This window comes from Mesorhizobium sp. M0029 (genome assembly GCF_040323735.1).
Lineage (GTDB): Bacteria > Pseudomonadota > Alphaproteobacteria > Rhizobiales > Rhizobiaceae > Mesorhizobium.
The window spans coordinates 340,379-393,071 of sequence record NZ_JAMYVF010000001.1; the positions used below are offsets into that span (position 1 = coordinate 340,379).

General features: G+C 62.1%; 64 protein-coding genes and 1 pseudogene (2 of these 65 cut by a window edge). 26 read left to right on the forward strand and 39 right to left on the reverse strand.

Annotated elements, in window-relative coordinates; genetic code table 11:
- The 3 genes in view from NKJ76_RS01620 to NKJ76_RS01630 are tightly spaced (at most 30 nt apart) and all read left to right on the forward strand, a layout consistent with a single transcriptional unit that may run on beyond the window.
- Positions 1-195 carry the 3' end of an ABC transporter ATP-binding protein gene (locus tag NKJ76_RS01620; RefSeq protein WP_352536628.1) on the forward strand. The gene continues 1,689 nt to the left of window position 1, outside the view, so the window shows 195 of its 1,884 coding nt (coding positions 1,690-1,884); its start codon lies beyond the left edge, outside the window; its stop codon occupies positions 193-195.
- A 3-nt stretch (positions 196-198) separates the two neighbouring features.
- On the forward strand, positions 199-645 hold the full coding sequence (locus NKJ76_RS01625; RefSeq protein WP_352536629.1) for a GNAT family N-acetyltransferase: 447 nt from the start codon (positions 199-201) through the stop codon (positions 643-645).
- 30 nt (positions 646-675) lie between these two features.
- On the forward strand, positions 676-984 hold the full coding sequence (locus tag NKJ76_RS01630) for a DUF6665 family protein (protein WP_352536630.1): 309 nt from the start codon (positions 676-678) through the stop codon (positions 982-984).
- Between the two features lie 21 nt (positions 985-1,005).
- Here the strand turns inward: NKJ76_RS01630 and NKJ76_RS01635 are convergent, their stop codons facing one another.
- On the reverse strand, positions 1,006-1,350 hold the full coding sequence (locus tag NKJ76_RS01635; protein ID WP_023724965.1) for a cupin domain-containing protein: 345 nt from the start codon (positions 1,348-1,350) through the stop codon (positions 1,006-1,008).
- Positions 1,351-1,664: 314 nt separating this feature from the next.
- Between NKJ76_RS01635 and petA the strand changes: the two genes are divergently transcribed.
- The 5 genes from petA (at position 1,665) to NKJ76_RS01660 (ending at position 6,370) form a co-directional block, all read left to right on the forward strand.
- The gene (gene petA / locus NKJ76_RS01640) at positions 1,665-2,225 is read left to right on the forward strand and encodes a ubiquinol-cytochrome c reductase iron-sulfur subunit (RefSeq protein WP_023670027.1); all 561 of its coding nucleotides are present in this window, start codon (positions 1,665-1,667) and stop codon (positions 2,223-2,225) included.
- 16 nt (positions 2,226-2,241) lie between these two features.
- Positions 2,242-3,585: a cytochrome b gene (locus NKJ76_RS01645; RefSeq protein ID WP_023670028.1), complete on the forward strand. Its 1,344-nt coding sequence runs from the start codon at positions 2,242-2,244 to the stop codon at positions 3,583-3,585.
- Positions 3,586-3,608: 23 nt separating this feature from the next.
- Positions 3,609-4,481, forward strand: coding sequence for a cytochrome c1 (locus NKJ76_RS01650; RefSeq protein ID WP_023670029.1), 873 nt, complete (start codon positions 3,609-3,611; stop codon positions 4,479-4,481).
- 188 nt (positions 4,482-4,669) lie between these two features.
- Positions 4,670-5,815 (forward strand): alpha-hydroxy acid oxidase, encoded by a 1,146-nt coding sequence (locus NKJ76_RS01655; protein WP_352536631.1) that lies wholly within the window; start codon positions 4,670-4,672, stop codon positions 5,813-5,815.
- 9 nt (positions 5,816-5,824) lie between these two features.
- The gene (locus NKJ76_RS01660) at positions 5,825-6,370 is read left to right on the forward strand and encodes an adenine phosphoribosyltransferase (protein WP_013529989.1); all 546 of its coding nucleotides are present in this window, start codon (positions 5,825-5,827) and stop codon (positions 6,368-6,370) included.
- A 129-nt stretch (positions 6,371-6,499) separates the two neighbouring features.
- Here NKJ76_RS01660 and NKJ76_RS01665 read toward each other — a convergent pair whose 3' ends face one another.
- From NKJ76_RS01665 to corA, 3 genes are all read right to left on the reverse strand, one after another.
- Positions 6,500-6,964, reverse strand: a complete 465-nt coding sequence (locus tag NKJ76_RS01665; RefSeq protein ID WP_023733357.1) for a MaoC family dehydratase — start codon at positions 6,962-6,964, stop codon at positions 6,500-6,502.
- On the reverse strand, positions 6,961-7,422 hold the full coding sequence (locus tag NKJ76_RS01670) for a MaoC family dehydratase (RefSeq protein ID WP_023670033.1): 462 nt from the start codon (positions 7,420-7,422) through the stop codon (positions 6,961-6,963). Before NKJ76_RS01670 ends, NKJ76_RS01665 begins: the two co-directional genes overlap by 4 nt.
- A 78-nt stretch (positions 7,423-7,500) precedes the next feature.
- Entirely contained in the window at positions 7,501-8,475 is a 975-nt protein-coding gene (gene corA / locus NKJ76_RS01675; RefSeq protein ID WP_352536632.1) for a magnesium/cobalt transporter CorA, read from the reverse strand.
- Between the two features lie 340 nt (positions 8,476-8,815).
- On the opposite strand from corA, the gene NKJ76_RS01680 reads away from it, so the two are divergent.
- Entirely contained in the window at positions 8,816-9,568 is a 753-nt protein-coding gene (locus NKJ76_RS01680) for a DUF5131 family protein (RefSeq protein WP_023683701.1), read from the forward strand.
- Here NKJ76_RS01680 and NKJ76_RS01685 read toward each other — a convergent pair.
- The 5 genes from NKJ76_RS01685 to NKJ76_RS01705 all read right to left on the reverse strand — a co-directional run bounded on the left by NKJ76_RS01685 (position 9,523) and on the right by NKJ76_RS01705 (position 14,789).
- Complete coding sequence (locus NKJ76_RS01685; RefSeq protein WP_084627161.1) at positions 9,523-10,449, reverse strand: three-Cys-motif partner protein TcmP; 927 nt, start codon at positions 10,447-10,449, stop codon at positions 9,523-9,525. The genes NKJ76_RS01680 and NKJ76_RS01685 overlap by 46 nt on opposite strands.
- 239 nt (positions 10,450-10,688) lie before the next feature.
- The gene (gene ychF / locus NKJ76_RS01690) at positions 10,689-11,792 is read right to left on the reverse strand and encodes a redox-regulated ATPase YchF (RefSeq protein ID WP_352536633.1); all 1,104 of its coding nucleotides are present in this window, start codon (positions 11,790-11,792) and stop codon (positions 10,689-10,691) included.
- Positions 11,793-11,889: 97 nt separating this feature from the next.
- Positions 11,890-12,630 (reverse strand): aminoacyl-tRNA hydrolase, encoded by a 741-nt coding sequence (pth, locus tag NKJ76_RS01695; RefSeq protein WP_023670036.1) that lies wholly within the window; start codon positions 12,628-12,630, stop codon positions 11,890-11,892.
- Between the two features lie 21 nt (positions 12,631-12,651).
- The gene (locus tag NKJ76_RS01700) at positions 12,652-13,296 is read right to left on the reverse strand and encodes a 50S ribosomal protein L25/general stress protein Ctc (protein WP_023670037.1); all 645 of its coding nucleotides are present in this window, start codon (positions 13,294-13,296) and stop codon (positions 12,652-12,654) included.
- 260 nt (positions 13,297-13,556) lie between these two features.
- Positions 13,557-14,789, reverse strand: coding sequence for an ROK family transcriptional regulator (locus NKJ76_RS01705; protein WP_352536634.1), 1,233 nt, complete (start codon positions 14,787-14,789; stop codon positions 13,557-13,559).
- A 239-nt stretch (positions 14,790-15,028) separates the two neighbouring features.
- Between NKJ76_RS01705 and NKJ76_RS01710 the strand changes: the two genes are divergently transcribed.
- The 4 genes from NKJ76_RS01710 (at position 15,029) to NKJ76_RS01725 (ending at position 20,465) form a co-directional block, all read left to right on the forward strand.
- A complete protein-coding gene (locus NKJ76_RS01710; RefSeq protein WP_352536635.1) occupies positions 15,029-17,590 on the forward strand; it encodes an ATP-binding cassette domain-containing protein in 2,562 nt (853 codons plus the stop codon).
- Positions 17,587-18,576, forward strand: coding sequence for an ABC transporter permease (locus tag NKJ76_RS01715; RefSeq protein ID WP_352536636.1), 990 nt, complete (start codon positions 17,587-17,589; stop codon positions 18,574-18,576). Before NKJ76_RS01710 ends, NKJ76_RS01715 begins: the two co-directional genes overlap by 4 nt.
- A gap of 46 nt (positions 18,577-18,622) precedes the next feature.
- Complete coding sequence (locus NKJ76_RS01720; RefSeq protein ID WP_023701576.1) at positions 18,623-19,624, forward strand: rhamnose ABC transporter substrate-binding protein; 1,002 nt, start codon at positions 18,623-18,625, stop codon at positions 19,622-19,624.
- Positions 19,625-19,703: 79 nt separating this feature from the next.
- Complete coding sequence (locus NKJ76_RS01725; RefSeq protein ID WP_023695801.1) at positions 19,704-20,465, forward strand: glutamine amidotransferase; 762 nt, start codon at positions 19,704-19,706, stop codon at positions 20,463-20,465.
- A 22-nt stretch (positions 20,466-20,487) separates the two neighbouring features.
- On the opposite strand, the gene NKJ76_RS01730 is transcribed toward NKJ76_RS01725, so the two are convergent.
- Positions 20,488-20,919, reverse strand: coding sequence for a MarR family winged helix-turn-helix transcriptional regulator (locus tag NKJ76_RS01730; protein WP_023670043.1), 432 nt, complete (start codon positions 20,917-20,919; stop codon positions 20,488-20,490).
- A gap of 149 nt (positions 20,920-21,068) precedes the next feature.
- Here NKJ76_RS01730 and NKJ76_RS01735 point away from each other — a divergent pair, with 149 nt between their 5' ends.
- Positions 21,069-21,911, forward strand: coding sequence for an alpha/beta fold hydrolase (locus tag NKJ76_RS01735; RefSeq protein WP_352536637.1), 843 nt, complete (start codon positions 21,069-21,071; stop codon positions 21,909-21,911).
- Positions 21,912-22,009: 98 nt separating this feature from the next.
- Here the strand turns inward: NKJ76_RS01735 and NKJ76_RS01740 are convergent, their stop codons facing one another.
- Both NKJ76_RS01740 and NKJ76_RS01745 read right to left on the reverse strand, forming a co-directional pair.
- Positions 22,010-22,924: an alpha/beta fold hydrolase gene (locus tag NKJ76_RS01740; RefSeq protein ID WP_352536638.1), complete on the reverse strand. Its 915-nt coding sequence runs from the start codon at positions 22,922-22,924 to the stop codon at positions 22,010-22,012.
- Positions 22,925-23,065: 141 nt separating this feature from the next.
- Complete coding sequence (locus NKJ76_RS01745) at positions 23,066-24,310, reverse strand: MFS transporter (RefSeq protein WP_023683712.1); 1,245 nt, start codon at positions 24,308-24,310, stop codon at positions 23,066-23,068.
- Positions 24,311-24,513: 203 nt separating this feature from the next.
- Here NKJ76_RS01745 and NKJ76_RS01750 point away from each other — a divergent pair, with 203 nt between their 5' ends.
- A complete protein-coding gene (locus tag NKJ76_RS01750; protein WP_023686122.1) occupies positions 24,514-25,386 on the forward strand; it encodes an AraC family transcriptional regulator in 873 nt (290 codons plus the stop codon).
- A gap of 35 nt (positions 25,387-25,421) precedes the next feature.
- Here NKJ76_RS01750 and NKJ76_RS01755 read toward each other — a convergent pair whose 3' ends face one another.
- The 10 genes from NKJ76_RS01755 to NKJ76_RS01800 form a co-directional block, all read right to left on the reverse strand.
- Entirely contained in the window at positions 25,422-26,393 is a 972-nt protein-coding gene (locus tag NKJ76_RS01755; protein ID WP_023741071.1) for a Bug family tripartite tricarboxylate transporter substrate binding protein, read from the reverse strand.
- A 242-nt stretch (positions 26,394-26,635) separates the two neighbouring features.
- Complete coding sequence (locus NKJ76_RS01760) at positions 26,636-27,055, reverse strand: hypothetical protein (RefSeq protein WP_352536639.1); 420 nt, start codon at positions 27,053-27,055, stop codon at positions 26,636-26,638.
- A gap of 92 nt (positions 27,056-27,147) precedes the next feature.
- A complete protein-coding gene (locus NKJ76_RS01765) occupies positions 27,148-28,083 on the reverse strand; it encodes a ribose-phosphate pyrophosphokinase (protein WP_023686119.1) in 936 nt (311 codons plus the stop codon).
- 141 nt (positions 28,084-28,224) lie between these two features.
- Positions 28,225-28,821: a hypothetical protein gene (locus NKJ76_RS01770; protein ID WP_352536640.1), complete on the reverse strand. Its 597-nt coding sequence runs from the start codon at positions 28,819-28,821 to the stop codon at positions 28,225-28,227.
- Positions 28,822-28,876: 55 nt separating this feature from the next.
- Positions 28,877-30,028 (reverse strand): M24 family metallopeptidase, encoded by a 1,152-nt coding sequence (locus NKJ76_RS01775; protein WP_352536641.1) that lies wholly within the window; start codon positions 30,026-30,028, stop codon positions 28,877-28,879.
- Positions 30,028-30,822 (reverse strand): peptidoglycan editing factor PgeF, encoded by a 795-nt coding sequence (gene pgeF, locus NKJ76_RS01780; RefSeq protein ID WP_352536642.1) that lies wholly within the window; start codon positions 30,820-30,822, stop codon positions 30,028-30,030. Before pgeF ends, NKJ76_RS01775 begins: the two co-directional genes overlap by 1 nt.
- 151 nt (positions 30,823-30,973) lie before the next feature.
- A complete protein-coding gene (locus NKJ76_RS01785) occupies positions 30,974-32,038 on the reverse strand; it encodes a class I SAM-dependent methyltransferase (protein WP_352536643.1) in 1,065 nt (354 codons plus the stop codon).
- Positions 32,035-32,919: a prolipoprotein diacylglyceryl transferase gene (lgt, locus tag NKJ76_RS01790; protein WP_023672032.1), complete on the reverse strand. Its 885-nt coding sequence runs from the start codon at positions 32,917-32,919 to the stop codon at positions 32,035-32,037. The genes NKJ76_RS01785 and lgt overlap by 4 nt, the downstream gene beginning before the upstream one ends.
- 103 nt (positions 32,920-33,022) lie before the next feature.
- Positions 33,023-33,262, reverse strand: a complete 240-nt coding sequence (locus NKJ76_RS01795; protein ID WP_023683720.1) for a BrnA antitoxin family protein — start codon at positions 33,260-33,262, stop codon at positions 33,023-33,025.
- Positions 33,263-33,344: 82 nt separating this feature from the next.
- Positions 33,345-33,503, reverse strand: a complete 159-nt coding sequence (locus NKJ76_RS01800; protein WP_245259839.1) for a hypothetical protein — start codon at positions 33,501-33,503, stop codon at positions 33,345-33,347.
- Positions 33,504-33,658: 155 nt separating this feature from the next.
- Here NKJ76_RS01800 and NKJ76_RS01805 point away from each other — a divergent pair, with 155 nt between their 5' ends.
- The 3 genes from NKJ76_RS01805 (at position 33,659) to NKJ76_RS01815 (ending at position 35,144) form a co-directional block, all read left to right on the forward strand.
- The gene (locus tag NKJ76_RS01805; RefSeq protein WP_352536644.1) at positions 33,659-33,961 is read left to right on the forward strand and encodes an accessory factor UbiK family protein; all 303 of its coding nucleotides are present in this window, start codon (positions 33,659-33,661) and stop codon (positions 33,959-33,961) included.
- Positions 33,962-34,277: 316 nt separating this feature from the next.
- Positions 34,278-34,778: a type III secretion system chaperone family protein gene (locus tag NKJ76_RS01810; RefSeq protein ID WP_006202532.1), complete on the forward strand. Its 501-nt coding sequence runs from the start codon at positions 34,278-34,280 to the stop codon at positions 34,776-34,778.
- A gap of 6 nt (positions 34,779-34,784) precedes the next feature.
- Positions 34,785-35,144: a tRNA-binding protein gene (locus tag NKJ76_RS01815; RefSeq protein WP_023672028.1), complete on the forward strand. Its 360-nt coding sequence runs from the start codon at positions 34,785-34,787 to the stop codon at positions 35,142-35,144.
- 10 nt (positions 35,145-35,154) lie between these two features.
- On the opposite strand, the gene NKJ76_RS01820 is transcribed toward NKJ76_RS01815, so the two are convergent.
- The 6 genes from NKJ76_RS01820 to NKJ76_RS01845 form a co-directional block, all read right to left on the reverse strand.
- On the reverse strand, positions 35,155-36,177 hold the full coding sequence (locus tag NKJ76_RS01820; RefSeq protein WP_352536645.1) for a glycosyltransferase family 4 protein: 1,023 nt from the start codon (positions 36,175-36,177) through the stop codon (positions 35,155-35,157).
- Positions 36,178-36,371: 194 nt separating this feature from the next.
- Entirely contained in the window at positions 36,372-36,998 is a 627-nt protein-coding gene (locus NKJ76_RS01825; RefSeq protein ID WP_352536646.1) for a hypothetical protein, read from the reverse strand.
- A gap of 5 nt (positions 36,999-37,003) precedes the next feature.
- Entirely contained in the window at positions 37,004-37,864 is an 861-nt protein-coding gene (locus NKJ76_RS01830; RefSeq protein WP_352536647.1) for a DUF1883 domain-containing protein, read from the reverse strand.
- Between the two features lie 275 nt (positions 37,865-38,139).
- Complete coding sequence (locus NKJ76_RS01835) at positions 38,140-39,555, reverse strand: ATP-binding protein (RefSeq protein WP_023672026.1); 1,416 nt, start codon at positions 39,553-39,555, stop codon at positions 38,140-38,142.
- 74 nt (positions 39,556-39,629) lie between these two features.
- The gene (locus NKJ76_RS01840) at positions 39,630-40,349 is read right to left on the reverse strand and encodes a response regulator (RefSeq protein ID WP_023672025.1); all 720 of its coding nucleotides are present in this window, start codon (positions 40,347-40,349) and stop codon (positions 39,630-39,632) included.
- Positions 40,336-40,869, reverse strand: coding sequence for a MarR family winged helix-turn-helix transcriptional regulator (locus NKJ76_RS01845; RefSeq protein ID WP_023683723.1), 534 nt, complete (start codon positions 40,867-40,869; stop codon positions 40,336-40,338). The genes NKJ76_RS01840 and NKJ76_RS01845 overlap by 14 nt, the downstream gene beginning before the upstream one ends.
- A gap of 243 nt (positions 40,870-41,112) precedes the next feature.
- Here NKJ76_RS01845 and NKJ76_RS01850 point away from each other — a divergent pair, with 243 nt between their 5' ends.
- The 3 genes from NKJ76_RS01850 (at position 41,113) to NKJ76_RS01860 (ending at position 43,336) form a co-directional block, all read left to right on the forward strand.
- On the forward strand, positions 41,113-42,006 hold the full coding sequence (locus NKJ76_RS01850) for a branched-chain amino acid aminotransferase (protein WP_352536648.1): 894 nt from the start codon (positions 41,113-41,115) through the stop codon (positions 42,004-42,006).
- A gap of 145 nt (positions 42,007-42,151) precedes the next feature.
- Positions 42,152-42,466 carry a hypothetical protein gene (locus NKJ76_RS01855; protein ID WP_023686110.1) on the forward strand — a complete coding sequence of 105 codons (315 nt, stop codon included), beginning with the start codon at positions 42,152-42,154 and terminating at the stop codon, positions 42,464-42,466.
- Positions 42,467-42,697: 231 nt separating this feature from the next.
- Positions 42,698-43,336, forward strand: coding sequence for an MBL fold metallo-hydrolase (locus NKJ76_RS01860; RefSeq protein WP_352536649.1), 639 nt, complete (start codon positions 42,698-42,700; stop codon positions 43,334-43,336).
- Positions 43,337-43,403: 67 nt separating this feature from the next.
- Here NKJ76_RS01860 and NKJ76_RS01865 read toward each other — a convergent pair whose 3' ends face one another.
- The 3 genes from NKJ76_RS01865 to NKJ76_RS01875 form a co-directional block, all read right to left on the reverse strand.
- A complete protein-coding gene (locus NKJ76_RS01865) occupies positions 43,404-43,829 on the reverse strand; it encodes a BA14K family protein (protein WP_023672020.1) in 426 nt (141 codons plus the stop codon).
- Between the two features lie 192 nt (positions 43,830-44,021).
- Positions 44,022-44,234 (reverse strand): cold-shock protein, encoded by a 213-nt coding sequence (locus NKJ76_RS01870; protein ID WP_023672019.1) that lies wholly within the window; start codon positions 44,232-44,234, stop codon positions 44,022-44,024.
- A gap of 352 nt (positions 44,235-44,586) precedes the next feature.
- Positions 44,587-44,799 carry a cold-shock protein gene (locus NKJ76_RS01875; protein WP_006202520.1) on the reverse strand — a complete coding sequence of 71 codons (213 nt, stop codon included), beginning with the start codon at positions 44,797-44,799 and terminating at the stop codon, positions 44,587-44,589.
- A 484-nt stretch (positions 44,800-45,283) separates the two neighbouring features.
- Here NKJ76_RS01875 and NKJ76_RS01880 point away from each other — a divergent pair, with 484 nt between their 5' ends.
- Positions 45,284-45,697 carry a Kazal-type serine protease inhibitor domain-containing protein gene (locus NKJ76_RS01880; protein ID WP_352536650.1) on the forward strand — a complete coding sequence of 138 codons (414 nt, stop codon included), beginning with the start codon at positions 45,284-45,286 and terminating at the stop codon, positions 45,695-45,697.
- Positions 45,698-45,944: 247 nt separating this feature from the next.
- Here the strand turns inward: NKJ76_RS01880 and NKJ76_RS01885 are convergent, their stop codons facing one another.
- The 4 genes from NKJ76_RS01885 to NKJ76_RS01900 all read right to left on the reverse strand — a co-directional run bounded on the left by NKJ76_RS01885 (position 45,945) and on the right by NKJ76_RS01900 (position 46,952).
- Entirely contained in the window at positions 45,945-46,154 is a 210-nt protein-coding gene (locus tag NKJ76_RS01885) for a hypothetical protein (protein ID WP_352536651.1), read from the reverse strand.
- A gap of 90 nt (positions 46,155-46,244) precedes the next feature.
- Positions 46,245-46,382: a hypothetical protein gene (locus NKJ76_RS01890; RefSeq protein ID WP_023695786.1), complete on the reverse strand. Its 138-nt coding sequence runs from the start codon at positions 46,380-46,382 to the stop codon at positions 46,245-46,247.
- 37 nt (positions 46,383-46,419) lie between these two features.
- Complete coding sequence (locus NKJ76_RS01895; RefSeq protein ID WP_352536652.1) at positions 46,420-46,686, reverse strand: hypothetical protein; 267 nt, start codon at positions 46,684-46,686, stop codon at positions 46,420-46,422.
- The gene (locus NKJ76_RS01900) at positions 46,683-46,952 is read right to left on the reverse strand and encodes a hypothetical protein (RefSeq protein ID WP_023672014.1); all 270 of its coding nucleotides are present in this window, start codon (positions 46,950-46,952) and stop codon (positions 46,683-46,685) included. The genes NKJ76_RS01895 and NKJ76_RS01900 overlap by 4 nt, the downstream gene beginning before the upstream one ends.
- Before the next feature lie 318 nt (positions 46,953-47,270).
- Here NKJ76_RS01900 and NKJ76_RS01905 point away from each other — a divergent pair, with 318 nt between their 5' ends.
- The gene (locus NKJ76_RS01905) at positions 47,271-47,453 is read left to right on the forward strand and encodes a hypothetical protein (protein ID WP_023695784.1); all 183 of its coding nucleotides are present in this window, start codon (positions 47,271-47,273) and stop codon (positions 47,451-47,453) included.
- Between the two features lie 203 nt (positions 47,454-47,656).
- On the forward strand, positions 47,657-49,291 hold the full coding sequence (locus NKJ76_RS01910) for a tetratricopeptide repeat-containing sulfotransferase family protein (protein ID WP_352536653.1): 1,635 nt from the start codon (positions 47,657-47,659) through the stop codon (positions 49,289-49,291).
- Between the two features lie 7 nt (positions 49,292-49,298).
- Here NKJ76_RS01910 and NKJ76_RS01915 read toward each other — a convergent pair whose 3' ends face one another.
- Positions 49,299-49,652 (reverse strand): DUF1428 domain-containing protein, encoded by a 354-nt coding sequence (locus NKJ76_RS01915; RefSeq protein ID WP_023683729.1) that lies wholly within the window; start codon positions 49,650-49,652, stop codon positions 49,299-49,301.
- Here NKJ76_RS01915 and NKJ76_RS01920 point away from each other — a divergent pair.
- Positions 49,539-49,904, forward strand: coding sequence for a hypothetical protein (locus NKJ76_RS01920; RefSeq protein WP_352460608.1), 366 nt, complete (start codon positions 49,539-49,541; stop codon positions 49,902-49,904). The genes NKJ76_RS01915 and NKJ76_RS01920 overlap by 114 nt on opposite strands.
- Here the strand turns inward: NKJ76_RS01920 and NKJ76_RS01925 are convergent.
- Positions 49,811-50,152: pseudogene (locus NKJ76_RS01925) on the reverse strand (VOC family protein); the annotation flags it as partial. The gene NKJ76_RS01920 and the pseudogene NKJ76_RS01925 overlap by 94 nt on opposite strands.
- Before the next feature lie 218 nt (positions 50,153-50,370).
- Between NKJ76_RS01925 and NKJ76_RS01930 the strand changes: the two are divergent.
- Positions 50,371-50,985, forward strand: a complete 615-nt coding sequence (locus NKJ76_RS01930) for a glutathione S-transferase family protein (RefSeq protein ID WP_023672010.1) — start codon at positions 50,371-50,373, stop codon at positions 50,983-50,985.
- A 49-nt stretch (positions 50,986-51,034) separates the two neighbouring features.
- Here NKJ76_RS01930 and NKJ76_RS01935 read toward each other — a convergent pair whose 3' ends face one another.
- Positions 51,035-51,208, reverse strand: coding sequence for a hypothetical protein (locus tag NKJ76_RS01935; protein WP_023672009.1), 174 nt, complete (start codon positions 51,206-51,208; stop codon positions 51,035-51,037).
- Positions 51,209-51,355: 147 nt separating this feature from the next.
- A protein-coding gene (locus tag NKJ76_RS01940) for an ABC-F family ATP-binding cassette domain-containing protein (RefSeq protein WP_352536654.1) crosses the window boundary here: on the reverse strand, positions 51,356-52,693 show its 3' portion. 189 nt of this gene lie beyond the right edge of the window; 1,338 of the gene's 1,527 nt are visible here — the last part of the coding sequence; its start codon lies beyond the right edge, outside the window; the stop codon is at positions 51,356-51,358.

The window sequence follows — 52,693 nt, forward strand, 5'->3', positions numbered from 1 at the left end:
ATCGCTCATCGGCTGTCGACCATCGCCGCGCTCGACCGTCTTGTGGTGCTGGACGGAGGCCGCATCGTCGAACAGGGCACGCATGACGAGCTGGTGGCGCTCGACGGGCTCTATGCGCGGCTGTGGAAGCGGCAGTCCGGCGGCTTCCTCTACCACGAGGAAAGCGTGCTGGAAGAAACACGGCCGGCGGAGTAGGGCATGGCAGGGTCGCCTGATGCTGGCTACGTCCTCAAGCGGCTGCGGCCATCCGCGCCGGCCTTCGACGCGCTGAAGGAGGAGAGCCGGCTGGAGGGCTACTGGATGCTGGTGCGTCTGGCGGATGGCTGGGCAGGCGGCCGCAACAAGTTCCTGAAACGAGGCGAGGCGCTGTTTGGCGCATGGCATGGCCGAGAACTCGCTGGTGTGTGCGGGTTGAACATCGATCCTTATTTCGAAGGCCGGGACCACGGCCGGGTCAGGCACCTGTTCGTCAGCGCGCGTCATCGCCGCAGCGGCCTTGGCCGCATGCTGGTCGAGACCGTCATTGACAGGGCACGTCAGCATTTTGCCGTGCTGAACACCCGCGCGCCACAAGAAGCCTTGGCTTCTATGAACGGCTTGGCTTCCAGCCGGTGGTGGGCGAAGAATTCGTCACGCACCGCATGATGCTCTCTCAAGACAGAAAAGGAGGCTGAGATGTCACTGCGTCCGCCATCCCTAGGCGCCTCGGCTGCCGAGGCCGCGTTCGACGCCCTCGGCCATGAGATACTGGCTGAAAAGGCCGCAGCGCTCGGCCGTGCCGGCCAACGGGTCGAGGAAACGCTGGCCAAGCTCCGTCAGAACAACGACGACAAGGAGCAGCGATCGCGGCTGCTCAAGGAGGCTGCCGCAGCGGTGCACGCCTATTTCATCCAGCGTGAACTCTGCGGCCTGCGCCGGCATGCGTCGGTCATCCGCGAATACGATATCCCAAGGGCCGTGCTGGTCAGGCTCGGTGCAAGCTGAAAGCCGCCGGCCGGCAAACGATCATTCCAGCCATTCGGTGATGAAGCTGCCGTTTTCGTGGATGTCGGTCGTTTCGAGCGGGCCTGGGCCAAGATTGGTGAATTTGTGCGGCGTATCGGGAGGGACGATCAGGATCTGGCCGGCCGTGGCCTCGATCTGCTGGTCGCCGATCGTGAACAGGCCGGTGCCTTGCCGGATGATGAAGATTTCACAATAGGGATGCGTGTGCAGGCGTGGGCCGCCGCCAATCTCTTCCTGATAGTTGAAAATCAGGCAGGAGTTGGAGCCGTAGGCGCCGCATTGCAGTTCGCCCTGCCAGCGGCCGGGCGTCCTGGTCCAGGTCTCGCGGTCGATAATATGTGCCATGCCGGCGAGACTAGACCACGGCAACCTGTCCTGTCGAGACAGGCGGGGAGCCTCGGATTTGCTGATATTTCCCTGTTGTTTAGCCGCCTTTGCCGACCTTTGGGCATCTGGCCAACTGACGCGCTGTTCTGTCCCCGCGACAATCTGCCCTTGTGGCTTCAGCCCGCTGGACAAAAACGGGCTTCACGCATAAACCGAAATCCAAATGCCGGAGGAATTCGCTAGCTTGTTCGCCATGCGCTGTCGGGCCGGCGCGATGGAGCGGGGACAAAGCTCGGCCGCCGGCTCGGAAGAGGCGAAAGGATCAGGCACCCGTGAGCGCAACCGACACCCAGGATCCCAACCGTCGTGATTTTCTCTACGTCGCCACCGGCATGGCCGCAGTCGTTGGCGCAGGCGCCGTTGCCTGGCCGTTCATCGACCAGATGCGCCCCGATGCCTCGACGCTGGCGCTCGCCTCGGTCGAGGTTGATGTCGCCTCGCTGACGCCTGGCATGTCGCTGATTGTCAAATGGCGCGGCAAGCCGGTCGTGGTGCGCAATCGCACCGAGCAGGAGATGAAGGACGGCGAAGCCGTGAACCTTGCCGACCTCAAGGATCCTATCGCCCGCAACGCCAATCTGCCCGCCGATGCGCCGGCGACCGACGCCAACCGCACCACGCCCGGCAAGGAAGCCTGGATGGTGATGGTGCAGGTTTGCACGCATCTGGGCTGCATTCCGCTTGGCCAGGAAGGCGATTTCGGCGGCTGGTTCTGCCCGTGCCACGGTTCGGTGTACGATACCGCCGGCCGCATCCGCAAAGGCCCGGCGCCGGAAAATATGGCCGTGCCGGTATTCAAGTTCATTTCCGATACCAAAATCCTCATCGGTTGAGGCAGGGGATAATTCGATGAGCGAGGGACACTCGACCTATACGCCCAAGACCGGTATCGAACGCTGGTTCGACGCCCGCATGCCGCTGCCGCGCATGGTATATGACAGCTTCATCGCCTATCCGGTGCCGCGCAACCTTAACTATGCGTGGACCTTCGGCGGCATCCTCACGATCATGCTGGTGGCGCAGATCCTGACCGGTATCGTGCTCGCCATGCACTATACCGCTGACACCAATCTCGCCTTCAATTCGGTCGAGAAGATCATGCGCGACGTCAATTCGGGCTGGCTGTTGCGCTACATGCATTCCAACGGCGCCTCGTTCTTCTTCGTCGCGGTCTACATCCACATCTTCCGCGGGCTTTATTACGGCTCCTACAAGGCGCCGCGCGAGCTGCTGTGGATCCTCGGCTGCATCATCTACCTGCTGATGATGGCGACCGGTTTCATGGGCTATGTGCTGCCCTGGGGCCAGATGAGCTTCTGGGGCGCCACCGTCATTACCGGCTTCTTCAGCGCCATTCCGCTGGTCGGCAACTGGATCCAGGAACTGCTGCTCGGCGGTTTCGCCGTCGACAACCCGACGCTCAACCGCTTCTTTGCGCTGCACTATTTGCTGCCGTTCATGATCGCCGGCGTCGTCGTGCTGCACGTCTGGGCGCTGCACGTGGTCGGCCAGTCGAACCCGACCGGCATCGAGGTGAAATCGAAGACCGACACCGTTGCCTTTACGCCCTATGCGACCATCAAGGATGCATTCGGCATGATCGTGTTCCTGTTCTTCTTCGCCTATTTCGTCTTCTACCTGCCGAACTTTCTCGGCCATCCGGACAATTACACGATCGCCAACCCGCTGAAGACGCCGGCCCACATCGTGCCGGAATGGTACTTCCTGCCGTTCTACGCGATCCTGCGCGCGATCACCTTCAACATCGGGCCGATCAACTCCAAGCTCGGTGGCGTGCTGTGCATGTTCGGCGCCATCGTCATGCTGTTCCTGGTGCCGTGGCTCGACACCTCCAAGGTGCGCTCGGCGGTCTACCGGCCCTGGTACAAGCTGTTCTTCTGGCTGTTCGTCGCCGACGCTGTCCTGCTTGGCTGGCTTGGCTCGCAGCCGGCGGAAGGCGGCGGTCTGTTGACCCTCCTGATAGGTGAGGTCTCAGGCAACTACGTTGGCTACGCTCAAGCGGCGACACTGTTCTACTTCGCCTTCTTCCTCGTCATCCTGCCGGTGCTTGGCCTGATCGAGACGCCACGCAGACTGCCGAATTCGATCACCGAGGCGGTGCTGGAGAAGAACAAGGGTGCCGGAGGGGGACATCCGGCCGGTGCGACCGCGGCGCCGGAAACCAAAGGCTGAGTGAGAATCTAAGGGGATTTGGCATGAAAAAGATTCTCACCTCGCTCGCCCTGCTAGGCGTGTTTGCCGCTGGCATCGGAGCCGTCGGCAGTGTGGCGATCGCCGCTGAAGAGGCGCACAACGCGGCGGCACCGACGCATTTCCCGATCCACGAGCCGAAGGAGATGGACTGGACTTTTGCCGGTCCGTTCGGCACCTACGACAAGGCGCAGCTGCAGCGTGGCTTGAAGGTCTACAAGGAAGTCTGCTCGGCCTGCCACTCGATGAATTTGGTGGCGTTCCGCACGCTAGAGGACCTCGGCTATTCGGAAGCGCAGATCAAGTCGCTGTCGGCTGAGTACACCATCCATGATGGACCCAACGATGCCGGCGACATGTTCGACCGCCCGGGCAAGCCGTCCGACCATTTCCCGGCGCCGTTCGCCAATGAGGAGGCGGCTGCCGCTTCCAACGGCGGCGCTGCCCCACCGGATATGTCGCTGCTGGCCAAGGCGCGCGGCGTCGAGCGCGGCTTCCCGCGTTTCGTCTTCGACATCTTCACGCAATATGCGCAGGGCGGCCCGGACTACATCCATTCTCTGCTGACAGGCTACGACGAGACGCCACCTGCCGGCATGGTGATCCCCGAAGGCACCCACTACAATCCATACTTCATGTCCGGCGTGTCGCTGAAGATGCCCAAGCCGCTCTCCGACGGCCAGGTCACCTACGATGACGGTTCGCCGCAGACGATCGACCAGTATTCGCGCGACGTCTCGGCGTTCCTGATGTGGGCGGCCGAGCCGCATATGGAAGACCGCAAGAAGACCGGCTTCCGCGTGCTGGTGTTTCTGCTTCTGTTCGGGGCGCTGATGTATCTGACCAAGCGCAAGGTGTGGGAAGGCGTGGCCCACTAAGCCGCGTCTTATTCCTCGGAAATGGAAAGGGCGTCTTCGGACGCCCTTTTTGCTTGCCAAACCGGACATGGTTCGCATCTTGGCGCAGCCAGCCGTCCAGTGAGAAAGTCCGTTGGCACGGCGCCATGCGATTGGTATTGCACGCGCGCCCGGCGGATAGCCGGCTAGAGGGGCATTTGGGATCGATGATGCGGCTACGCGACTGTCACAACTTTTCCGATTTCCGGCGCATGGCCCAGCGGCGGTTGCCGGGGCCAATCTTCAACTACATCGATGGCGCGGCCGACGACGAGGTCACCTATCGCCGCAACACCGAGAGCTTCGAGCGCTGCGACCTCGTTCCCAACGTGCTGCGCGGGGTAAGCGAGATCGACATGTCGGTGACGGTGATGGGCCAGAAGCTGGCCATGCCCGTCTATTGCTCGCCGACCGCCTTGCAGCGGCTGTTCCATCATCAAGGCGAGCGCGCGGTGGCCAAGGCTTCGGCCAAATTCGGCACTATGTTTGGCGTGTCCTCGCTCGGCACCGTCAGTCTTGAGGAAGCGCGCAAGATCAGCAGCAGCCCGCAGGTCTACCAGTTCTATTTCCACCGGGATCGCGGCCTCAACCGGGCGATGATGCAGCGGGCGAAAGCGGTTGGAGTCGAAGTGATGATGCTGACCGTCGACAGCATCACCGGAGGCAACCGCGAGCGCGACAAGCGCACCGGCTTTGCCATCCCCTTCAAGCTCAACCTTGCCGGCATGCTGCAGTTCGCGCTGAAGCCGGGCTGGGCGATCAACTATTTCACCCATGAGGGTTTCAAGCTGCCGCAACTCGACGAGCATGTCGACATGGGCGGCGGCACGATGTCGATCAGCCGCTACTTCACGGAGATGCTCGATCCGTCGATGACATGGGACGATGTTGCCGAGATGGTCAGACTGTGGGGAGGTCCGTTCTGTCTCAAGGGCGTCATGTCGGTGGAGGATGCCAAGCGCGCCGTCGAGATCGGCTGCAGCGGCATTGTGCTGTCCAACCATGGTGGCCGGCAGCTGGACGGCTCGCGGGCGGCGTTCGACCAGCTGGCCGAGATCGTCGATGCCGTCGGCGACAGAATAGACATCATCATGGATGGCGGCGTGCAGCGCGGCACCCATGTGCTGAAGGCGCTGTCGCTCGGCGCCAAGGCTGTTGGCGTCGGCCGCTATTATCTGTTCCCGCTAGCGGCGGCCGGACAGCCGGGCGTCGAGCGGGCGCTGGAGCAGATGCGGATCGAGATCGAGCGCGGCATGAAGCTGATGGGCTGCAGTTCGATCGAACAATTGTCGCGCAACAACCTCCGTTTCAGGTAATCTCGACCCATGAAATCCTCGCTCGAAGACACGCTGCTCGCCGCGATCCGCACCATTCCGGACTACCCCAAGCCCGGCATCCTGTTTCGCGACATCACCACTTTGCTCGGCAATGCGCGCGCCTTCCGCCGCGCCATCGACGAGCTTGTGCATCCCTATGCCGGCCAGAAGATCGACAAGATCGCCGGCATCGAGGCACGCGGCTTCATCCTCGGCGGTGCGGTCGCGCACCAGCTTTCGGCCGGTTTCGTGCCGATCCGCAAGAAGGGCAAGCTGCCTTACGAGACGGTACGCGTCGCCTACAGCCTGGAATACGGGCTGGACGAGATGGAGATGCACAAGGACGGCGTTGCGCCGGGCGAGAAGGTGATCCTGGTGGACGACCTGATCGCGACCGGCGGCACGGCGGAGGCGGCGGTCAAGCTGCTGAGGCAGATCGGCGCCGATATTCTTGCCGCGTGCTTCGTCATCGACCTGCCGGATCTCGGCGGACGGGCGAAGCTCGAAGCGCTGGGCGTGCCGGTGCGGACGTTGATCGGGTTTGAGGGGCATTAGGGAGTAGGGAGTAGGGAGTAGGGAGTAGGGAGTAGGGAGTAGGGAGTAGGGAGTAGGGAGGGAAGCTCCGCATTCCGTGCAAGGCGCAGCACCCACTGCTGCCTAATCCCTACTGCCTAAACCCTAGCCCTACCCAGCCTTCACCAGCACGGCGCTGTCGAACTCCAGCACCTTGTCGCCTGCCGAATCGGAACCTTCCGAGCGCAGCGCCAGCAGGCGCCAGCCGGGGCGGGTGGCAAGCGGGCGGTGGGACAGGGCCGTGCGCATGAAGGTGACGGTTTCGCCGGCATAGACCGGCTTTGGCCATTTCAGGTTCCTGAAGCCGGGGGAGGGGCCGAATTCTGGTACCGGGCCGGGTCCGGTCCATTGAGAAGCGTCCATAGGATTTTTGAGATTGAGCTTCATCCAGGTGGCCGCGGTGTGCCAGCCTGAGGCGCAGAGGCGGCCGAACACGCTTTTCTTCGCCGCCTCCTCGTCGACATGAAAGACCTGTGGATCGTATTTGCAGGCGAACGCCTTGATCGCCTCGGCTTCGAATGTGTGCGAACCGAGGTTGATTGTATCGCCGATGCGGAAGAACGCGTCGAGGCTCATGCGCCGGCCTCGCGGGTCAAGAACATGACAGTGTTCTCAAGTTCGAAGACGCTTTCACCGCGCTGGTTGAACAGTTCGCTGCGCAAGGTGACGAGGCCGAGCTGAGGCCTGGATTTCGACAGGCGCCTGGCAAGCACGCTGGTGCTGCCGGCCAGTGTGTCGCCGGCCAGCACCGGCTTCTTCCATTTGACCTGGTCGATGCCGGGCGCGCCTTGCGCGGTCGAGTCGAGCAGGAAGGCGTCGCACAGCATGCGCATGAAGATCGCGCAGGTGTGCCAGCCGGAGGCGGCCAAGCCGCCAAGGATGCTGGCCTTGCCGGCGGCTTCGTCGAGATGCATCGGCTGCGGGTCGAATTCGGTGGCGAATTCGATGATTTCGGCCGCACTCACCTGCTTGGCGCCGAGGTCGATCGATGCGCCCTCGGTGAAATCCTCGTAGGCCCAGCTTTTTGCGGTCATGATCCCAATCCGGTTGTACGATCACCGGGCATCCGGATGCCGTCCGGGCGGCGTTTGGTCAAGCGAATTCTATTGGGCCTACAACCAGCCGCGGCGGCGGAAATACCAGAACGGCAGGATCGCCGACAGGATCATCAGGGCGATGGCGAAGGGATAGCCGAGCTCCCATTTCAGCTCCGGGATGACGTCGAAATTCATGCCGTAGATCGAAGCCACCAGCGTCGGCGGCAGGAAGATGACGGCGGCGACCGAGAAGATCTTGATGATGGCGTTCTGCTCGATCGAGATCATGCCCAGCGTGGCGTCGAGCAGGAACGAGATCTTCTGCGACAGGAAGGTGGCGTGGTCGGCGAGCGACAGCACGTCGCGCGACACGGTCTTGATGCGGGCGCGGATGTCCTTGCTCATCTTGATCTGGGTCGCGACATGGGCGAGGAAGCCAGTGAGGCGCTGCAGCGAGATCAGGCTGTCGCGGATCGAGGAGGCGATGTCCTCCTTGCGGCCGATGGCCTTGAGCAGTTCCTGGAAATCGCGGTTGCGCTTGTTCACCTTGGTCGAGCGCGCTTCGAAGATATCGCGCGAGATCGTCTCGATGTCGCGGCCGGCGCGTTCGAGAATGTCGGCCAGCCGGTCGACGATCGCCTCCAGCAGGCCGATCAGGATGGTGTTGCCGGTGGTGCAGCCGGTCGCCACCTTCTCGGCGCGCAGCGGAAAGGTCTTGAACGCCTTCGGCTCATGATAGCGGATGGTGACCAGTCTCGGGCCGGCAAGCACAAAGGTAACCGGCGACATCAAGGGATCATCGATTTCGGTCTGCGCCGGCAGGGTGGCGGTCATGAAATAGGCGCCGTCCTCGATGTAGAGGCGGCTCGAAATCTCGATCTCCTCCATCTCCTCGCGCGTCGGGATGGCAACGCCGAGCCAGGTCTCGATCGTTGCTTCCTCTTCCTTGGTCGGGTTGAGAAGGTCGGCCCAGACGACCTGATCGCCATTGGCCACGAGATCGTCGGCGAGGCGCAGGCGATCATTGTCGACGACGAAGGCCTTGATCATCGTCGGTCTCCCTTGGCGGATTAAAGGGTGCGTTCAGATTGACGCGTCGTGTCGGATTGCACGGCTCTTCGCCGCGTGAGCCGACCGTGCGCCCGCCGCTTAGACTTGTGAGGTGACAAAATCAAGACAGGCGACCGAATGGCAGGACGGGCTCCGGCCGCTTGAAAACCCTTGTCGAGGGGCTGATACCGTTGCCGCTGTTGGACGTGGTCTATCTCCCCCAAGCTCGTCGTGGTACAGCCGACCCAAAAGCCTCGTTGTGAACAAATTCCTAGAGTATTTCTTAGAGTGACGTTTACAATGTCTATGCCACTCTTCCATCAACACGGAAGGTGATTTGATGGCCGAAACATCAATCGAATGGACAGATGCGACCTGGAACCCGGTCGCCGGCTGCACCATCCTCACTGCCGGATGTACAAATTGCTACGCGATGAGGATGGCTGCTCGGCTGGAGGCCATGGGAGTCGACAAGTATGCGGGGGTGACACGCAAAACCGGCGGCAAAGCGAAATGGACAGGCAAGATTAAGCTCGATCACGCATCGCTTTCTGTTCCGCAAGAATGGAAGAAACCCAAGCGTGTCTTCGTAAACTCAATGTCGGATCTCTTCCATGCGGAAGTGCCAACGGCCTTCATCGCTGAGATATGGCAGGTCATGGCAGCTACGCCTCGCCACACTTATCAAATTCTGACAAAGCGGCCCGATAGGATGTCGGAGGTACTTTCCTCCCCCGAGTTTAATGTGCTTCCGAACGTCTGGCTCGGCACCAGTGTCGAAGATAGTCGTGTGCTGTACAGGCTGGATGAACTCCGGGCGGTTCCTGCGGCCGTGAGATTTGTTTCATTCGAACCCCTGATCGGCTCTGTCGCCGGCGCCAATCTTAAAAGCATTCACTGGGCAATCGTCGGAGGCGAAAGCGGACCGCAGGCTAGGCCGCTAGACACCCGATGGGTGGACGAGATTTTCGACCAATGCACCGATGCGGACACAGCGTTCTTCTTCAAACAGTGGGGCGGCAAGAACAAGAAGGTGACAGGCCGCACCTATCGTGACCGGCTTTGGGACGATCTTCCCGATTTGAGAATATGAGAGGCCATCTTTGTCGCTAGTGCGACTGCGGCCGGACTAGTGTTTGACACAGCGAAAAAAAGTGAAGCCAGTGGCGCGCCGCCTTTGTGATGAAGGCGAACTGGGTCCAAAACAGCCCCTTTGAATACTGTGCGCAGGCGCTCCTTCACGTAGGATTCGATAGCGTTCACATCCGCTCGTCGAACTGCTTGCCCGTTCGTTTCGAATAGGTCTTGGCGCGCACCTTCGTGACCATACCAACGCTCCCGCCAATCGGTTGCTCCTAGAACGCGATCCAGGCTTGCCTGCTTGCTCGGATCGAGCTTTGCTGGGTCATGGGGAGCATTTCGGTAGAGACCTGATAACGGAAAGAAATACCAACAGTCTAAGGCTTCTGTTGCTGCGATGGCCTTTACCGTGTTCCAGGAAACCTCCATGCCGTAGGGATCGAGAAAGACAACGCCACGAATTCCACGGCCGACAGTCTCCGGTCCGCGCCAATTTGTGCGCTTGCAAAGGCGCTGGACAAGATCGTTAGCATCCCCGTTTCGAGCAATTATCTTGCGATCGGGATACTCAGAGATCAGCTCCTCGAGCTGCGCAAAACGGGAATTATCTTGTTCGATCAGCACGATAGAATGCATCGGCGGGTCGACCTCGATTGCAATCCTGGCTGATCCCCGTGTGGTTACTTCTTCTGGTTCTGCCATTTCTGAACCGAAGAGAGGAAGACCGGGGCGGACTTCTGTACGGGTCCCCGAGCCGGCAAAAGCGTCGATGTAAACGCAAGCGAAATCCTGATCGCGCAAAGCGATAGCGAAGGCTTGGAGATATTCCTGTAAGCAACGGAGCTTTTTAGGGGTGTCTGGCCCCCCAAAGACGTGTGTTACCATCGTCGTCATCCTCCACCCTCGTACATCGATACGCAGAATGAGTGGAGTGTCTAGGAGGAACTATGTCATAGGGGTGTATTTATTGCGCATAGAGGCTGAATGATTTCGTCTACCCAGATATCGACCGCCGTATCGGTGCGCTTTACAGTATCGGGGATGCCATCCTGCAATCTCGTGCCCACTGCGGGTGTAGGCGCCTGCCTTCGCCTACATGGCCGCGCCCCATGGGTGACGCGATTTCCATCAAATCAGGTGTTGAACTTGAACAGCAGCACGTCGCCGTCCTGGACGACATATTCCTTGCCTTCGTCGCGCGCCTTGCCGGCCTCCTTGGCCGCCACTTCGCCGCCCAGCGTGACGTAGTCGTTATAGGCGATGGTCTGGGCGCGGATGAAGCCGCGCTCGAAGTCGGTGTGGATGACGCCGGCGGCCTGCGGGGCCTTGTCGCCCTTGTGGATGGTCCAGGCGCGCGTCTCTTTCGGCCCGGCGGTGAAATAGGTGATGAGATGCAACAGATCATAGCCGGCGCGGATGACCTTGTTGAGGCCGGGTTCGTCGAGACCGAGCGACGACAGGAACTCCATCTCTTCTTCGTCCGAGAGCTGGGCGACTTCGGCCTCGATCGCGGCCGAGATTACGACGGTGCCGGCGCCCTGCGCTGTCGCCATCTTTTCCACGGCCTTGGTGTGCTCGTTGCCGGTGGCGGCGTCGGCTTCGGCGACGTTGCAGACATAGAGCACGGGGTGCGAGGTCAACAGGTTCAGCCCCTGCAGGATGCGCAAATCCTCGGCTGAAATGCCCTTGAGCAGGATGCGGGCCGGCTTGCCGGCCTGCAGCAGCTCGAGCGCTGCCTCCATCATCGGCAGCACGGTGGTTGCTTCCTTGTCCTTGCTGCCGGCGCGCTTGCGGAACTGCACGATGCGGCGCTCGAGGCTGTCGAGGTCGGCGAGCATCAGCTCGGTCTCGACCGTATCGGCGTCGGCGACAGGGTCGATCTTGCCCTCGACATGGGTGATGTCGTCATCCTCGAAGCAGCGCAGCACGTGGACGATGGCGTCGACCTCGCGGATGTTGGCGAGGAACTGGTTGCCCAGCCCTTCGCCCTTGGAGGCGCCGCGCACCAGGCCGGCAATGTCGACGAAGGAGATGCGGGTCGGGATGATCTCTGTCGACTTGGCGATCGCGGCGATCTTCTGCAGCCGCGGGTCAGGCACTGCCACCTCGCCGGTGTTCGGTTCGATGGTGCAGAACGGATAGTTGGCGGCCTGCGCCGCCGCCGTCCTGGTCAACGCGTTGAAAAGCGTCGACTTGCCGACGTTGGGCAAGCCAACGATACCGCATTTGAAACCCATGTTCGTCCGGTCCTATCGGGAAACTAGAAATTTGATGAGGGCTATGGGCGATAGGGGTAAGGAACGTCAAGCCCTGCGGTCCCGATCCTATCGAAGCTCAGTCCTTCTTGCCGAACAGCTTCTTCAACATCGCCGCCATCGGGCCGCTTTCCGGCAGCTTGGCTGGCGCCTGCTGCGGTCGGGCCTGGCGGATGTGGCTCTGGGCTTTCGGGCTCTGCGTGTTCGGCGCCTTGGGCGGCGGGCGGTCGTCGTCGCTGGTCGGCACGAGCTTGTCGCGAAGCGCCAGCGTGATGCGGTTCATGAAGGAACTGTCTTCGCCCTTGGCCAGCAGTCCGGCATCGTCGGCGATGGTGTCGAGCAGCACGTCCAGCCACCCGCGGTCGGCCTTGGCGAAGTCGCCTAGGACATGGCCGTGCACCATTTCCGGGACACCGGGGTGGCCGACGCCGATGCGCACGCGGCGAAAATTCTTGCCGACATGCTGGTCGAGCGAGCGGATGCCGTTGTGGCCGCCGGCGCCGCCACCGACCTTGACCCGCAATTTGCCGGCGGGCAGGTCGATCTCGTCATAGAAGACGGTCAGCGCCTCGGGGCCGAGCTTGTAGAAGCGCAAGGCTTCGCCGACCGCCTGTCCCGACAGGTTCATGAAGGTCTGCGGCTTGATCAGCAGAATCTTCTCGCCGGCAATCGTGCCTTCGGCGATCAGGCCCTGGAACTTCTTCGACCAGGGCGAAAACGAATGGCGGCGGGCAATTGCGTCCGCCGCCATGAAGCCGACATTGTGCCGGTTATCAGCGTATTTCGCGCCCGGATTGCCGAGGCCTGCAAAAACAAGCATCGTCTGCTCCGGGCTCGAAAATTACTTCTCTTCGGCAGCAGGGGCCGCCGCTTCGGGGGCTGCCGCTTCCACCGTCTCTTCCGTCTCCGGCTTCATCGCCGAGGAGCCGGCAATGGTCGCGATGGTGAAGTCGCGGTCGGAGATCACCGGCTTGACGCCGGCCGGCAAGGTAACCGCCGAGATGTGGATCGAATCGCCAATGTCGGCGCCGGTGAGATCGACGGTGATGAATTCCGGGATCGCATTGGCCGGGCAGTGGAACTCGACTTCGTGACGCACGATGTTGAGCACGCCGCCGCGCTTGATGCCGGGCGACTTGTCTTCATTGATGAAGTGGACAGGCACGTCGACGTTGACCTCGGTGTCCTTGCCGATGCGCAGGAAGTCGACATGGACCGGGAAATCCTTGACCGGGTCGAGCTGGAAATCCTTGGGCAGAACCTGGATTTTCTTGCCGTCGACATCGATCGTGGCGATCGTGGTCAAAAATCCGCCGCCATGGATTTTGTAGAAGACGTCCTTGTAGTTCAGCGCAATCGCCAGGGGAGGCTGTCTGTCGCCGTAGATAACTGCAGGCACTTTACCGTTGCGGCGAACTGCACGGGCGGACCCCTTACCGACCTGTTCGCGCGCTTCGGCCTTGAGCTCGTAAGTATCGTGGCTCATGGCATTTCCTTTCGCGTTTATGGAGCGTTTGCGGTGGCAGTGTGCCTGGACCGTAAACGTCGAAAGCCGCCAGGCCTGGATGTCCGAATGCCAGAACCGCATACGCGGAGCTTTGTTCGGGATCACAAGGGAAGGCAGCCTTCCGCCGCGTTGCCTCCAAGGGTGTCTACGCGGGTGGCGGCTCTATAGCGGAAGGCGGGAAAGGGTGCAAGCCATGGCGGGCAAGGGCGCCCGATCCTGCGTTGGGCGCCGCATTGCGCTCAGGCCGGCAGGTCGGCGGGCGGATTTGATCCGTTTCCCTTGGCGCCACCCAGCGTGGACAGCGCGCTCAGCAGTTTAGTCCGGTCCTTGCCGATCATCAGCACGCCGCTGTCGGGCGCCAGCAGCGCCGAGAACGGCAGCATGGCGGCGCCGATCGAGGACGCTTCGGGGCCGAATTGCCCCGGCACGATCTCCGGCGCCACGATGCCGATGGCGCTGGCCTGGTTGAACTGGGCCTGCACCCTTGCCAGCAGTTCGAGATGGATCGGCCTGGGCAGGATCGAGTCGAGAACGATGGCCTCGATGTCGATGATGGAGGTGATGGCGATGATCGCCTCGACCAGCGCGCTCGCACAATCGTCGATCCATTCGAACAGCGGCACGCGCGCTTCGGCTGGCAACGGATCGAGTTCCCGCACACGATTAATCACCACGCCGCGCGACCTCAGGTGATTGACCAGCACATAGATCGAGGCGCGATGCAGCAGGCTCTGGTAGCGCGCAGGCTTCGCCGCCACCGAATCGAGGCTTGAGGGCGAGACCGGCAAGGGTCCGAGGGCAGCGCTGTTGCCATGCGGCCCGGTGTGGACCCTGCCGCCTTGCACCAGGCCGCCGCCGACAAAAGTGTCGATCGAGATGTGCATGAAATCGCGGAAGCGGGCGCCGGCGCCCTGGACAAGTTCGGCCAGCGCCGCCGACGTGGCGTCGTTTTCCACGAACACCGGCGTCTTCGCCGGCGTGGCAAAGCATGTCGTCAGGTCGATCGCCTCCCAGCGGCTGCCGAGATCGTCGGGAAAGCCGAGTTCCTCGCTCCAGCCGCCGAGGAAATAGGGTGAGGCAATGCCGACGCCGACGATGCTGGCATCGCCAAGCCCATCCACCAGCTTTTCGAAGGTGGCCAGCGCCATGTTGCCGGCCTTCAGCACCAAATCAGGATCGGGGAAGCGGTATTCGTGCGACTCTCTTGCGCGGATTTCACCGGCGAAGTCGACCAGAACGGCTTCAAGCGCACGCCGGCCGATCTTGATACCGACGCTGTAGATGCGCTCCGGCGTCAGCCGGTACAGCGTGGAGGGCGAACCGCGCTGCCCGAACCTTTTTCCCACTTGCTTTACGAATCCGGAAGATTCCAGGCCGTCGACGATGGCAGCGACGGCCGCCGGCGTCAGGCTTGCCGCGCGCGCCAGATCGGACTTGGAGGCTTCCTTGAGGCGACGGATGGCGTCGAGCACGAAACGCTCATTATAGTGCCGAACTTTGACAGAATTGCTGCCTTTCCCTGACAAAACCCGCACTCCCCAAATGTCCCGTTCCCGGCGCGAAGCCCGCAAACCACCTGCGGCCGAGCGCACCCTGCGGTGCCTATGTTGGCGGCGACAGTGCGCGTCGGAACCATGGAAGTCAATTTTGCCGTTGCGCCTTTGCGCTATTTAATATAGCAAATTGAAAAAATAACGGTCAGGGAGGAGACGTGCTGCACTCGGGCACACAAAGCGAAGCCGACGCTGCGGTGGTGCGGGCTGTTCCTGTTGCCCTGGTTCAGGCGACGAAGGCTTTCGGCGGCACGATTGCGCTCAAGGACGCCTCCTTCGAATTGCACTCCGGCGAGGTGCTGGCGCTGCTTGGCGAAAACGGCGCCGGCAAGAGCACCTGCGTGAAGCTTCTCGCCGGTGTGCATTCTCCCACCAGCGGTCATGTCGAGGTTGACGGCAAATCAGCCGTCTTCCATTCGCCGCATGACGCGCAGGCGGCCGGCATTGCGGTCATGCACCAGCATCCTGGCCTGTTTCCCGATCTGTCGGTGGCGGAGAACATCTATCTCGGCCACATGCCGCGCGACCGCTTTGGCGGCATCGACAATGCCGCCATGCTGGCCGGCGCCCGCAAGGTGCTGGCTACCGTCGGGCTCGACGTGCCGGCGGCAACGCGGCTGGGAACACTGCGTACCTCTGAACAACAACTGGTCGAGATCGCCCGCGCGCTGTCGCTGGATGCCCGCGTGCTGATCATGGACGAACCGACGGCGGCGCTGTCGCAGCGCGAGGTCGAGCGGCTGTTTTCCGTCGTTGCCGATCTCAGGCTGCACGGCGTGGCGATGATGTTCGTCGGCCACCGTATGGACGAGATCTTCCGCATCGCCGACCGCATCGCGGTGCTGCGCGACGGGCGCCTGATCGGCGTCAAGCCGAAGGCCGAGCTTGGCCGTGCTGCCGCCATCAGCATGATGGTCGGGCGTGAAGTCACCGACCTCTATCCCGAACGGCGCCATGCCTCAGGCGCGCTGGTGCTGGAGGCGAAGGGACTTTCGCGCGCCGGCGGGTTTGCCGGTATCGACCTCAAGCTTCACGCCGGCGAGGTGCTGGGGCTTGGCGGCCTGGTCGGCAGCGGACGCACCGAGATTGCGCGCGTGCTGTTCGGTATCGACCGGCCCGACGCCGGCGAAATCCTGATCGACGGCAAGCCCGTGCAGTTCGCCTCGGCGCGCGACGCCATGGATGCGCGCATCGCCTATGTGTCGGAAGATCGCATGGGCCAGAGCCTGGTGATGGATTTCTCCATCCTCGACAATGCGGTGCTACCTGTTCTCGACAAGGCCGCACAACGCGGTCTCTACGGCACCGACCGCGCCATCGGTCTGGTGGCGGACTGGCTGAAGCGCATGAAGCTGCGCTTTTCCGGCTACGGGCAGCCGGTGAAAGAGTTATCCGGCGGCAACCAGCAGAAGGTGGTGCTGGCCAAATGGCTGCGCACCGAGCCGCGCGTGCTCATCCTCGACGAGCCGACGCAAGGCATCGATGTCGGTACCAAGGCGGAAGTGCATGCAATGATCGCTGACCTTGCCGCGCAAGGCATGGCGATCCTGCTGATCTCGTCAGAGATGCCCGAGCTGATCGGCATGTGCGACCGCATTATCGTGTTGCGCGAAGGCCGCCAGACTGCCGAGTTTTCGCGCGGGCAAGCCACGCAGGAAAAGGTACTGGAAGCGGCGACCAGGACCGATGAACGTGCCGGCCAGGCAGCGCAGATAGAACGCGCCGCCGAGGAGGAAAAGGCAAAAGGACCGTTCGATTTTCTGAAGCGGCGGGAATTCGGCCTGCTTGCGGCGATGCTCGCCGTCGCCATTCCGGTCACCATCATCAACCCGCGCATGGTGAGCGCGGCGAACCTCACCGCTGTGTCGATGGACGCGGCCTTGCTGATTGTCGCCGCACTGGCGCAGATGCTGGTGCTGATCACCCGCAACATCGACCTGTCGATCGCAGCTGTGATCGGCCTCTCCGCCTATATGGCGGCCAGCATGGTTCAGGCCTATCCCGGATTGGACATCGGCATCGGCCTGATCACCGCCTGCGCGGTCGGCGGCTTTGCCGGACTGCTCAACGGCCTTGTCGTTACCAGGGGAAAGATCCCGGCCATCGTCGTTACGCTGGCTTCGATGTCGATCTTCCGCGGCTTCAACTCGATCTGGGCGGCGGGCGACCAGGTCAGCGCCGACGAAGTCACGCAAGCCTGGCTCGACATGACCGGGCTGAAGATCGCCGGCGTGCCGCTGATCGTCGTCATCGCTATTGTCATCCTGTGCGCCGGCTATGTGCTGCTCTATCGCACCGCAACCGGACGCGAGCTGTTTGCCACCGGCTCCAACCCGGACGGCGCACGGCTGATCGGCATTCCGATCGACCGGCGCATCCTGCTGGCCTTCGGCATGGCCGGCCTGCTTGGCGGCCTGTGCGGGGCGCTGTGGGCATCGCGTTACGCCACCATCGATGCCCGCGTCGCGCTCGGCTTCGAGCTCACCGTGATCGCCTCCGCCGTGGTCGGCGGCGTCGCCATCCGCGGCGGCTCGGGCACGCTGCTCGGCATCATCCTTGGCGCGCTCACGCTCTTGGTCATCAAGAACGGGCTGACGCTGGTGCGTGTCGACCCGCTCTGGCTGCAGGGCGTCTATGGCCTGGTGATCCTGGTTGCCATCGGCATCGACACCTTCATCGCGCGGCGTGCCGAACAGGCAAGACAGGCGAGGGCGAGATGAGAAAGTTTATCCGCTCGATCGACTTCTGGGATCTGCTGCTGGCGACCGCCTGCCTCGCTGTCTTCGTCTATGCGGCGGTCTTCGTGCCGAATTTCGTTTCCGGCTTTAACCTTTCTCAACTGGCGGCGAGCGCCTCGGAAAAGGCGTTGCTGATCCTGCCGATGACGCTGCTCATCATCACCCGCGAGATCGACCTGTCGATCGCCTCTGTGCTGGCGCTGACATCCGTGGTGTTTGGCCTGCTCGTCCAGGGCGGCGTGCCGACGCTCGCGGCCATTCCGCTGACGCTGGTCTTCGGCGGCCTGCTCGGCGCCTTCAATGGCTATCTGGTTTCAGGGCTGGGGCTGCAGTCGCTGGTGGTGACGCTCGGCACCATGGCGCTCTATCGGGGCATTGGCTACATCCTGCTCGGCACCGGTTCGGTCAACATATTGCCGCCGGCGGTCGTCGATTTCGGCATCAGCAATCTGCCGGGCACACAAATCCCGTGGACCATCGTGCCGTTCCTGCTGCTGGCGCCGATCTTCGCGGTGGTGCTGCAGAAGACGCCGACCGGCAAGCGCATCTATGCGCTCGGCGGCAGCCCCGAAGTGGCGCGTTTTTCCGGCATCGATACGCGCAAAATGGTGCTGAAGCTGTTCGTCGTTTCGGGCATGGTCGCAGCCATCGCCGGCATCGTCTATACCGCGCGCCTCTCCAACGCCCGCGCCAACAATGCGCTCGGCATGGAGCTCGATGTCATCACCATCGTGCTGCTCGGCGGCGTCAGCGTCTTCGGTGGTAAGGGGCGGCTCACGGGGGTCATGCTGGCGCTGCTGTTGATCGCCATCATCCGAAATGTGCTGGCGCTCAACCAGATCGGCGGCGATGCTCAAGGCATGATCATCGGCCTGCTTCTGATCGGCTCGCTGCTGGTCGGCAATTACTGGCGCTCCCTGGAGGAGCGGCTGTCAAGATCGCGCGTCCTGCGCGAAACCAAGGGGTGATCTCGGGCCCCTTTCTTCAAGCCCGAATTCTGACGGAGGAGACACAATGAAAGCGTTTAGAATAGCCCTGCTCGCATCCGCGGTTCTGCTTGCGCCGGCCTCGCTGGCCTACAGCCAGGAATGCGCCAAGGAACCGGTGACCGTCGGCTTCCTGCCCAAGCTCGACACCGATCCCTACTTCAAGGTGGCTTTCGGCGGCGCCGAGGAGGCTGCGAAGGAAATTGGCGGCACCGCCACCCAGGTTGCCCCTTCGCAAGCGACGGCCGAGGCACAGATCGAATTCATCAACAGCCTTGTGTCGCAGAAGGTCGGGGTCATCGCTATCGCCGGCAACGACGCCAATGCGGTTGCGCCTGCGCTGAAGCGCGCCGTTCAGCAAGGCGTCCGGGTGATCTCGTACGATTCCGACGTCGCGGCCGATGCGCGCGCGGTGTTCGTGAACCAGGTGAAGGGCGACAGTCTGGCCGAAATGATGCTGGAAAGCGCATTCAACCTCAGCGGCGGCGAAGGCGAGTTCGCCATCCTGTCGTCGACGCCGACGGCGACCAACCAGAACGCCTGGATCGACTTCATGAAGGCGAAGATGGCGGCAGAGCCGAAATACGCCAAGATGAAACTGGTGCAGGTCGCCTATGGCGAGGAGAGCGAGCAGGTCAACCAGCAGCAGGCCTTGGCGCTGGTGCAGGCGTTTCCGGATCTCAAGGTGATCATCGTGCCGGCAGGCATTGGCCTTCCGGCGGCCGCGCGCGCACTCGAGGAAGCCGGCATGATCGGCAAGGTCAAGCTGACCGGCCTTGCGCCGGCCACTTTGATTTCGAAATACATCAAGGATGGCGCTGCCCAGGATATCTGGTGGAATGTCACCGATCTCGGCTACCTGACCTATCAGGCGGCCCAGGCGCTGGCGCAGTGCAAGATCACCGGCAAGGAAGGTGAGAAGTTCACGGCGGGCAGGCTCGGCGAATACACGATCGGCGCCAGCGGCGAACTGATCCTTGGCCCGGCCAAGATCGTGACGCCGGAAAACCTGGCCGAGTTTAAGTTCTAAGCCTCCCAAGGCCCGGCGGGCGCCGGTTCAAGCCGGCGCCCGCTCGTTCAATTGTCAGTCGAAAAGCGTGAGGGCGACGATGAAACTCTTGCTGGCAGGCGAGACCTTCGCGGCGACGACGTCGGTCGCTGCCGGCGGCGACGTTCTGACAAGTGCGACATGGGTGAATGGCGCGACGGCCTTCAATGCCGCCCTTGCCGCAGAGGGCATAGCGGTGACGCAGATCGGTGGCGATCGCTGTGCGGCCGAATTTCCGTATGACCTCGACGCGCTGGCCGAATACCAGGCGGTGGTGATCTCCGATGTCGGCGCGCTGACCTTGCTGGTCACGCCGGAGGCCCGCGCCGGGCGCATCGGCGTCAACCGCCTCGACGTCCTCAAGGCCTATGTCGAAGGCGGCGGCGGGCTGATGCTGGCCGGCGGCTATATGGGGTTCCAAGGCATGTTCGGCACGGCGCGTTTCCACGACACCCCGGTCGAGGACGTGCTGCCCGTGCGCTGCCTGCCATTCTCGGACGGGCTGGAAGTGCCGCAAGGCCTGCAGCCGTCGATCCTTCAGGCGTCGCATCCGATCCTTGCCGGTGTCGCGGGTCCGTTGCCGCCGATCCTCGGCATGAACAAACTCGATTTCAGGCGCGATGGCTCGTCCCAGCTTCTGGCGACCTGCCATTATCGCGGCACGGACTGGCCGCTGCTTGCGGTTCGTGAGCATGGCCGTGGCCGCACCGTCGCGTGGGCGACCGACATCGGCCCACACTGGCTGTCGCAGGACTTTTTGGGATGGCCGCTCTACGGCAAGCTGATGGGCAACGTCGTGCGCTGGCTGGCCGGCAAGGATTAAGCCTGGCGTGTTTGTAGGGCAGCTAGTCCGGCTTGCTGCTCAACGCTTCGCGCAGCGCCTGGATCCGCCGATTCAAGGCATCGAGATCAGCCATCGTCATGCCCGAGCGTTCGATCAGGGTTTCGTTGAGGCAGTTGCACTGGACGAGCAGCGCGCGGCCGGCAGGCGTCAGGTCGACCTGCACTTGGCGCTCGTCCGTCTGGCTGCGCTGGCGGGTGACGAGACCGGCCTGTTCCATGCGCTTCACCAGCGGGGTGATGGTGCTCGATTCCAAAGCGAGCCTGTGCGCAATCGAGCCGACCGACATCCCGCCGGCTTCGGCAAGTGCGTTCAGCACGAGATATTGCGGATAGGTGATGCCCATCTCGTCCAGCATGGGCTTGTAGGTGCGGTTGATTGCCATGCTGGTGGCGTAAAGCGTGAAGCAGAGCTGGTTGTCCAACGGGAGAGGCACGAGGCATTCCTTTGCCGACTGAGCACATCAATATGTACCACGAAAAATGATATCGCGATATATTTTTCTGTAGACAAGGATTTGGACCTGCGCTAATCTTATGGTTATCGCGATATTTATTATCGCGGAAGCAATCAATGGAGAGCGAGATGACCAAGCCCGGCAGCAGCACGATCACCACCAAGGACGGCACCGAAATTTTCTACAAGGATTGGGGAACGGGACAACCCATCGTCTTCCATCACGGCTGGCCGCTGAGCAGCGACGACTGGGACGCCCAGATGCTGTTCTTCCTTTCCAAGGGCTATCGCGTCATTGCCCATGACCGGCGCGGCCATGGCCGCTCGACCCAGACCGATACCGGCAACGAGATGGATACGTATGCCGCCGATGTCGCGGAACTTGCGGCGCATCTCGAGCTCAGAGACGCGATCCATGTCGGCCATTCTACCGGTGGCGGCGAAGTGGCCCGCTATGTCGCGAAGTACGGCTCCGGCGGCCGTGTCGCCAAGGCCGCATTGCTCGGCGCGGTGCCGCCGATCATGCTGAAGACGGCGGCCAATCCCGGCGGCCTGCCGATCGAGGTTTTCGACGGTTTCCGCTCCGCCCAGGCAGCCAACCGCGCCCAGTTTTTCCACGACGTCGCGGCCGGCCCGTTCTACGGCTTCAACCGCCCCGGCGCACAGGTGTCGCAGGCTGTCGTCGAGAATTGGTGGCGCCAGGGCATGATGGGCGGCACCAAGGCGCATTACGATTGCATCAAGGCGTTCTCGGAAACCGACTTCACCGACGATCTGAAGGCCATCGACGTGCCGGTGCTGGTGATGCATGGCGACGACGACCAGATCGTTCCGATCGCCGACTCCGCGCTGCTGGCTGTCAAGCTGCTCAAAAAGGGCGAGCTCAAGGTCTACAAGGGTTTTCCGCACGGCATGGCGACCACCCACGCCGATGTGATCAATGCCGACCTGCTGGCGTTCTTCAAGGCGTAGAATCGTTCAGTTGAATAGACATCGTCCAGTTGGATAGGCAAGGCACCCGCCGCCGGGCGGGTGCATTTGCTTTCGTCGAAATGTCAGCGGGACAGTGCCTATTTATCGACAAAACCAGTGATCAGTTTGACGGTGTCCTCGGGGTTTTCCTCCATGATCCAGTGTCCGGAAGCGGGCACGATGCCGCCCGTGACATCGGTCGCAACAAGCCGCAGGAGATCGGCTTGCGTAGTGCCAGCGGATTTTTCACCGCCGACAGCCAGTACCGGCATGGTCAGTTTGCCGCCGGCGGCGAGCATTGCCTGGTTGTCGATCGCATCCTGGTCGAAGGCTTTGAACTGCTCGAAAGCATCATGCATCGCATGCGGACGGGCATAGAGCTTGGCGTAGTGCTTGCGCGTGGCCTCGTCGATCTTCTTGGGGTCAGCCGACAGTTCGTTGTAGAAGCGATCGAGATAGATGCGCTCGCGCCCTGCGACCAGCCGCTCCATATCCGGGCCGCGGAAGTTGAAGTGCCAAAGCAGTGGGCTTTGCTTGATCTTTTCCCAGTCGCCTATGCCGGGCAGCGGCGCGTCGATGATGACCCATTTGGTGATGCGCTTGGGATATTGCGCGGCAAGCGCATAGCCGACCATGTTGCCGATGTCGTGGGTGACGAGATCTGCCTTGTCGATCTTCAGGGCATCCAACACGCCGGCGATGTCGACGGCCTGATTCTTCTTGGCGTAGCCCGCTTCCGGGTGGGCCGACAGACCCATGCCGCGCAGGTCCGGCACGATGACGGTGTGGTCCTTTGCGAGGGCGATGGCCGCGGCGCCCCACATGTCTCCGGTATCGGCAAAGCCGTGCAGCAGCACGACGGCGGGACCCTTGCCGCCAACGCGCACATAGAGTTTGGTGCCGTTGGTTTCGACGGACTGCGTCTTGAAACCCGGCGGAAAGGGAACGATGCGTGCCGTCGCCGGCAAGGTAACAAGAAGCACACCCAATACGGCCAATACGATCTTGCGCATGTCATCCCCCAGAGACGTCGAAGGCCCCAAGCCTTCGTTGATGACTATCTCTAGCAGGCTTTTCAACCAGCGCATGGTGAAAGAATCACAGAGGGCGCAGCAACGCCGCGCCCTGCGTCAAATCCGCAAAATCGACCGGTTTTATCTGGCCGCCGCTTGCGCCTTCCTGGCTTCCTTCATGTTGGGCAGGAACACCGTCAGCAGGCCGAGCAGCGGCAGATACGAGCAGATCTGGAAGACGAAATCGATGCCCTTCAAGTCGGCGACGACGCCGAGCACGGCGGCTGCAATGCCGCCCATGCCGAAGGCGAAGCCGAAGAAGATCCCGGCGATGGTGCCGACACGTCCCGGCACCAACTCCTGCGCAAACACGACGATGTTGGAGAAGGCCGAGGACAGGATCAGGCCGATCAGCACCGTCAGCACCATCGTCCATTCGAAATTGGCGTAGGGCAGCGCCAGCGTGAACGGCAGCACGCCGACGATCGAGAACCAGATCATCGCCTTCTGGCCGTAGCGGTCGCCGAACGGTCCGCCGAGCAGGATGCCCAGCGCCGAGGCGCCGAGGAACAGGAACAGCATGACCTGGCTCATCTGCACCGACACGCCGAACTTATGGATGGAATAGAAGGTGTAGTAGCTGGAGAGCGAGGCGATGTAGGCATTCTTGGTCAGCACCAGCAGCGTCAGGACGATGAGCGCACCCATCACTTTCTTGCGCGGGAAGGGCGAGACGAAGCTTGCCGCCTTGCGATTGCCCTGCGCGGCGCGCATCCGGCTGTACCAGCCGCCGACCCGCGACAAAACGATGATGCCGATCAGAGAACCGACGGCGAACCATGAAATGCTGGTCTGGCCGAAGGGCACGACGATGAAGGCAGCGAGCAACGGCCCCATCGACTGGCCGAAATTGCCGCCGACCTGGAACAAAGATTGCGCCAGGCCAAAGCGGCCGCCGGAGGCAAAGCGGGCAATGCGCGAGGATTCCGGATGGAAGATCGCCGAGCCGATGCCGATCAGCGAGGCGCCGACCAGAAGCAGCGCATAGTGGCCGGCATAGGCGAGCACGATCAGGCCAATCAGCGAGGACGCCATTCCGTAGGGCAGCGAATAGGGCATTGGCCGCTTGTCGGTGATCATGCCGATGACCGGCTGCAGCAGCGACGCCGTGACCTGGAAGGTGAAGGTCAAAAGACCGATCTGCCAGAAATCGAGACCGTAGTTCTCTTTCAGCAGCGGATAGATCGCCGGCAGCAGCGATTGCATGATGTCGTTAATGCCGTGGCAAAAGCTCACCGCCAGAATGACGGTGAAGGCGGTCGCCTGGGCTGAAGGGAGGCTGGCGCTTGGCTGCGGTGCAATGCTGGTGGCTGTCGTATCGGTCAAGGCAGGCTCCGAGGTCTTTTTGGCGGGTGTTTGCCCGCGGGCAGGCTTGGCGGCCGCTCCCGCGGACCGCCTTAAGGACGCTCGTCTGAAGCGCTTGGGCGACGCCCCTGCGGAGCGCCCTGGGGATGGCTGCCTTATAAGCCGCTTGCGAGGCGACTTCTTTCGTGGTTTGGTCCAATAGTTTCGCAAGTGGGCCATAGCCGATGCCACATGGCAGGGACATCTTCCGCGCCGGCAATGCCGATCTCGGCCGATTGCACGAAAGCCGCTGGCAGTGGCTGGAGGAGGTTTCCGGGCCGGCGGTGGCTTTGCCGACCGAATATCCGGACGGTTACCTCGTGCCGCAACACCGCCACAGCCGCAGCCAGCTGCTGCATGCGCTGGTCGGTGTCGTGCTGGTGACGACCAGGTACGGGCGCTGGATGGTGCCACCCGACCACGCAATGTGGATACCGGCCGGCACCGAGCATTCCGTCGAAATGCTGGGCGATGTCTCGATGCGCTCGGTCTATGTCATGCCGGGCGCGATCCCGGGCCTGCCGGAAGGCTTGCGTGTCGTCGGCGTCACCGAGCTGATGCACAGCCTGATCGTAGAATCGGAAAAGCTGCCGCAAGGTGGCGAACTGGAAGGCCGCGGCGGGCTGATCATGAACCTGTTGCTGCACGAGATCCCGACCTTGCCGGAACGGCCGCTCGGGCTGCCGTTCCCGTCCGACCCGAAGCTGGCGGCGCTCTGCCGACGCTTTGTCGCGGCACCTTCGCCGCACGCCACGATCGACGAGTGGGCGGATGCCGCAGGCATGAGCCGGCGCTCCTTCACCCGCGCCTTCCAGCGCCAGACCGGACTGTCCTTGTCGACTTGGCGCCAGCAGGCCTGCCTGTTTGCGGCCCTGCCCAGGCTCGCCGATGGCGAGCCGATTACCAGGGTGGCGCTCGACCTCGGTTATGACAGCGTGCCGGCATTCATAACCATGTTCAAGCGCATGCTCGGGGCCTCGCCGCGCGGCTATATGCGCGGCGCCCGCGACGAAGGCATGCGGCGGGCTCAGCCTCGGCTTGAGGCCCCGGCGCCGTAGCGCCAGGAAAAGCCCGCAGCACTTTGTCGTAGGCCCTAGTCCAGCTGAACGCCGCTGGCCTTGACGATCGGTTCCCATTTGGCGAGTTCGGCCTTCACATGCGCTCCAAGCTCTTCCGGGGTGGAGGCCACGATCGAGGCGCTGAACTGGGCCATGCGGGCGATCACATCAGGGTCTTTCAGGGCTTCAACTGCCGCCTTCTGAAGAACGGCGACCACCTCCGGCGGCGTGCCTGCGGGCGCGAACAGAGCGTTCCAGCTGTAGGTTTCATAGCCGGGAATGGTTTCGGCAATGGCCGGTATGTCGGGGAAGGAGGGAACGCGCTCCTTGGTGGTGACGCCAAGCGCTCTCAGCGTCCGGCTCTTGATATGGCCCGATGAAGAGGGGAGGTTGTCGAACATCATCGGCACCTGATTGCCGATAACGTCGTTCAAGGCCGGTCCGGCGCCCTTGTAGGGAATGTGCTGCATACTGACGCCGGCCATCGTCTTGAAAAGCTCGCCGGAGAGATGGAGCGGGGTGCCATTGCCTGATGAGGCGTAGGCATATTTGTCCGGGTCCTTCTTCAGCATCTCGATCAGTTCCTTGACGTCCTTGGCAGGGAATTCAGGGTTCACGACCAGGACGTTTGGCACCAGCACGAGCAACGATATCGGCGCAAAATCCTTCTCCGCATCGTAGGGCTTTGTCTTCAGGATCAGCGGGTTGAGCGCGTGGGTTGCGACCGTGCCCATCAGGATTGTGTAGCCGTCCGGTTCGGCCCGGGCGACCTGGGCCGCGCCGATGCTGCCCCCGGCGCCGCCGACATTTTCGACGACAATCTGCTGGCCGAGCTTTTCGGACATCTTGTTGGCGACGAGGCGCGCGACCAGATCCGTCGAGCCGCCGGCGGAAAAGGGGACAACCATGGTGATGGTCCGGTCCGGAAAATCGGCGGCCCAGGCCGCCGGCGCCGAAAAGGCGGCCGCAATGGAAACCGCAAGCCCGAGCAAAGTCCTACGCCGCATCTGCTACTCCTCCGTTGATTGGAGGGGCAGTATGGCCATGGTGAACTCCGCGCACAATGCAACCATGGACTGACTGCCGGCCTCAGGAGATCGGGCTTGACACCGATGCTTCGGTTGGCGTGCGCGAGAACGCCTCACCCCTCAGTTCAATCAGCCTTGGTCCAGCTGAAAACAAGCCATTTGTATCGTGACGTCTCTTCAGGCTCGGCCGTGTAGGTCATCTGCATGTCGCCGCCCTCGGTCTAGATGTCGAGCCTGGGTGCCGTGTCCAGTTCGAGCCACAGGGAATCGTTCTTGAACGACCATGTCCCGCACCAGACGCAAGGCCCCGATGCCGGGTCACCCGGTTGGTGAAAATTGTAGCGGCCGTCCGCCGTGATCTCCAGATAGTCGAAGGCGCCATAAAAGGCGGTCACAGTCTGCTGAAATTCGGTCGCAGCCGCTTCCTGGTCGGGCTTCGCCGGCTCTTTCAGATCACGCGGTGGCCGGATTGCGGACCCTGCGATGCTCCATTTGCCGATGAAATCCTTTTCGGTGGGAAGATATTCCGTTTGCGCCTGCGCGGTCGAAACCGGAGCGATTGTCGGCGCATAGGCCGCGCTGGCGATGCCGATTGCGAGAAGCATTCCTGCGATGCCTGCAGCCTTGATTCGATTGCGCATCAGCTGGCTCCTTTCACGACGGTTTGGGGCAGATTCCAAAAACGAGATTACCCCCGAGCCAGGCCTGGGGGCACGCTTTTGGGCAACATGGATTAATCGAACAGGCTCGACACGGACTCTTCGGTCGCCGTGCGCGAAATCGCCTCGCCCATCAGGTCGGCGATGGAGATGACGCGGATGTTCGGGGCGTCGAGCACGCCTTGCGTCGGCTGGATGGAATCGGTGATCACCAGTTCCTGCAGCTTCGAGCCGCTGATGCGGGCGACCGCACCGCCCGACAGCACGCCGTGGGTGATATAGGCGGTGACGCTGGTAGCGCCGTTGGCGAGTAGCGCATCGGCGGCGTTGCACAGCGTGCCGCCGGAATCGACGATGTCGTCGATCAGCAGGCAATCCTTGCCGGCGACCGCGCCGATGATGTTCATCACTTCGGATTCACCGGGACGTTCGCGGCGCTTGTCGACGATGGCCAGCTGTGCGTCGAAGCGTTTGGCGAGCGCGCGGGCGCGCACCACGCCGCCAATATCGGGCGAGACGACGACGACATTGGCAAGCTGTTTGTATTTTGCCTTCACGTCGCGGGCCATCACCGGCACCGAGAACAGATTGTCGGTCGGAATGTCGAAAAAACCCTGGATCTGGCCGGCATGGAGGTCGAGCGTCAAGACTCGGTCGACGCCGGCGCGGGTGATCATGTTGGCGACCAGCTTGGCCGAGATCGGTGTGCGGCCCGAGGCCCGGCGATCCTGCCTGGCGTAACCGAAATAGGGGATGACCGCGGTGATGCGCTTGGCCGAGGAGCGCATGAAGGCATCGATCATGATGAGCAGTTCCATCAGATGATCGTTGGTCGGGAACGAGGTCGACTGCAGGATGAAGACATCCTCGCCGCGCACGTTTTCCTGGATTTCGACGAAGATTTCCTGATCGGCGAAGCGTCTGACGCTGGCCTTGCCCAGCGGGACATTGAGATAGCGGGCGACCGCTTCGGCCAGCACCCGGTTGGAATTGCCCGCGAAAAGCTTCATGCACCGTTCCTGGCGAAGGATGGGGAGGTCCTCTTAATCGGGCTTGTAGCGAGCCGTGCCGGTATTGCAAGCCTCGTTGACGGGAATCCGCCGGCTAATCTCAAAAACGTCAACAGTGAACGGAAGCCGGTAACAGGCGGATCAGCCGGCGCTGCCGCCGAGCCAGGCCGCGAAGTGGTCGATCGTCTGGTCGGCGATCGCCTGCATGGTAGCGGGTGCAACCGCGGGCCAGCCTTCGGCGGCATTGACCGAGGGCGCCTTCTGCTGGCCATTGATGCGGTGTAGCCGGTTGCCAGCGGGGTCATAGACGTCCCAGACATAGATAACGGTGGTATCCTTGCCTTCCGTCATGGTCGAGAAGTAGCCCTTCAGCACATGGGTGGCGGCCTGGTCGGCGCTGCCGGCAAGGGTGATGCCGCGCTGCTTGGCGCGTGTCTGCAGTTCGGCCGTCAGCGGCGTTGCCGCTTCCACGGAGGCGCCAACGATCGGCGCGATCTGCAGCCGGGTCTTCGACAAAGCGGCGGCGCTCTGCGCGGGGTTGGCGGGTGTCGTGGCGCCGACGGCCGGCGCTGGTGTGGCGGCGGGCGCGATGCCCGGGGCAGCCAAGGGCTGAGCCGGTTGGGCCGAGGCTGCCGGCGGCGTGATGGCGGACGGCTCAAGGACGTCCTTGGCATTGGTGCAAGCGGCCAGCACAAGCGCTGCGAGCAATGACACGGTCGTCACGTGCGATCGTCTCATCTGCCCGAAAACTCCTTAGTCGTGAACGCCCCCGCGTGGACCAACCATTATGGATTCACTGTACGATCAAGTCGAGATCATGGCGTGAAAGCGGCTTCGGCTGGGATTCGGTGGTCAGGTAGGTGCGGCCAAGCGTCATCGCCGTCTCGGTTTCGGAGTCCATGATGATCATGTGCGCGAACAATGTCATGTTGGGCGCGATCGGCTCGGGATTGCTCTGGTAGAACATCGGCATGTCCATCCAGGACGGGGTGAAGCGGGCGCCGACGGAATAGCCGCAGGCGTTCAACCGATGCTTGGTCAGGCTGTGCGCCTCCAGCGTGCGGGCATGCGCGTCGAAGACGTCGCCGAAGGTGTTGCCGGGCGTCATCGCCTTCTCGACCGCCAGAAGAGCCGCGCGGGCGGCGTCGAACAGCTCCTGATGGCGCTTCGACGCCTTGCCGGTCAGCACGGTGCGCATCATCGGCGCGTGATAGTGATGGAACACGCCGGCCCATTCGAGCGTCAGCTGATCGTTCTTGGTCAGCTTGCGGCGCCCGGCCTTGTAGCGGCAGAGCAGCGCGTCGATGCCCGAGCCGATGATGAATTCATTCGCCGGATAGTCGCCGCCGCCGGCAAACACCGCGCCCTGCATGGCGGCAAGGATCAGAGCTTCGTCGCCGCCCTGCTTGATCAGCGGCAGGGCCGCGTCGAGCGCGTCGTCGGAAAGGTTGGCGGCCTTTTCGGCCTTGGCGATTTCAGCCGGGCTCTTGAACAGGCGCAGACGGCCGACAATACCGGAGGCGTCGGCGATCTGGCCGAAGGTCTGCAGCTGCTCGTCGACGCGGCGGCCATTGAAGGCGGTCAGGCCATGGGTGTCGTATTCGACGCCGATGCGGGCGCCGAGGAGATTGAGGTCGTTGAGCAGGTTGCGCAGGTCGATCGCCGGGTTGGCGCCGTCGCGGTCGGTCCACAGCACGATGTTGTCGATGATCGAGGTGTGGCGCGCCTGGCGCAAATCGGCCGAGCGGGTGAGCAGCACCATCGAGCCGTCAGCCTTCACAACCAGGCACTGGAAGAAACAGAAGCCGAACGTGTCGTAGCCGGTTAGCCAGTACATGCTCTCCTGGGCGAAAAGCAGTACAGCATCGAGCTTCTTTTCCGTCATCTCGATCATCAACCGGTCACGCCGGGCGTCAAATTCCGACCGTTCGAAATGCAGCGCCATTATCCGTTCTCCAAAACAATTGCCGAAACCTGCCGACCATAGTCCGGTTCCTTGCGATGCGTCGCGCGCCGGTAGGAAAAGAAGAGATCCTCCTCGGCATAGGTGCAGCGGCCAAGCCCCTCGGCGGTCACGCCAGCCTTCTTCAGCCGGTCGACCGTATAGAGGTTGAGATCGAACATTGCATGCGCCGGATTGGCCGAAGGCGCGAAATAGCCGATGTTTTCGGCATCGGCTTCGACGAAACGGGCGACGAATTCCGGCCCGACCTCGTAATTGTCGGGGCCGATCGAAGGACCGAGAACCGCAATGATGCGCTCACGGCGGGCGCCAAGGCTTTCCATCGCGGCAATGGTGTTTTCAAGCACGCCGGTAAAAGCGCCCTTCCAGCCGGCATGCGCTGCGCCAATGATGCGCGCTTGAGCATCGGCGAACAGCACGGGGCCGCAATCGGCCGTCGAGGCGCCGATGGCGATGCCCGGCCGGTCGGTGACGATGGCGTCGGCCTTGGGCCGCGGGCCGGGAAAGGGCTCCCTGGCAATGACGATATCGGGCGAGTGGACCTGATGCGCGGTCAGGAGATGGCTGGCCGGTACACCCATCCAGGCAGCGACGCGGCGGCGGTTCTCGGCGACCAGCATCTGATCGTCATCGGAGCCGGTGCCGATGTTAAGTCCCTGATAGATGCCGCCGGAGACGCCGCCGATACGGGTGAAATAGCCATGGCGGATACCTCGCGGCTTGGCCGCTTCCAGCAGCGGCGAGCGAACAGGATCCGGTTTGGTCTGATTCAGCATGGATGGGTTTGTTGTCCGCGCCGGCGTTTTCGTCAAGGCGAAGTTCGGTCGAGTGATTGCGACAGTGCTGCCGCGTCGACTTTGCATTGGCCAAAAGCAGGCATGCGACCACAAGCGACATGGCGGGACGGCTTGTAACGATCTCTGAGGGTCAGACTGGCTGATGCGGCAGGATTTTCAGGATTTTGAACAGCGTGCCCATGCCGTCGGGTCCGGCCAGGCGCTCGACGGCATCGGCAATGGTTTGTCGTGCCTCTTGGCTTGCCTGGCTGCCCAACTGGCCAGCTCGCTCAAGCAATCCCATGCCAAGCAGAAAGTCGCCCTGCGTCGCCAATTCCACATCGAGGCCATGCGCCCGCACGACGGCGGCCAGTGCCGCGAAGTCGACATGGGCGGTGAGATCGGCTTCGCCGGGATTGGCCAGCACATCTTCTGGGGCGTGCCTGCGCACGGCCTGCAATGTGTCGCCGAAACCGGGCTGGAGATGGCCGTAATCAGGGAACAGCCCGGCGCCGCCGTGGTCGGCCATGCGTTCGGCAATGGTCGCCATCAGTGCCGCGCGGGCCGGTGCTATTTCGAAAATAGAGCCTTGTGGCGCCTCGGCGGCGTCTTCCGGCAGCAGCGTCGCCTCGACCGAGCCGGCGCCGGCGAAGAAGCTCAACTCGTCTGAGACGTCGAGGCCGATCACCCGTTCGCGCCAGCCGGCGCCGGCGCGGATGAACTGGCGGATCGGCACAGCGTCGAACAATTCGTTGCCGGCAATCAGCAACGGCGCCTGCGGTAGTGTGGCGATGGTTTCGTGCCAGCCGAGCTCAACCGAAGTTTCGGCAAGCGTCTGCTTCTGGATTTCAGTCAGCCGCGGACTGGTCTCGACCAGAGCGAAGGAGGCTCTGGCGGCGATAGCCGGATCGAGCCGCGTCAGGGTGCGAAGCATGTCCTTCATCAGCGTGCCGCGGCCAGGCCCGATCTCCGCGATGGTGACCGGCAGGGGTCGGCCGATCGCCAGCCAGGCCTGATAGAGCCAGACGGCGACGAGTTCGCCGAACATCTGGCTGATCTCGGGTGCGGTGACGAAGTCGCCGGCGGCACCGAACGGCTCGCGCGTGGTGTAGTAGCCGTCGCTGGGATCGAACAGGCAGAGCGCCATGTACTCGTTGACGGGGAGGGGGCCGAGCGCGCCGATCAGGTCGACGATGCGGGTCTTCAGCCGTGTCATGCCGGCTGTGGTTGCGGCGCCGGTTTGGCTGTGGCCATCGCCCAGATGCCGGCCAGCACCATCGGCAGCGACAGCACCATGCCCATGGTGAGCCAGCCGCCGAGGAGGTAGCCGAGCTGCTGGTCGGGCTCGCGGAAGAACTCGACGAAGATGCGTGACAGGCCGTAGCCGCAAATGAAGGCGCCGCCGACAAAGCGCGGCGTCTTCAGCTTCAGCCGCGAATGGGTGAGGAAGCGCAGGACCAGGAACAGCACCGCGCCCTCGAGCAGCGCTTCGTAGAGCTGGCTCGGATGGCGAGGCTCCAGGCCCGCGACACAACCCGCCACGGTCTGCTGGAGACGCTCGTTGCAGAAGACGACGCCCCACGACACGTCGGTCACGCGACCCCAGAGTTCGGCATTGACGAAGTTCGCGATGCGGACGAGGCCGAGCCCGACCGGCACGCCGGCTGCCACCACGTCGAACAGCGTCCAGGTGCGGATGCCGCGCTTGAGGGAAAACAGCGTCATGGCGAGGATGACGCCAAGCAGGCCGCCATGGAACGACATGCCGCCCTGCCAGACGGCGAAGATGTCGAGCGGGTGGTCGATATAGCGCTTTAAATCGTAGAAAAGCACATAGCCGGTGCGTCCGCCGAGCACGACGCCGACGGCGGCCCAGACGATGAAATCGTCGAGGTCGATCGGCTTCATCGGCAAGACGCCATCAGGCCACAGCCTTGTGTTGGTGACGAGCCGCTTGGCGTACCACCAGGCGAACAGGATGCCGACGATATAGCCGATGCCGTACCAGTGCACAGCCAGCGGGCCGATCTGAACCAGGATCGGGTCGATGTTGGGGAAGGACAGCGACGCCATCGGCAGCGGGAAATAGTCGTTCAACAGGATCTCCTGGGAGGGCTCGCGTTAGGGCGCGGACCATGCGGCAGGGTTTTGGCTGGGTCAAGGCAAGGTGACGACAGCCTGATCGTCAGAGATAATGGGCTCAACCCTGCGGCTTGCCGGCGACCAATTGCCTGAGCGCATCGTTGATCCTGTCTTGCCAGCCGGGGCCATCTTCCTGGAAATGGTCGAGCACGGCGCGATCGATCCTGATCGAGACAAGCTCGCGAACGTTTGGTGCGGCGGAGGGTTCGCGAATGGGAGGCGCGGGTTTCTTGACCGGCTTGAAGGCCGCTTCAGCGGCTTCCATCGGATTGGTCGGTCGGCGCGGGGGCGTTGCCATTGGTTGATCCTGAATGAGAGTGACTCTTGCCTGAGCAAGTCGTGAGGAAAACTAGGCCGCTGGTCTGCGAAGACCAGTAACTTCACTTGGTTCTCTCTGCCATTGCCCTGTATTTGGCTTCAAGCCTGTCCAGCACCTCGTCGCCAGGCTTGACCCGGCCCGCATCGGCATCCGAAATGCCCTTTGCGAGTGCTGCATCGAGTGCTGCAAAGCGCTTCTCCAAGTCCGCACTGTCCGTCACGGCAACCGTCGTTCCAAGAATCCATTTGCGATAATAGCAATCTGTCGGCCGGACCGTGAGCCAAATCGCGTCCGACATGAAGCCGCACCAGCTTCAACGTTCTTGCATTCCGCAGGCAGTGCCACTACGTCAATTCGAGCAAGCGAGGATTTGCCATGTCAACCGGACCGAACCGCATTCTCGATGAATTCGCCAAGCTGATGACCGATGCTGCGGGTGCCGCACAAGGCGTGCGCCGCGAGGTGGAGACTGCCTTCAAGGGGCAGGCCGAGCGCATCCTCAACACCATGGATGTGGTGCAGCGCGAGGAGTTCGAGGCTGCCCGCGACATGGCTGCCAAGGCCCGCGAAGAAAACACCAGGCTGGCCGCCCGCATCGATGCGCTCGAGGCCAGGCTTGCCGAATTGACCGGACAGGCCGCATCTGTGGCTGCGGCAAAGCCCAAAGCAAAAAAATAAAATTTGAACTTTTCCACAAAGCACAATCCGAAAAAATGCTTTGCCGTGAATCGTTTACCGGCGATGCATGAATCTTTGTGACAGCGCCTTTCCACATGCTGATGACGCAGTGCGAAAAATTAGGCTGTTCACGCGACTCCCGATCAATAGACTGAATTTGTTGCATGATTCGGAGCAGGGTCATGCGGCCGGGCGGTGGGGTCCGGTCCGGGGTCTTTGTGTCGTGAAGTCCTGGCCGTCCGAGTTCAAGACAAGATTGTTCGTCGTGTGTGCCCCGCGGAGCGTGTGGCGCTCCCCTGAACACAGGAAGCATTCCATGGAACTTCTCGAACTCGAATTCTCCCGCGAAATCCATCCGGTGGATGTCATCGAGCAGGTCGCCCATAACAATGACTGGTCCTTCGAACGGGCCGGCGATGACGAAATCTCGATCTCGGTTGCCGGCAGCTGGACCGATTATCACGTCTCTTTCTCGTGGATGGAGGACTTCGAGGCGCTGCATCTGGCCTGTGCTTTCGACATCAAGGTGCCGGAAGCCCGCGCGCTGGAAGTGATGCGGCTTTTGTCGCTGATCAACGAGCAGATGCTGTTTGGCCATTTCGATCTCTGGGAGCAGGAGGGCGCGATCATGTTTCGCCAGTCACTGCTGCTCGCCGGCGGGGTCGAACCGTCGAGCCAGCAGGTCGAGGTGCTTTTGTCGTCGGCGCTTGAAGCCTGCGAATGCTATTTCCAGGCCTTCCAGTTCGTTGTCTGGTCGGGAACCTCGGCCAAGGATGCGCTGGCCGGTGTCCTGTTCGAGACCTATGGCAACGCTTGAGCTTCCATGAGTTCGAGCAGCGCGCGCAAGCCCGAGATCAGCTTTGCCGATTTTGATCGTGTCGACATCCGTGCCGGCACGATCGTCGAGGCCGAGCCTTTCCCCGAGGCGCGCAAACCCGCGTTCAAGCTGAAGATCGATTTCGGCCCTGAGATCGGCGTGAAGAAATCCTCGGCACAGATCACGAAATACTATGCGCCGGAAACGCTGGTGGGACGGCAGGTGTTTGCGGTGGTGAATTTCCCGCCGCGCCAGATCGGTCCGTTCATGTCGGAAGTGCTCACGCTCGGCTTCCCTGATGAGGAAGGCGCCGTGGTCCTTGGCGCCATCGAGCGCAAGGTGCCGGACGGCGGCAGGTTGTTTTAGGAAGATTGCGTCAGGCGGCCAGCTTGCGCCTTGTGCTCAGCGCCTCTTCGACCGTGTCCATGAACATTTCGGCGCAGGCTTTCCAGCTGTAGCGCATGGCGCGTTCGCGCGCCTCGGCGCGGTCGACATTGAGCGCTGCGAGCGAGGCCTCGCGCAGATCGGTCGACACCGCGCCGCCGATGCCGTCGCCGACAATGTCGATCGGTCCGGTGACCGGATAGGCGGCCACCGGCGTGCCGCTGGCCAGCGCCTCGATGATGACGTTGCCGAACGTGTCGGTGCGGCTGGGGAAAACGAAAACATCAGCCGAGGCGTAGATCTCGGCCAGCTCATCGTTCGGGCGATGGCCGAGGAAATGCGCCTGCGGGTATTTCGCCCTGAGCCTGGCCAGTTCCGGTCCTTCGCCGACGATCACCTTGCTGCCGGGCAGGTCCAGATCGAGGAAGGCGCTCAGGTTCTTTTCGATGGCGACGCGGCCGACGCAGAGGAATACCGGGCCGGGAAAGCCGAGGTCCTTCTTCTTGTCCGGGCGGAAATGATCGGTGTCGACGCCGCGCGTCCAGGGCCTGAGCTTGGTGAAGCCGCGCGCGGCCAGATCGTCGGCGAGCGACTGGGTGGCGACCAGCGTGCCTTGTCCGGAATTGTGGAAATCGCGCAGCCAGCGATAGGCCCAGCCCTCCGGCACCGGCAGGCGGGCGCTGAGATATTCGGGAAAGCGGGTGTGATAGCTGGTGGTGAAGGGGCGGCCGGCATTGCGGCAATAGCGCCGCGCCATGATGCCGAGCGGTCCCTCGGTGACGATATGGATATGGTCGGCCTTACGAGCCTCGATCAGCCGCGCGACATGACCGGGCGTGGTCAGCGCCAGCCTGATGTCGGGATAGGTCGGCAACGGCAAGGTGCGAAAGATGTTCGGGGTCAGGAAGTCGACCGCAACGTCGAAGGTTTTCAGCGTTTCGGTGAGCCGCTCAAGCGTGTGGACGACGCCGTTGACTTGCGGCCGCCAGGCGTCGGTGACCATCAGGATGCGCATGGCGGTCCTTTGCTCGGATCGACGGTTGCCTTGATGCGATAGCGGTACGGCCCGGCTGCCCTCGCTTCGCTCCATCGCACCCGGGCAGGCACGAGGTCGAAGTGAGGCGGCTGAGCCGAATCAACTGAGGTCGCGCGCTTCATGCGCGCTCTTGACCATGGTTTCATGACGGGCGGATGAATAAGGCGCAGACGTCACGAAACCGAGCCCTTCGCTACGATCTCTTTTCGAAAGTGCTCTTCCACAATTTTTAGAACGTCCTCCATCTGGGCGTTAATCTTATCTTCCTCTTCTGTACCCTCCCAGACGTCTGCCTCAAGGCGTTCCTGCCGCATTGCCTCGCGATCATTATTCAAATGGGGATTGAGACGCATCAGCGCTTGCGCGGAAATTGCTATGCGATTTTTAATTTGATTGACTGTCTCGTAAGGCTTGGCGGCGTCTAGCCCGAATGCGGCTATAACGCGATATCGGCGAGCGCGCATTTTAGCGAAGAACTCAGCGCTGTCGCTTAGCCGTTTAAGGGGGACATAAAATGTGTCCCGATGGCGTTGGATTTGAGGCTCGTCTTCTTCGCGCCCAGGGCGCTCCTTACTCTCATGGCTGTACGCCATAGGTGATCGCACCCATCGCAATATGTCTCGTGCCTCATAGAAGTCCGCCAAAACATCTTCCGCCAGTTCTAGGCGTCTTCGGCCGATCGTCTCGCGGCGCCAGGCTGAAAGACTTTGAATGCCCTGATAGGCCGCGACGCCGGCCGCCACAGCGATTGCCGCGTTGGCAATGCCGGAAATCCAGTCGGGAACGCTCCCCCAATCCATTGATGTTACCCTCGTGGATTGCGAATGACGTCAACAATCTCTACTGCGATTTCCTCGACAGTATGAGTTGCAGTGCTGCGTGCAAGTCGGTCAGCAAGCGATGGAGAATATCCAATTACTTCCCGCTTCGTTACATTGTGCCAAACTGGGAGCAGTACTTGATCACCTGATACGGCGCGCGTTACCAGCCCGTCGAGTTCATACTCTGGCCAGCCCCGACCAAAAAAGGCTTTTGACAACACTACCACTCCAAATCTGCTGCTAGCTAAACCCTTGTCGATCTTCCTTCGGAGACTGTCGCCAATTCGTAGTTCGAATTCGTCGTACCAAACACTAAGCCCAGACGATTGAAGCGCGAGAGCCAGAGGCCGAACTACTTCGTCTTTGTCCTCGGATGCGTGAGAAATGAACACATCGAAGGTTCTGCCGTCGGGTGCCTCTGGAGAAGGTACTAGCTCTTCGTCGGCATCCCGTACCAAGCTTGGTATGGTACGGAGTGGAGCCTCGTTTATAGTCGGCAAGGGCCGTAACGCCGAACCAGGAATTACGCGGATACCAGTGCGGACTTGACCCCGCAAACCCTGCATGTCAACTGCAACATGCCACGTGCCGGACGTCGGTACCTGAAGTCGAACTGGCGATTGCTTTGCCAAGCCGCCGATGTAGTGATGAGAACGGCCAGCTTTATAGCTGCTAAAGTCCGATCCGCTCATAAGACGCACGTTCGCGGCGCTGCCGCTGAGTGTCACCTCAACCACGCTTCCTCGTTCGATGTGCCCTAGCGAGTAGTGAGTGAAATTCATCCCGATCCCTTCCTCCGCGACGGCCCACTCTGTGTCGTCTTGTCCGAAGTTAATTTTCATCATCGGCAACTAGGTGCCAAACGCCAACTCCTCTGCTTGCTCCAATCTCTCGTGAACCCGCAATTTCCCCGCTATCTCGTTTCGCCTGAAAGATCCGGTAGTTAAATAAAGCGCTCTTATAGTAGTAGCGGTCACGAACATATCAAGAACATCGTGCAGATTGAAGCTAGATTGTTGAAGAAGAGCCAAAATTCATGTGCAGAACGCATCGCGGCCTGCGTCGGCCAACAACCTCAATGGGCGGATAACCTACTAAAGTAGTGTGCAGGCATCTCTGATCAAGCAGGCACCTTGATCACCGCCCGCAGGCCGCCGAGCGGGCTGTCTTCCAGCATGATGTCGCCGCCATGGCTGCGGGCAATATCGCGGGCGATAGAGAGACCAAGGCCGGTGCCGCTGGCGTCGAGGTTGCGCGCCTCGTCGAGCCGCACGAACGGTTTGAACACGTCCTCGCGCTTTTCCGGCGGGATGCCCGGACCGTCATCGTCGATGGTGACGACGAGTGAGCCGCGGCCGTGATCGGCGCTGATCTCCACCGTCTTGGCATAGCGCAAGGCATTGCCGGCGACATTGGACAACAGCCGGGCGAAAGCGTGCGGGCGCACATGCACGTCCGGATCACCGGCAAGCACGGTCGATAGCTTGCGCTTGTGCAGCGACGCCTCCTCGCCGAGCTTTTGGAAATAGGCCTCGAGATCGAAATGGCCGGCATCTTCCGACGCTTCGCCGCGGGCAAAGGCGATATAGCCTTCCAGCATCGACTGCATGTCGTCGATGTCCTGGTTGAGCGCGGCCTTGGTCTCGGGCTTGCCGCCGGCCAGCGCCAGCTGCAGCTTGAAGCGGGTGAGGATGGTTCTGAGATCGTGGCTGACGCCGGTCAGCATGGCGGTGCGCTGTTCCAGCTGGCGTTCGATGCGCTCGCGCATCTGGATGAAGGCAAAGCCGGCCCGGCGGACCTCCTCGGCGCCGCGTGGGCGGAAATCGCGCGGCATCGGCCGGCCCTTGCCGAAGCTTTCGGCGGCCTCGGCCAGAGACAGGATCGGTCGGATCTGGTTGCGAAGGAAGGGGATGGCGATCGTCAGCAGCACCAGCGACGTCCCGACCATCCAGATCAGGAAGATGTGGGTGTTGGAGGCATAGGCCTGGCTGCGGCGCACGAAGACGCGCAGCACCTTGCCCTCGAGCTGGATGCGGACCTCGACGATGTTGGAATTGCCGACCGTGTCGATCCAGAACGGGCGGTTGATCTGGCGGGTGATCTCGGTGGAAAGGACGTCGTCAAGGATCGAGAAGAAGGGCTTGGGTCCAGGCGCGGGCAACGGGTCGGGCGGCAAGAGGTCGACCTTCAACTGCATGCGGTCCTGGGCGATGCGGATGATGTTGGCGTAGTCGCCATCATGCGGATAGGTCTCGATCATGTCGATGATCGCGGCGATGTCGCGCACGGTGGCCTGCGACAGGCGCTGCGTCACGGTTGCCCAGTGGCGTTCCATGAAGTCGAAGGCGACGACCGACTGCAGAAGGATCATCGGCGCGATGACGATGATCAGCGAGCGGGCATAAAGCCGCTTGGGCATATAGAACGCAACCAGCCGCCAGAACCGCTTCCAGGCACGCGGCATTGCTTTCAGCGCGCGTGATACGCGCGCGCCAAAGCCGCCTTGTTCCGGCCGTTCCAGTTGCGTGGTCGCCATTTGTCCTTTCGCTGGTCAATGGCCGCTGGTCGATGGCCACACATCTATGGCCAAGGGCGGCCGTCAGCGGCATTCTATTCCACGCTGAGCCGATACCCAATACCGCGCACCGTCTGCAGCCAGACCGGATTGGACGGATCGCGCTCGATCTTGCGGCGCAGCCGGTTGATCTGAACGTCGATGGTGCGCTCGCCGACTTCCGAATCGTCACCGACAAGCTCATGGCGCGGGATGGTTTCGCCGGCCCGCGCGGCAAAAATCGCCAGGATCTCCTGCTCGCGGTCGGTCAGCTTCAGCGCCTCGCCGCCCCGCTTCAGCTCGCGCCTGGCGATCTGGAAGGTGTAGGGGCCGAAGACCAGCTGCTCGACCTTGGGCGTGGTCGCCGGGCCGCCGCGGCGCAGAATGTTGTTGATGCGCAGGATCAGTTCGCGCGGGTCGAAGGGCTTGGGCAGATAGTCGTCGGCGCCGGCCTCGAGCCCGGTGATGCGGCTGTCTGTCTCCGACAGGGCGGTGAGCATCAGGATCGGAACGTTCTTCTCCGCCCGCAACGCCTTGGTGAGATCGACGCCGGTTTCACCGGGCATCATGACGTCGAGGACGAGGAGGTCGAAGTCGAGTCCTGCAAGCTTTCGCCTGGCCTCGCCGGCATTTCCGGCGACAGTGACGCGAAAACCGTTTTCGGTCAGATATTGCTTGAGCAAATTGCGGATGCGGGTGTCGTCGTCGACCACAAGCAGATGCGGCGCATCATCGTCCGGCGCTGTCGGCTGGTCCACCCTCTCAATGGTCTCCATGGCTTTTCCCTGACATGTTTGCAGGCACAATGTCGATCTGCGCCCTTAGTTCCGGATTGACCATCGCTTCCAGGAATCGTTCGATCAAGGGGCGCTCGCTGGCTCCGGAATCTTCCAATGCAGCACGGATGCGGCGTGACTGTGGCCGCGCCAGGGCCAGCGCCAGGGCGCGGCCCTTGGCTGTCGGATAGAGCTCCCGCTGGCGGCGGTCGCGCGGACCCTGCAATTGGACGATATGGTCGGTGTCGATCAGCTGCTTGAGCACCCGCGCCAGGCTCTGCTTGGTGATCTTGAGCACGTCGAGCAGTTCGGCGACCGTCAGTCCCGGCCGGCGGTTGACGAAATGCAGCACACGGTGATGAGCGCGGCCAAAGCCGTAATCGGCCAGGATCTGGTCCGGATCGGAAGTGAAATCGCGATACGCAAAGAAGAACAGTTCGATGATGGCGAAGTCGATGCCGTCCTCGTCGGTTATCGGCGTCTTGATCGGTTTTCCGGCAGCTGGGCTTCGATCCGTCATCATTTCTCCGTCCATAGAGGGAAATATGTCAGTACTATTGACGTAATTCCCCTGCAATGGTAATTTTTGGCAAGCTTTTGGGCGGATTGCGAACGAAAAGGGAAGGGAGTGCGGTTTTTCCGGAACTTCCTGAGTTTGCCAGAGTTCGATTCTCCGCTTACGCTTCAAGGGCCGCCCGACGCGGCTGTCGCGCAACAAAAACAACACCAATGATATGCGGGTCGCCGCCCGCGGGAGGTTTCCATGGCATCCGTTCCCTTCGACCAACTGGACGGCTTCATCTGGATCAACGGCGAGTTCGTCAAATGGGCCGACGCCAAGATCCACGTGCTGACCCACGGCTTGCACTATGCCAGCGCCGTCTTCGAGGGCGAGCGCGCCTATGGCGGCGCCATCTTCAAGCTCAACGAGCACACCGAGCGCCTGCATGAATCGGCGCGCCTGCTCGGCTTCAATATTTCCTATTCCGTGGCCGAGCTCAATGACGCCTCGACCACGCTTCTGAAGAAGCAGGGTTTCCAGGACGCCTATGTCAGGCCGATCGCCTGGCGCGGCAGCGAACAGATGGGAGTGTCGGCGCAGAACAGCCGCATCAACTGCGCCATCGCCATCTGGCAATGGCCGAGCTATTTCGACCCGGCGCAGAAGCTCAAGGGCATCCGTCTCGATCTGGCGGAATGGCGCCGGCCCGATCCGCGCACCGCGCCGTCGAAGTCGAAAGCCGCCGGCCTCTACATGATCTGCACCATGTCCAAGCATGCCGCCGAGGCCAAGGGCTATGCCGATGCCATGATGCTCGACTGGCGCGGCCAGGTCGCCGAAGCAACGGGCGCCAACATCTTCTTCGTCAAGGATGGCAAGATCCACACGCCGAAGCCCGATTGCTTCCTCGACGGCATCACCCGCCGCACCGTCATCGGCCTCGCCAAGGACCGCGGCCTTGAAGTCGTCGAGCGCGCCATCATGCCTGAGGAACTCGAAGGCTTCGAACAGTGCTTCCTCACCGGAACGGCAGCGGAAGTGACGCCGGTCTCCGAGATCGGTCCGTACCGATTCGAGGTCGGCGAGATCGCCAAGACTTTGATGAACGACTATTCTGCTGCGGTGCAACCTAAGCATGCGATAGCCGCAGAATAACGAAAGTCACAGCTTTTTTCGTAAGCAGGGGCGGTTTTGAGGCCCGCCCCTTTATTTCAGCATCTGTGCATTTGACTTTCGTATAATTCAGCGTCTCATGATGGTGTCGGCCCGGGAGGCTGGCAGCTATGGAGGGACTAGGTACATGGATACGAATACGCTCATTGCGCTCGTTGTACAGGTAATTGCAGGTGTTGTCGGTGGTCAGGCGGTCGGCGTTGCGCTGAAGAATGCGGCGATGGGCCAGCTGACCAAAATCATCGGTGGCGCCGTTGGCGGCGTCGGCGGCGCGGCGATCCTCGGCAGCCTGCTCGGCGGCACGGCCGACCCGGCAGCGGCTGCCACGGCAGCGGGCGGATTGGGCGATACGCTGAACCTCAAAAACCTGCTCGGCGGCGCCGGCGGCGGCGCCATCCTGACCGGCATCATCGGTGCGGTCATGGGCGCGATGAAGAAGTAAGCCAACTAGATCATTCACCGTTTCACGGCGAATGATCTAGTTTGTTGTTTTACGCAATTCCGGACGGAAAACCGCTTTACACTTTTCCTGGAATTGCTTGAGACTGAGGCTTCGTCAAATGGGCGGCCGTTGGGCCGCCCATTTCTGTTTTGGGACGGACTGTTTGCCTTTCAGCAGTGGACGGCCTTCGCCCGTGCCTCTACATCACGCTGGAACAGCGAAAGGACAATCATGGGTCAGCTCAATGCCGGCATCGTGCCGGTCACGCTTTTCCAGCAGAACTGCACCATCCTGTTCGACATGGATGACAAGCATGGCGTCGTCGTCGATCCGGGCGGCGACATCGACAAGGTGTTGGCGGTGCTGAGGGACAATGCGATCACCGCCGCTGCGATCTGGATCACCCATGGCCACATCGATCACGCCGGCGGCGCCATGGAGCTGAAGGAAGCACTCGGCATCGAGATCATCGGCCCGCACGAAGCCGACAAGCTATTGCTCGACAATCTCGAGAACCAGGGCCAGCGCTACGGCATTGCCGGGGCGCGCAACTGCGTGCCCGACCGGTTTCTCGCAGAGGGCGAGACGGTTTCGTTCGGCTCACATATGTTCGAGGTGCTGCACTGCCCCGGCCATGCGCCCGGCCATGTCGTATACTACAATCGCGCGGCGAAGTTCGCTCATGTCGGCGACGTGCTGTTTCGCGGCTCGGTCGGGCGCACCGACCTGCCGGGCGGCGACCATGCGGCGCTGATCGCCTCGATTAAGAACAAGCTTTTGCCGCTCGGTGACGAGATCGGCTTCATCTGCGGCCACGGCCCGGGTGGCCGCTTTGGCGAGGAAAGGCGGACCAATCCCTTCCTGACTTAGCGATGTCTTTCTGCCAAGAAAAAAAGCGCTGGCCTTGCGGTCAGCGCTTTTTGTGGGACAGGGAAGCTCAATTCGCGACGCAGAAATGCTGCTCACCGTCATTGCCGGTGAACGTGCCGCTGCGGGCATTGAAGCTCCGGTAGCGGTCCGAGCAGTATTCGTACCAGTCGCGGGTCCACGGCTCGGCATAGCGGTCGGCATAGACGACCCGCGGTTCGGCATAGTAACGGCGCACCGGCGCCGGCCGCACTTCGCGATAGTCATAGTCGTCGTCATAGCTGCTGTAGCGCGGCTGCGGGTTGCTCAGCGCACCGGCGATCAGAGCGCCGGCCGCAAGGCCGACGACACCGGCCGCAAGCGCGTCGCCATTATGATGACGACCATGGCCATGATGCCAGCGGTTCCAGTCCTTGGCATTGGCGGCAGGCAAGGTGGCGAGGGTGGTTGCGGCGAGAGCGGCGCCCAGGATGGCGGTCTTGAAAATGCGATTCATTTTGGTCTCCTTCGTGCCGGCCCGGATAGTTTTCGGGGATGCGGTCCAGCCTGGGGGACGATTAATAGAAGACCGTGGCTGAACGGGGGCTGAACGGAATTGGCTGATACGATCCAGTTCTTGCGGCAAAACCAAGCGCGTACGCAAGGCGCTCCGCCTCGTCAATCTCCGTCCGGACTGTCTTGAGCCGGCTTAGCCGACCGACAGGTTGACGGCCTTCGGACCCTTGCCGCGCTTGTCCGGCTCGGTGTCGAATGTCACTTTCTGTCCATCCTCCAGACCGGAAAGACCCGAAGCCTGCACGGCCGAAATATGAACGAAGACATCCTTCTGCCCGTCGTCGGGCGTAATGAAGCCGAAGCCTTTGGCATGATTGAAGAATTTGACGGTGCCGGTCTGCGGCATGGGAAGCTCCCTTTGATCCCACAAAGTCCAGTTTCGGGCCGGCAAATGCCCGAAGGGAAATTTGTCCTTTATTTTAGCGCTATCGGCAAGAGAAAGTTTTGGCGACGGCGGCAACGCTGAAGGCTGCTCAAATAGATCGTGGCACCGAAGGCAATTCGCGCCAGACGATTGCTCCGGCGATCAGCCACGGCATTGACCGGTAAAGCGTCCTTTGCCTGCGGCGACGGCGGACATGAAAAAGGCGCAACGGGAAACGTCGCGCCTTCGAAACTCTGGACGGCTGACAAAGCCGGTTCAAACACGCTTGAGGTGCTTTTTCGAGCGCCCTGACGGGCGCGCGGGCACCGCCGGTTCAGGCCGCGCGGAGGTTGACCGCCTTCGGACCCTTGCCCATGCGGTCGGGTTCAACGTCGAAGGTGACCTTCTGGCCGTCGACGAGGGTACGCAGGCCCGAGGCCTCGATCGCGGAAATGTGGACGAACACATCCTTGGCGCCGCCGTCGGGCGTGATGAAGCCGAAGCCTTTGGTCGCGTTGAAGAATTTAACGGTGCCGGTCTGGGCCATTGGGGAAACTCCTTCACCCGTGTCAGTCTTATGGTTTGCCCGCCGCCTGGCATCGTGGGCAAGTCCCGGTGGTTGCTTCGGCAGTCCTGCATTTGCGCATGGTAAAACCCCCCGCCGAAAACGGGGCCGTCAGAGATTCACAGTATCGGGGAAAGGTCGTCCAAAACGTTCCGCTCTCCGGGTCGCAAATGCCCGAACACAAAATTTATCGCACGGAAACGTGATAGTTGCAAGATAGCGCCGCGGGCCGCGTCCATCGACGCATCCCAACGAAGGCGCTTCGATAAACCTGGGTTCTTAAGAGTTCATCAGCCAGAGCCCGGCCACGCATGGTCCGGCGGTCTGGTCCAGGGCCAAACCAATGCGCGGGCCGGGCATCGTATGGCTCCCGCGCCGCAAACGGGGGTTGCATTTGGCAAGGGAATGGCGAGGATCGACAGGCGCGTTTTGCGCCGGGGACGGGGGTCTCGAGGGAGGCATATTCATGAGATTTCTTGCGACGATATTCTCGCGCCAGGGTTTTACTATTCTCTTCCTGTCGGGTCTTCTTGCGGCCTGCACCGTCGTCGTCGATGACGGGCCGGGACCACGTCCGCGCCCGCCACGGCCGGAACCGGAATTCTGCACCAGGCAATACGAGCCGGTCTGCGCGCGGCGCGGCGGTGACCGCCAGACCTTCGCCAATGCCTGCCTTGCCGAACGGGAAGGCTACCGCATCGTTCGCGACGGCCCTTGCCGCGACGGCGGTGGTGGCGGTGGTGGCGGCGAAGAGCCGACATTCTGCACGCGCGAATACGCCCCAGTCTGCTCCCGTCGCCATGGCGAACTGCGCACCTTTCCCAACGCCTGCGAGGCTCGTGCCGCCGACTACCGCGTCGTCGAGGACGGCCCCTGCTGATTTTTCCTTCTCCCCTGTCGGGTGAGTCCGCCGGAGGCGAATTCACCGTCCCACTGGCACGATAAAAGGCGGCGAATGCCGGGACCCTGCGAAGCAGCGGGGACCGGGCGGGTGGACCGGACCACCCTTGGTCCTTCGCAGGCTCAGGGCGTTCGAAACGAAAAGCCAACAATTGGCTTTTCGTCTGCTGCGCGGACCGCTTCTCACCCCCAAGGGAGAAGGCAAGGTCGCGGATCGGAGTGGTTGCCTACGCCGAATACGCCCCGTCGGCCGCGCCGGCATAAAGCTCTGCGCCGTCCTCGTCGCAAATGCGCAGACGGTCGGGGATCTGCGGCATGGCGAGGCTGTGGAACAGGTGGCGCCCTGCAGGGCGGCGCGCAGGTTCGGCGCGTCCAGCGATACCTTGTCGAGCGTGGCTTCGTCGACGTCGCGCGAGCGGCTCGACGAAGAACGTCAAGCACGCCTCCGTTGCAGAGTTTTGCGCGAGATCGTCAGTCCGAGATCGTCAGTCCATTGCCGGCAGGTGCGCCAGGCGCGCCCTGCCTGGTCAGCCCTTCGACTTCGGCTTGAGGCTGCTCTCGGCTTGCTTGACCGAGGAACCGAACGGGGAGGCGGCCTTGGCCACCACCTTGTCTTTCCTGGGCTTGCGCGTTTCGCGATTGCTGCGCTGCTGACCCTTGGCCATCCGTCTGCTCCTTCGTACGTGCTGGGTGGGTGCGGTGTCAGACGGCCGGGCTGTCGGGGACAGCCGGGGGGTCCGCTACTTCGAGGTTGTCTTCCGTGGTGACCCGCTCATACGTCTCCTGCTCGCTGCGGATGCGATATTGCGGCGAGCCATCCTTGACCGGCAATCTGCTCTTGATCTGAAACAGCTCGGCGGTCTTCTGGGCGAGCCCGCTGCGGCTCTTCATGCGCACGGTCTGGCCGACGGCGAAGAGGTGCGAGGGCGTGTCGGTGCGCGGACGCGCATTCTGCTGGAAGCGGATCATGCTGCGTTCTCCTGGTCGCGCCTCAGCGCTGTTTCGAGTTCGAGGTAGTCGATGGCGACAAGCTGGCTGGTGGCCGGGTTCTTCACCGCCCTTGCCGGCAAATGGATGAAGGTGGCGACGCGACGCCAGGCAAGCCGCGACATGCCCTCGATCAGCTCTTCGTCGTGATCGATGTCATAGTCGCCGGCCGGCAGTTGCCCTTCCAGCCCGCCAAGCACGAAGGGTGCCGCGAAATGGGCGATGGAACGGGTGGTGCGATCCGGCATTGGCTTGGCTCTGGTTCGTCGATGCTTTCCGGCATCAACAGGGAACTCAACCATCGGCGATTGGAATGAGTTTGGCGGGTCGAGTATCTCCGACGCCGCTATATGCCAAGCTTGGCCCAAAAAACGATCTCAGACCAATAATCCGAAATTGCTGATTATTCAAGCTGATTTCCGCCACGGCTCGACCGATATAAAAATTTCTCGTATAAACCTCTAATAAATCTGCTATCCTGGAACAATATCAGCCAGTTTCTTATTTAGAGAGCATCGGAATAATTATTCAGTGCCTAAGATTATTTTTTACGAAGGGCAAAATATATGAGAATCATGAAAACGCCGGATCGTCCGACCGCAACAATCGAGCCAATCGTCCTCTTCCCCAAGGCAATGTCAGTGCGCCTGACGATAAGAAGCGACGAAGCGGCACGGCGCAAGATTGCCGACACCGACGGCACGCAGCGGCGGGAGCGCCGGCTCGCCGAAAGCAACCGGTTGATTTGACCGGGCTGCGCTGCTTTGGGTTCAACCGCAGCAACACCTTGTCCGGACCGAAGAGGATATCCGGCGGCACCCTTGAATCTGTCTCTTCCATGCCTTAGGTCCGGCAAGCGGACAAACACGGCAGGTTTCCCATCAACAGAGATCAGAGAAGAGCGGCGGGTGCTGGAGCTGGCGGACAGCCGCCGCTGGGCCTCGACCAATATGTGCAGCAGGCGCTGCAGCTGCATCAGGGCGGGCGCCGGCAGGAGGCCGAGACGCTGTACCGGCAGGTGCTGGCGCGCAAGGCCAATCACCCGGCAGCGGCGCATTTCCTGGGCCTGCTGCTGCACCAGACCGGGCGCAGCCCCGAAGGGCTGGAGCTGATCGAGCAGTCGGTGCATCTGCAGCCGAAGAATCCCGATTTCCTCAACAATCTCGGCACGGTGATGCGCGATCTCGGCCGCATCGCAGCGGCCGCCGATTTCTTCCGCGGCGCGGTAGATCTCAAGCCCGACCAGCTCGCGGCACGCGACAATCTGGGTTCGGCGTTGAAACAGCTCGGCCAGTTCGAAGCTGCGGAGGACATCTATCGCGGCACAATCGGGCGCAATCCCTTCCATGTCCGCGCCCGCATCGGGCTTGCCGAAACGTTGCAGGAAGCCGGTCGTCTGGACGAGGCGCTGGCGACCTTTCGCGAGGCGCTGACGATCCGGCCCAGGGATGCCGACCTGTTGCACGGGCTCGGCGTCGGGCTGATGGAAAAAGGCAAGCTCGATGAGGCGGCCGACCTGTTCCGGCAGGCGTTGGCGATCACGCCAGGCATGGCAAAAGCCTGGCTGATGCTGACGCAGGTCAAGCGCCAAAAGGAGCGCGACGCCGAACTCGCCGGCATGGAGGCCCAGCATGCCAAGGCGCCGGCCGACAGCCTGGCACGCATGCAGCTGTCCTTCGGTCTCGGCAAGGCCAATGACGATTTGAAGGACTACAACAGGGCCTTCGACTATTTCGCTGAAGGCAATGCGATCCGCCGCAAGGGCATCGATTATGATCCGGTCAGGACGCGGGCCGAATTCGAGGCGATGAAGACGGTGTTCAACGCCGGCTTTTTCGAAAAGCACAAGCCAAGTGCAATCTCCGACGACACGCCGATTTTCGTCGTCGGCATGCCGCGCTCCGGCACCACGCTGGTCGAACAGATCATCGCCAGCCATCCACAAGTCTATGGCGCGGGCGAGCTCAGCATGTTGAAAACCGCGGTCGGCAAGCAATTTCCGCTGACCATGCCGGGAGGTTTCCCCTGGGGACTGGTCGATGTATCCGACGCGGAGTTTGCGGAGGCGGGCCAAGCCTATCTCGACATGCTGCATGAGCGCTATCCCAACTTCAGGCATGTCACCGACAAGATGCCCGGCAACTTCCTGCTCATCGGCTTCATCCATATGATGCTGCCGAAAGCCAAGATCATCCATTGCGCGCGCGATGCGGCGGCGACCTGCCTTTCGATCTACAAGGTGCATTTCCGCGGCGACAACCACCGCTACGGCTATGATCTGGGCGAGCTCGCCGATTTCCACAACATCTACACCGACATCATGACGCATTGGCACGATGTTCTGCCGGGCGTCGTCCATGACGTGCGTTACGAGGATTTCGTGGCCGACCAGGAGGGACAGACGCGGGCGCTGATCGGGCATCTCGGCCTGTCCTGGGACGACAAGGCGCTGTCGTTCCACGAGACCGACCGCCCGGTGCGCACGGCCTCGGCCGCGCAGGTGCGCCAGCCGATGTATCAGGGCTCGGTCGATCTCTGGAAGCGCTATGGCGACAGGTTGAAGCCGCTGCTGGACAAGCTGGACTGAGCAGCGGCTAAAGCTCGATGAAGGGCTGGAAGCCGCCGAAGATCATGCGCTTCATATCGAAGGGCATGGGCCCCAAATCGGGTGTCAAACGGGGATCGGCCATCACCTTGGCCATTACCGCGTCGCGGCTTTGCCTGGACGAATAGACGGCCCAAGCAAAGACGACGATCTCGTCGTCTTTTGCCTGAACGGCACGCGGAAACGAGGTCAACTCACCATAGGGCACGTCGTCGGCGATACATTCGACATAGGCGAGCGCTCCGTGTTCCTTCCATATCGGGCCTGCGAGGTTGGCCAGCTTCTTGTAGTCATCGATATTTGCCTTCGGCACGGCGAGCACGAAACCATCGACATAGGACATCAGGTTCTCCTTGGAGTATCTCACAAAGCTCCTTACCGGCGTCAGCCGGTGAGGAGCTTTGTCAGCAGTGGTCAGTCTTTCTTCGCCGGCGCGTTCATCGCCCATTCGACCCCGAAGGGATCGCGCATGTTGCCCCACTGGTCGCCCCAGAACATCAGCTGCAGCGGCACTGCGACTTCGCAGCCGGCATCGACCGCGCGCTTCCACCAGTCATCGATCTCGTCGGCGCCGAGATGGAGCTGCATGGTATAGCCCTGCGGCTTGACGGCAGGCATGCCGTTTTCGGGGTAGAAATCGGAAATCATCAGCGTCGAGCCGTTGATGTGGAGATGGATGTGCATGGTGCGGCCCTGGTCATCGGGCGGATAGAAGAACACCTGCTCGGCGCCGAAGGCCTTCTTGTAGAACTCGGCGGCCTTGAAGGCGCCGTCTAGTTGCAGATAGGGGGTCAATCCACCGAGAACTTTCGCGGCCGGCTGAATGGGGGTCTGGTCGGTCATGTCTTGTTCCTCTTTGGGTTTGGTCTGGGCGCTTGGTTGGCCTTGCGAACCCTAGGACGAACCAGGCGGCGGCGATCCTACATGTCTGATGCGATTTTCTGGGCCGATGCGATTTTTGGGGTGAAATGAACTTGCGTCGGCGGCGCCCAATCAGAGCGCAATGCTCGCTGTCAGCAGGCTAGAAAGGGGACTGCTCCTTTAACCCCGTTGAGACGACAATGATCCTCTATTACCAGACCCATTCGCCCTTTGCGCGCAAAGCGCTCGTCTTCGCCCATGAGGTCGGGCTTGCCGACCGGCTCGAGGTCATTCATCACGAGACCAGCCCGACCTTGCGCAATGCCAGTGTCTACGCCGAAAACCCGCTCGGCAAGGTGCCGGTGCTGCTGCGGCCGGATGCGCCGCCGCTCTTCGATTCCGATGTCATCTGCGCCTATCTCGATACGCTGCATGACGGCCGCAAATTGCTGCCGCAGGACGGCGAAGCGCGCTGGCAGGCGTTGCGGTTGCAGGCGGTCGCCCAAGGCCTGGCGCAGACGGGCATAGGCCTGCGCTGGGAGACGGAAAGGCGGCCCGAACAGTTGCGCTATGCAGCGCTTGCCGAAGGCTACCGGGAAAAAATCGAGGCCAGCTATGACTGGATCGAAAGCGCGCTGGACGACGAGACACCGCTCCATGTCGGCCATATAGCGCTTGCCACCACGCTGTCCTGGATGGCGTTCCGCCAGCTGCCGTCCTTTCGCGCGCGGGCGCGGCTGACGCGCTGGTTCGAGGCGTTCGAAAAGCGTCGATCGATGCAGGCGACGCCGCTGTCGGGCGATACGCATGACTGAGCAACGGTCGCCCCGCGGCGGCCTGCATCGATCTTTCCCGACCGCATGGTCAGGGCGCCCTGCAGATCCGCGGGCCGTTTTGCGCGTCGATGAGGATTTCCGGCCAGCCGATATCCTTGCGCAGTTCGATCGGCAGGGCCAGAAGCTCGCGCTCGCTGCGATAGCGGGCGCGGTTCTGTGCGTAACGGGCGGCGACGCGGCCTATGGATGACAGGATGGACATGATGCGTTCTCCTCAGATGAAGCCGGCATCATCGTGTCGGCATCCCAAGGACGCAGCAGGTTCAGGCGATCCGACAGAGCGCTGAAAATATTCTGGGAGATGTGAAACCATGGGCCGCAACACAGTGCGGCCCATGGTGGTAGTTCCTCAGCCCGCCGTTTCAGCCACTGAGCGGAAGAAATCCTCGGGGTCTTCGACTTCGGTCAGCTTCCGCTTGTCGATCAGCCAGAAGCGGTTGCCGATGGCGCGGATGAAGGAACGGTCGTGCGAGGCGAGCACACAGCTCGCCTGGTGCTTGAGCAGTTCCTCCTCCAGCGCTTCCTGGCCGTCGATGTCGAGATGGTTGGTCGGCTCGTCGAGCAGGTAGAAGTTGGGGTTGGCGAGTCTCAGCGCCAGCATCATCAGCCGCGCCTTCTGGCCGCCGGACAGCACGCCGATCTTCTTCTCCTGCATCTCAATGACAACGCCGGCGCCGGCAAGCAGCGAACGGGCGCGCTGCTCGCCGACATCGTAGCGGCGCGAGACCATGGCCAGCGGCGTGTCGTCGCCACTGATGCCGGCCAGCGCCTGGTCGCTGTAACCGAGCGCCGTCGACGGCGTCACTTTGACGTTCGGCACCGTGTCAGGCTCGGAGATGGCATTGCGGATCAGGTTGACGAAACGCGACTTGCCGACGCCGTTGCGGCCGAGCAGCACGATGCGATCGCCCTGGCAGATGTGGCGCTTGCCGGTCTTGAACAGCAGCATGCCGTCCGGCGTTTCCACCGTGGCGTCGTCCAGCGTAATCAGCACCTTGGCATGGGGGCCGCGGTTGGCCAGCCGGATCGCGCCGGCTGATTTCTCGCGATGCGCCGATACCGCGGCGTCTTCCAGCTTCTCCGCCCGTTCCCTGAGTTGCTTGGTCTTCACCGTCAAAAGGTCGCTGCCGGAATTGATGCCGATGTTGTTGAGCTTGGCGGCCTGCTTGCGCAGTTGCTGCGCCACCTTCATGTCGCGCTCGAACCGGCGCGCCGTCGAAGCGTCCAGGTCGTCGAGCGCTTGCCTCGCCCTGGAATAGGGCAGTGCAAACACCGGCGAGTCCTCCGGGCGCAAGAACAGCGTGCGGTTGGTGACGGCGTCGAGAAAGGCGCGGTCGTGACTGGCGATGACCACCGGCACCTCGCGAGGCAGGGCGATCAGCCAGCTTTCCAGCTGGCTGATCTTGGCGAGGTCGAGATGGTTGGTGGGCTCGTCGAGCAAAAGCACATCGGGGTCGGTGACCCAGACGCGGGCAATCAGCGCCAGCCGCTGCCATCCGCCGCTCAGCGCCTGCATCGGCCGTTCGCGCATCGGCTCGGGCACGTCGAGCGAATCCAGCGCCACGTCGACCCGCCACATCTCGCTGTCGGCCTGCCCCGCCGGCAAGGCGTCGGCCACCACCTGGTGGAAGCTGCGGCCGAGAAGGGCAGGAGGAACGGATTGTTCGACATGGCCGACGCGCAGGCC

What these genes read in the sequence shown, in the direction of transcription:
- NKJ76_RS01625 (WP_352536629.1), top strand. Translation starts at nt 199, where the DNA reads ATGGCAGGGTCGCCTGATGCTGGCTACGTCCTCAAGCGGCTGCGGCCA.
- NKJ76_RS01630 (WP_352536630.1), top strand. Translation starts at nt 676, where the DNA reads ATGTCACTGCGTCCGCCATCCCTAGGCGCCTCGGCTGCCGAGGCCGCG.
- NKJ76_RS01635 (WP_023724965.1), bottom strand. Translation starts at nt 1,350, where the DNA reads ATGGCACATATTATCGACCGCGAGACCTGGACCAGGACGCCCGGCCGC.
- NKJ76_RS01645 (WP_023670028.1), top strand. Translation starts at nt 2,242, where the DNA reads ATGAGCGAGGGACACTCGACCTATACGCCCAAGACCGGTATCGAACGC.
- NKJ76_RS01650 (WP_023670029.1), top strand. Translation starts at nt 3,609, where the DNA reads ATGAAAAAGATTCTCACCTCGCTCGCCCTGCTAGGCGTGTTTGCCGCT.
- NKJ76_RS01655 (WP_352536631.1), top strand. Translation starts at nt 4,670, where the DNA reads ATGCGGCTACGCGACTGTCACAACTTTTCCGATTTCCGGCGCATGGCC.
- NKJ76_RS01660 (WP_013529989.1), top strand. Translation starts at nt 5,825, where the DNA reads ATGAAATCCTCGCTCGAAGACACGCTGCTCGCCGCGATCCGCACCATT.
- NKJ76_RS01665 (WP_023733357.1), bottom strand. Translation starts at nt 6,964, where the DNA reads ATGAGCCTCGACGCGTTCTTCCGCATCGGCGATACAATCAACCTCGGT.
- NKJ76_RS01670 (WP_023670033.1), bottom strand. Translation starts at nt 7,422, where the DNA reads ATGACCGCAAAAAGCTGGGCCTACGAGGATTTCACCGAGGGCGCATCG.
- corA (WP_352536632.1), bottom strand. Translation starts at nt 8,475, where the DNA reads ATGATCAAGGCCTTCGTCGTCGACAATGATCGCCTGCGCCTCGCCGAC.
- NKJ76_RS01680 (WP_023683701.1), top strand. Translation starts at nt 8,816, where the DNA reads ATGGCCGAAACATCAATCGAATGGACAGATGCGACCTGGAACCCGGTC.
- NKJ76_RS01685 (WP_084627161.1), bottom strand. Translation starts at nt 10,449, where the DNA reads ATGACGACGATGGTAACACACGTCTTTGGGGGGCCAGACACCCCTAAA.
- ychF (WP_352536633.1), bottom strand. Translation starts at nt 11,792, where the DNA reads ATGGGTTTCAAATGCGGTATCGTTGGCTTGCCCAACGTCGGCAAGTCG.
- pth (WP_023670036.1), bottom strand. Translation starts at nt 12,630, where the DNA reads ATGCTTGTTTTTGCAGGCCTCGGCAATCCGGGCGCGAAATACGCTGAT.
- NKJ76_RS01700 (WP_023670037.1), bottom strand. Translation starts at nt 13,296, where the DNA reads ATGAGCCACGATACTTACGAGCTCAAGGCCGAAGCGCGCGAACAGGTC.
- NKJ76_RS01715 (WP_352536636.1), top strand. Translation starts at nt 17,587, where the DNA reads ATGAGAAAGTTTATCCGCTCGATCGACTTCTGGGATCTGCTGCTGGCG.
- NKJ76_RS01720 (WP_023701576.1), top strand. Translation starts at nt 18,623, where the DNA reads ATGAAAGCGTTTAGAATAGCCCTGCTCGCATCCGCGGTTCTGCTTGCG.
- NKJ76_RS01725 (WP_023695801.1), top strand. Translation starts at nt 19,704, where the DNA reads ATGAAACTCTTGCTGGCAGGCGAGACCTTCGCGGCGACGACGTCGGTC.
- NKJ76_RS01735 (WP_352536637.1), top strand. Translation starts at nt 21,069, where the DNA reads ATGACCAAGCCCGGCAGCAGCACGATCACCACCAAGGACGGCACCGAA.
- NKJ76_RS01740 (WP_352536638.1), bottom strand. Translation starts at nt 22,924, where the DNA reads ATGCGCAAGATCGTATTGGCCGTATTGGGTGTGCTTCTTGTTACCTTG.
- NKJ76_RS01750 (WP_023686122.1), top strand. Translation starts at nt 24,514, where the DNA reads ATGCCACATGGCAGGGACATCTTCCGCGCCGGCAATGCCGATCTCGGC.
- NKJ76_RS01755 (WP_023741071.1), bottom strand. Translation starts at nt 26,393, where the DNA reads ATGCGGCGTAGGACTTTGCTCGGGCTTGCGGTTTCCATTGCGGCCGCC.
- NKJ76_RS01760 (WP_352536639.1), bottom strand. Translation starts at nt 27,055, where the DNA reads ATGCGCAATCGAATCAAGGCTGCAGGCATCGCAGGAATGCTTCTCGCA.
- NKJ76_RS01765 (WP_023686119.1), bottom strand. Translation starts at nt 28,083, where the DNA reads ATGAAGCTTTTCGCGGGCAATTCCAACCGGGTGCTGGCCGAAGCGGTC.
- NKJ76_RS01770 (WP_352536640.1), bottom strand. Translation starts at nt 28,821, where the DNA reads ATGAGACGATCGCACGTGACGACCGTGTCATTGCTCGCAGCGCTTGTG.
- NKJ76_RS01775 (WP_352536641.1), bottom strand. Translation starts at nt 30,028, where the DNA reads ATGGCGCTGCATTTCGAACGGTCGGAATTTGACGCCCGGCGTGACCGG.
- pgeF (WP_352536642.1), bottom strand. Translation starts at nt 30,822, where the DNA reads ATGCTGAATCAGACCAAACCGGATCCTGTTCGCTCGCCGCTGCTGGAA.
- NKJ76_RS01785 (WP_352536643.1), bottom strand. Translation starts at nt 32,038, where the DNA reads ATGACACGGCTGAAGACCCGCATCGTCGACCTGATCGGCGCGCTCGGC.
- NKJ76_RS01795 (WP_023683720.1), bottom strand. Translation starts at nt 33,262, where the DNA reads ATGGCAACGCCCCCGCGCCGACCGACCAATCCGATGGAAGCCGCTGAA.
- NKJ76_RS01805 (WP_352536644.1), top strand. Translation starts at nt 33,659, where the DNA reads ATGTCAACCGGACCGAACCGCATTCTCGATGAATTCGCCAAGCTGATG.
- NKJ76_RS01810 (WP_006202532.1), top strand. Translation starts at nt 34,278, where the DNA reads ATGGAACTTCTCGAACTCGAATTCTCCCGCGAAATCCATCCGGTGGAT.
- NKJ76_RS01815 (WP_023672028.1), top strand. Translation starts at nt 34,785, where the DNA reads ATGAGTTCGAGCAGCGCGCGCAAGCCCGAGATCAGCTTTGCCGATTTT.
- NKJ76_RS01820 (WP_352536645.1), bottom strand. Translation starts at nt 36,177, where the DNA reads ATGCGCATCCTGATGGTCACCGACGCCTGGCGGCCGCAAGTCAACGGC.
- NKJ76_RS01825 (WP_352536646.1), bottom strand. Translation starts at nt 36,998, where the DNA reads ATGGATTGGGGGAGCGTTCCCGACTGGATTTCCGGCATTGCCAACGCG.
- NKJ76_RS01830 (WP_352536647.1), bottom strand. Translation starts at nt 37,864, where the DNA reads ATGATGAAAATTAACTTCGGACAAGACGACACAGAGTGGGCCGTCGCG.
- NKJ76_RS01835 (WP_023672026.1), bottom strand. Translation starts at nt 39,555, where the DNA reads ATGGCGACCACGCAACTGGAACGGCCGGAACAAGGCGGCTTTGGCGCG.
- NKJ76_RS01840 (WP_023672025.1), bottom strand. Translation starts at nt 40,349, where the DNA reads ATGGAGACCATTGAGAGGGTGGACCAGCCGACAGCGCCGGACGATGAT.
- NKJ76_RS01845 (WP_023683723.1), bottom strand. Translation starts at nt 40,869, where the DNA reads ATGACGGATCGAAGCCCAGCTGCCGGAAAACCGATCAAGACGCCGATA.
- NKJ76_RS01850 (WP_352536648.1), top strand. Translation starts at nt 41,113, where the DNA reads ATGGCATCCGTTCCCTTCGACCAACTGGACGGCTTCATCTGGATCAAC.
- NKJ76_RS01855 (WP_023686110.1), top strand. Translation starts at nt 42,152, where the DNA reads ATGGATACGAATACGCTCATTGCGCTCGTTGTACAGGTAATTGCAGGT.
- NKJ76_RS01860 (WP_352536649.1), top strand. Translation starts at nt 42,698, where the DNA reads ATGGGTCAGCTCAATGCCGGCATCGTGCCGGTCACGCTTTTCCAGCAG.
- NKJ76_RS01865 (WP_023672020.1), bottom strand. Translation starts at nt 43,829, where the DNA reads ATGAATCGCATTTTCAAGACCGCCATCCTGGGCGCCGCTCTCGCCGCA.
- NKJ76_RS01870 (WP_023672019.1), bottom strand. Translation starts at nt 44,234, where the DNA reads ATGCCGCAGACCGGCACCGTCAAATTCTTCAATCATGCCAAAGGCTTC.
- NKJ76_RS01875 (WP_006202520.1), bottom strand. Translation starts at nt 44,799, where the DNA reads ATGGCCCAGACCGGCACCGTTAAATTCTTCAACGCGACCAAAGGCTTC.
- NKJ76_RS01880 (WP_352536650.1), top strand. Translation starts at nt 45,284, where the DNA reads ATGAGATTTCTTGCGACGATATTCTCGCGCCAGGGTTTTACTATTCTC.
- NKJ76_RS01890 (WP_023695786.1), bottom strand. Translation starts at nt 46,382, where the DNA reads ATGGCCAAGGGTCAGCAGCGCAGCAATCGCGAAACGCGCAAGCCCAGG.
- NKJ76_RS01895 (WP_352536652.1), bottom strand. Translation starts at nt 46,686, where the DNA reads ATGATCCGCTTCCAGCAGAATGCGCGTCCGCGCACCGACACGCCCTCG.
- NKJ76_RS01900 (WP_023672014.1), bottom strand. Translation starts at nt 46,952, where the DNA reads ATGCCGGATCGCACCACCCGTTCCATCGCCCATTTCGCGGCACCCTTC.
- NKJ76_RS01905 (WP_023695784.1), top strand. Translation starts at nt 47,271, where the DNA reads ATGAGAATCATGAAAACGCCGGATCGTCCGACCGCAACAATCGAGCCA.
- NKJ76_RS01915 (WP_023683729.1), bottom strand. Translation starts at nt 49,652, where the DNA reads ATGTCCTATGTCGATGGTTTCGTGCTCGCCGTGCCGAAGGCAAATATC.
- NKJ76_RS01930 (WP_023672010.1), top strand. Translation starts at nt 50,371, where the DNA reads ATGATCCTCTATTACCAGACCCATTCGCCCTTTGCGCGCAAAGCGCTC.
- NKJ76_RS01935 (WP_023672009.1), bottom strand. Translation starts at nt 51,208, where the DNA reads ATGTCCATCCTGTCATCCATAGGCCGCGTCGCCGCCCGTTACGCACAG.